At 38.7% G+C, this 51,789-nt stretch carries 48 protein-coding genes (1 of these 48 cut by a window edge); 11 read left to right on the plus strand and 37 right to left on the minus strand.

Translation table 11 applies throughout. The features are described from left to right. Window positions 1-1,607: the 5' portion of an asparagine synthase (glutamine-hydrolyzing) gene (gene asnB / locus K9L86_05265; GenBank protein ID MCF7908258.1), read on the minus strand. The gene continues 334 nt to the left of window position 1, outside the view; only the first 1,607 of its 1,941 coding nucleotides appear in the window; it begins with the start codon at window positions 1,605-1,607; its stop codon lies beyond the left edge, outside the window. Between the two features lie 60 nt (window positions 1,608-1,667). Next, window positions 1,668-3,260: a DEAD/DEAH box helicase gene (locus K9L86_05270; GenBank protein MCF7908259.1), complete on the minus strand. Its 1,593-nt coding sequence runs from the start codon at window positions 3,258-3,260 to the stop codon at window positions 1,668-1,670. A 311-nt stretch (window positions 3,261-3,571) separates the two neighbouring features. On the opposite strand from K9L86_05270, the gene K9L86_05275 reads away from it, so the two are divergent. After that, window positions 3,572-3,928 carry a hypothetical protein gene (locus tag K9L86_05275; GenBank protein ID MCF7908260.1) on the plus strand — a complete coding sequence of 119 codons (357 nt, stop codon included), beginning with the start codon at window positions 3,572-3,574 and terminating at the stop codon, window positions 3,926-3,928. A 49-nt stretch (window positions 3,929-3,977) separates the two neighbouring features. Here K9L86_05275 and K9L86_05280 read toward each other — a convergent pair whose 3' ends face one another. The 12 genes from K9L86_05280 to K9L86_05335 form a co-directional block, all read right to left on the minus strand. Then, window positions 3,978-5,213, minus strand: a complete 1,236-nt coding sequence (locus tag K9L86_05280) for an NAD(P)/FAD-dependent oxidoreductase (GenBank protein MCF7908261.1) — start codon at window positions 5,211-5,213, stop codon at window positions 3,978-3,980. Between the two features lie 133 nt (window positions 5,214-5,346). Beyond that, entirely contained in the window at window positions 5,347-7,263 is a 1,917-nt protein-coding gene (locus tag K9L86_05285) for a hypothetical protein (GenBank protein MCF7908262.1), read from the minus strand. 31 nt (window positions 7,264-7,294) lie between these two features. Beyond that, the gene (locus K9L86_05290) at window positions 7,295-9,148 is read right to left on the minus strand and encodes a hypothetical protein (protein MCF7908263.1); all 1,854 of its coding nucleotides are present in this window, start codon (window positions 9,146-9,148) and stop codon (window positions 7,295-7,297) included. 21 nt (window positions 9,149-9,169) lie between these two features. Further along, the gene (locus K9L86_05295) at window positions 9,170-9,529 is read right to left on the minus strand and encodes a phosphomannose isomerase type II C-terminal cupin domain (protein MCF7908264.1); all 360 of its coding nucleotides are present in this window, start codon (window positions 9,527-9,529) and stop codon (window positions 9,170-9,172) included. 336 nt (window positions 9,530-9,865) lie between these two features. Next, window positions 9,866-11,203, minus strand: a complete 1,338-nt coding sequence (locus K9L86_05300) for an MATE family efflux transporter (GenBank protein MCF7908265.1) — start codon at window positions 11,201-11,203, stop codon at window positions 9,866-9,868. A gap of 132 nt (window positions 11,204-11,335) precedes the next feature. Next, a complete protein-coding gene (locus tag K9L86_05305) occupies window positions 11,336-12,121 on the minus strand; it encodes a transglutaminase-like domain-containing protein (GenBank protein MCF7908266.1) in 786 nt (261 codons plus the stop codon). 64 nt (window positions 12,122-12,185) lie between these two features. Further along, the gene (locus K9L86_05310) at window positions 12,186-12,416 is read right to left on the minus strand and encodes a DUF350 domain-containing protein (GenBank protein ID MCF7908267.1); all 231 of its coding nucleotides are present in this window, start codon (window positions 12,414-12,416) and stop codon (window positions 12,186-12,188) included. 164 nt (window positions 12,417-12,580) lie between these two features. Beyond that, window positions 12,581-13,594 carry a hypothetical protein gene (locus K9L86_05315; protein MCF7908268.1) on the minus strand — a complete coding sequence of 338 codons (1,014 nt, stop codon included), beginning with the start codon at window positions 13,592-13,594 and terminating at the stop codon, window positions 12,581-12,583. A gap of 194 nt (window positions 13,595-13,788) precedes the next feature. After that, window positions 13,789-14,619 (minus strand): hypothetical protein, encoded by an 831-nt coding sequence (locus K9L86_05320; GenBank protein ID MCF7908269.1) that lies wholly within the window; start codon window positions 14,617-14,619, stop codon window positions 13,789-13,791. Window positions 14,620-14,825: 206 nt separating this feature from the next. Beyond that, window positions 14,826-16,091, minus strand: coding sequence for an AAA family ATPase (locus K9L86_05325; protein ID MCF7908270.1), 1,266 nt, complete (start codon window positions 16,089-16,091; stop codon window positions 14,826-14,828). A gap of 34 nt (window positions 16,092-16,125) precedes the next feature. Beyond that, a complete protein-coding gene (locus K9L86_05330; protein MCF7908271.1) occupies window positions 16,126-16,782 on the minus strand; it encodes a hypothetical protein in 657 nt (218 codons plus the stop codon). A 73-nt stretch (window positions 16,783-16,855) separates the two neighbouring features. After that, the gene (locus K9L86_05335) at window positions 16,856-18,097 is read right to left on the minus strand and encodes a DEAD/DEAH box helicase (GenBank protein ID MCF7908272.1); all 1,242 of its coding nucleotides are present in this window, start codon (window positions 18,095-18,097) and stop codon (window positions 16,856-16,858) included. Window positions 18,098-18,250: 153 nt separating this feature from the next. Here K9L86_05335 and K9L86_05340 point away from each other — a divergent pair, with 153 nt between their 5' ends. Both K9L86_05340 and K9L86_05345 read left to right on the plus strand, forming a co-directional pair. Continuing rightward, entirely contained in the window at window positions 18,251-21,388 is a 3,138-nt protein-coding gene (locus K9L86_05340; GenBank protein MCF7908273.1) for an efflux RND transporter permease subunit, read from the plus strand. Then, window positions 21,385-22,782 (plus strand): TolC family protein, encoded by a 1,398-nt coding sequence (locus K9L86_05345; GenBank protein MCF7908274.1) that lies wholly within the window; start codon window positions 21,385-21,387, stop codon window positions 22,780-22,782. The genes K9L86_05340 and K9L86_05345 overlap by 4 nt, the downstream gene beginning before the upstream one ends. A 148-nt stretch (window positions 22,783-22,930) precedes the next feature. Here K9L86_05345 and K9L86_05350 read toward each other — a convergent pair whose 3' ends face one another. From K9L86_05350 to K9L86_05380, 7 genes are all read right to left on the minus strand, one after another. Continuing rightward, the gene (locus K9L86_05350) at window positions 22,931-23,626 is read right to left on the minus strand and encodes an aromatic aminobenezylarsenical efflux permease ArsG family transporter (GenBank protein MCF7908275.1); all 696 of its coding nucleotides are present in this window, start codon (window positions 23,624-23,626) and stop codon (window positions 22,931-22,933) included. 2 nt (window positions 23,627-23,628) lie between these two features. Then, window positions 23,629-23,982 carry a nitrophenyl compound nitroreductase subunit ArsF family protein gene (locus K9L86_05355; protein MCF7908276.1) on the minus strand — a complete coding sequence of 118 codons (354 nt, stop codon included), beginning with the start codon at window positions 23,980-23,982 and terminating at the stop codon, window positions 23,629-23,631. 66 nt (window positions 23,983-24,048) lie between these two features. Continuing rightward, window positions 24,049-25,005 (minus strand): permease, encoded by a 957-nt coding sequence (locus K9L86_05360; GenBank protein MCF7908277.1) that lies wholly within the window; start codon window positions 25,003-25,005, stop codon window positions 24,049-24,051. Next, a complete protein-coding gene (locus K9L86_05365; protein ID MCF7908278.1) occupies window positions 24,990-25,130 on the minus strand; it encodes a hypothetical protein in 141 nt (46 codons plus the stop codon). Before K9L86_05365 ends, K9L86_05360 begins: the two co-directional genes overlap by 16 nt. Continuing rightward, the gene (locus K9L86_05370; protein MCF7908279.1) at window positions 25,127-25,429 is read right to left on the minus strand and encodes a DUF134 domain-containing protein; all 303 of its coding nucleotides are present in this window, start codon (window positions 25,427-25,429) and stop codon (window positions 25,127-25,129) included. The genes K9L86_05365 and K9L86_05370 overlap by 4 nt, the downstream gene beginning before the upstream one ends. Before the next feature lie 209 nt (window positions 25,430-25,638). Next, window positions 25,639-26,880, minus strand: coding sequence for an MBL fold metallo-hydrolase (locus K9L86_05375; protein MCF7908280.1), 1,242 nt, complete (start codon window positions 26,878-26,880; stop codon window positions 25,639-25,641). Between the two features lie 153 nt (window positions 26,881-27,033). Next, window positions 27,034-27,183: a hypothetical protein gene (locus K9L86_05380; protein MCF7908281.1), complete on the minus strand. Its 150-nt coding sequence runs from the start codon at window positions 27,181-27,183 to the stop codon at window positions 27,034-27,036. Window positions 27,184-27,497: 314 nt separating this feature from the next. On the opposite strand from K9L86_05380, the gene crtI reads away from it, so the two are divergent. Further along, complete coding sequence (gene crtI / locus K9L86_05385; GenBank protein ID MCF7908282.1) at window positions 27,498-28,901, plus strand: phytoene desaturase; 1,404 nt, start codon at window positions 27,498-27,500, stop codon at window positions 28,899-28,901. Here crtI and ispH read toward each other — a convergent pair. Together ispH and K9L86_05395 are read right to left on the minus strand one after the other, a co-directional pair. After that, window positions 28,891-29,742: a 4-hydroxy-3-methylbut-2-enyl diphosphate reductase gene (ispH, locus tag K9L86_05390; GenBank protein MCF7908283.1), complete on the minus strand. Its 852-nt coding sequence runs from the start codon at window positions 29,740-29,742 to the stop codon at window positions 28,891-28,893. The two genes, crtI and ispH, sit on opposite strands and share 11 nt — an antisense overlap. Then, window positions 29,739-30,593, minus strand: a complete 855-nt coding sequence (locus K9L86_05395) for a phytoene/squalene synthase family protein (protein MCF7908284.1) — start codon at window positions 30,591-30,593, stop codon at window positions 29,739-29,741. The genes ispH and K9L86_05395 overlap by 4 nt, the downstream gene beginning before the upstream one ends. 84 nt (window positions 30,594-30,677) lie before the next feature. Between K9L86_05395 and K9L86_05400 the strand changes: the two genes are divergently transcribed. The 3 genes from K9L86_05400 to K9L86_05410 are packed head-to-tail and all read left to right on the plus strand — an operon-like array spanning window position 30,678 to window position 32,127. Then, window positions 30,678-30,986: a lycopene cyclase domain-containing protein gene (locus K9L86_05400; protein ID MCF7908285.1), complete on the plus strand. Its 309-nt coding sequence runs from the start codon at window positions 30,678-30,680 to the stop codon at window positions 30,984-30,986. Beyond that, the gene (locus K9L86_05405; protein ID MCF7908286.1) at window positions 30,983-31,270 is read left to right on the plus strand and encodes a lycopene cyclase domain-containing protein; all 288 of its coding nucleotides are present in this window, start codon (window positions 30,983-30,985) and stop codon (window positions 31,268-31,270) included. The genes K9L86_05400 and K9L86_05405 overlap by 4 nt, the downstream gene beginning before the upstream one ends. After that, window positions 31,267-32,127 carry a tetratricopeptide repeat protein gene (locus tag K9L86_05410; GenBank protein MCF7908287.1) on the plus strand — a complete coding sequence of 287 codons (861 nt, stop codon included), beginning with the start codon at window positions 31,267-31,269 and terminating at the stop codon, window positions 32,125-32,127. The genes K9L86_05405 and K9L86_05410 overlap by 4 nt, the downstream gene beginning before the upstream one ends. A 10-nt stretch (window positions 32,128-32,137) precedes the next feature. Here the strand turns inward: K9L86_05410 and K9L86_05415 are convergent, their stop codons facing one another. After that, window positions 32,138-33,178, minus strand: a complete 1,041-nt coding sequence (locus K9L86_05415) for a polyprenyl synthetase family protein (protein MCF7908288.1) — start codon at window positions 33,176-33,178, stop codon at window positions 32,138-32,140. A gap of 22 nt (window positions 33,179-33,200) precedes the next feature. Here K9L86_05415 and K9L86_05420 point away from each other — a divergent pair, with 22 nt between their 5' ends. From K9L86_05420 to K9L86_05430, 3 genes are read left to right on the plus strand one after another with little or no spacing between them, the layout of a single operon-like run. Next, on the plus strand, window positions 33,201-34,097 hold the full coding sequence (locus K9L86_05420; protein MCF7908289.1) for a prenyltransferase: 897 nt from the start codon (window positions 33,201-33,203) through the stop codon (window positions 34,095-34,097). Further along, window positions 34,094-35,161: an FAD-dependent oxidoreductase gene (locus K9L86_05425; protein MCF7908290.1), complete on the plus strand. Its 1,068-nt coding sequence runs from the start codon at window positions 34,094-34,096 to the stop codon at window positions 35,159-35,161. The genes K9L86_05420 and K9L86_05425 overlap by 4 nt, the downstream gene beginning before the upstream one ends. After that, complete coding sequence (locus K9L86_05430; protein MCF7908291.1) at window positions 35,161-35,574, plus strand: DoxX family protein; 414 nt, start codon at window positions 35,161-35,163, stop codon at window positions 35,572-35,574. Before K9L86_05425 ends, K9L86_05430 begins: the two co-directional genes overlap by 1 nt. 17 nt (window positions 35,575-35,591) lie before the next feature. Here K9L86_05430 and K9L86_05435 read toward each other — a convergent pair whose 3' ends face one another. Together K9L86_05435 and K9L86_05440 are read right to left on the minus strand one after the other, a co-directional pair. After that, the gene (locus tag K9L86_05435; protein MCF7908292.1) at window positions 35,592-35,921 is read right to left on the minus strand and encodes a pyrimidine dimer DNA glycosylase/endonuclease V; all 330 of its coding nucleotides are present in this window, start codon (window positions 35,919-35,921) and stop codon (window positions 35,592-35,594) included. Window positions 35,922-36,050: 129 nt separating this feature from the next. Beyond that, window positions 36,051-37,790, minus strand: a complete 1,740-nt coding sequence (locus K9L86_05440; GenBank protein ID MCF7908293.1) for an autotransporter domain-containing protein — start codon at window positions 37,788-37,790, stop codon at window positions 36,051-36,053. 200 nt (window positions 37,791-37,990) lie between these two features. Here K9L86_05440 and K9L86_05445 point away from each other — a divergent pair, with 200 nt between their 5' ends. Beyond that, window positions 37,991-39,058, plus strand: a complete 1,068-nt coding sequence (locus K9L86_05445; GenBank protein ID MCF7908294.1) for an integrase core domain-containing protein — start codon at window positions 37,991-37,993, stop codon at window positions 39,056-39,058. Window positions 39,059-39,065: 7 nt separating this feature from the next. Here the strand turns inward: K9L86_05445 and K9L86_05450 are convergent, their stop codons facing one another. The 11 genes from K9L86_05450 to K9L86_05500 all read right to left on the minus strand — a co-directional run. Then, window positions 39,066-39,890, minus strand: a complete 825-nt coding sequence (locus tag K9L86_05450) for a hypothetical protein (GenBank protein ID MCF7908295.1) — start codon at window positions 39,888-39,890, stop codon at window positions 39,066-39,068. A gap of 34 nt (window positions 39,891-39,924) precedes the next feature. Beyond that, window positions 39,925-40,818 carry a hypothetical protein gene (locus K9L86_05455; protein MCF7908296.1) on the minus strand — a complete coding sequence of 298 codons (894 nt, stop codon included), beginning with the start codon at window positions 40,816-40,818 and terminating at the stop codon, window positions 39,925-39,927. A gap of 16 nt (window positions 40,819-40,834) precedes the next feature. Then, window positions 40,835-43,615: a hypothetical protein gene (locus tag K9L86_05460; protein ID MCF7908297.1), complete on the minus strand. Its 2,781-nt coding sequence runs from the start codon at window positions 43,613-43,615 to the stop codon at window positions 40,835-40,837. Further along, on the minus strand, window positions 43,612-44,598 hold the full coding sequence (locus K9L86_05465) for an SIR2 family protein (protein MCF7908298.1): 987 nt from the start codon (window positions 44,596-44,598) through the stop codon (window positions 43,612-43,614). Before K9L86_05465 ends, K9L86_05460 begins: the two co-directional genes overlap by 4 nt. A 348-nt stretch (window positions 44,599-44,946) precedes the next feature. Then, window positions 44,947-45,720, minus strand: a complete 774-nt coding sequence (locus K9L86_05470; protein ID MCF7908299.1) for a site-specific DNA-methyltransferase — start codon at window positions 45,718-45,720, stop codon at window positions 44,947-44,949. 24 nt (window positions 45,721-45,744) lie between these two features. Further along, the gene (locus K9L86_05475; GenBank protein ID MCF7908300.1) at window positions 45,745-46,551 is read right to left on the minus strand and encodes an MvaI/BcnI restriction endonuclease family protein; all 807 of its coding nucleotides are present in this window, start codon (window positions 46,549-46,551) and stop codon (window positions 45,745-45,747) included. 13 nt (window positions 46,552-46,564) lie between these two features. Next, window positions 46,565-47,422 (minus strand): site-specific DNA-methyltransferase, encoded by an 858-nt coding sequence (locus K9L86_05480; GenBank protein MCF7908301.1) that lies wholly within the window; start codon window positions 47,420-47,422, stop codon window positions 46,565-46,567. A gap of 192 nt (window positions 47,423-47,614) precedes the next feature. After that, complete coding sequence (gene lexA, locus K9L86_05485; protein MCF7908302.1) at window positions 47,615-48,235, minus strand: transcriptional repressor LexA; 621 nt, start codon at window positions 48,233-48,235, stop codon at window positions 47,615-47,617. A gap of 639 nt (window positions 48,236-48,874) precedes the next feature. Next, window positions 48,875-49,558: a hypothetical protein gene (locus K9L86_05490; protein MCF7908303.1), complete on the minus strand. Its 684-nt coding sequence runs from the start codon at window positions 49,556-49,558 to the stop codon at window positions 48,875-48,877. Window positions 49,559-49,564: 6 nt separating this feature from the next. Next, complete coding sequence (locus K9L86_05495; GenBank protein ID MCF7908304.1) at window positions 49,565-49,984, minus strand: hypothetical protein; 420 nt, start codon at window positions 49,982-49,984, stop codon at window positions 49,565-49,567. A 303-nt stretch (window positions 49,985-50,287) separates the two neighbouring features. Next, window positions 50,288-51,789, minus strand: a 1,502-nt coding sequence (locus tag K9L86_05500; GenBank protein ID MCF7908305.1) for a hypothetical protein, incomplete at its 5' end; no start/stop codon positions are given.

The raw sequence follows: 51,789 nt of genomic DNA on the forward strand, positions 1-51,789 counted from the left end.
ATCAAAGAATTATCTAGAAACGGTGATCTTATTTTTAATCCGGTAGCTCTACTTGCACAATCAAACATCGGCTGCAGAAAGTTTGGAGAAAGTATGTTAAAATCAGCAGCTATAATCTTATTGAAATCACTTATACCTTTTATACCGCTTAATTGTTTTTTATAGGCATCAAAAGAATCATGCGAAGCAACCCCTCGTAAATCATTGCTATAAAGCTTCTGCTTTTCCTGCTCGCTGAAACTCAAACGCCAAAAATAATGGGCTCGGGCAACATCATTATAACGAGTTCCAGTCATAAGGTGCCGGATTTTAAAACTTAGGCTAACCGGCCAATTAGAAATCGAAAATTTATCGGCAATCGTTGCGATACCTCTTTTTAATCCTTTGGGAACTAACCGACTGTAATGAAAATTTGCTATATCTGCCAAGTAAGTATTAAACCCGCCTAGCGTTTCATCCGAGCCAGATCCGCTAAAAGCCACTTCTAAATCGGTATTATTTTTGATATAGTCAGAAACCAAATAAGTTCCCAGTATGGCCGGATTAGCGGCTAGACTGTCCCGATGCCAAATAATCTTTGGCAGCAATTTACATGCTTCTGGTCCAACATCTACCCTAGTAGCATCAATGTTTAAACTATCCGAAGCATCTAAAACAGTCTTAGCAGTGTTATACTTTTTAACCCTGAATGCTGCATAAAAAGCTCTTGGCTTAACTTTTCCAAAGCTATCAGTCAAATATGCTAAGCTGCTAGAATCTACCCCTCCACTGAAAAGAAGGCCGATGGATTTTTCCTGATCCAACTGACGTACCGCTGATTCTTTCAACTTTTCATAGAACGAATCAAAATAATAAGAGTCAGATTTTGCCTCTTGTTTAACTTCTGAAGGCTTCCAATACTCTCTTAAGCTAACTTTTTTTCCCGAACACAACAATAAATGCCCCGGAGGAAGTGTATTTACGTCTTTGACTAATGTCTTAGGATCAGGAACATAGTTGTAAGAAAAAAAATCATGTAATCCGGAATAATCTAAATGCTTATTGAAATTAGGATCGGCTAATATGGCCTTAATCTCTGAGCCAAAACTAATTCCTCCAGATTGAATAGTATAAAATAAAGGTTTATTGCCGAACCTGTCCCTGGCCAGCAATAATGCTTTTGCTCTTTTATCCCAGATTGCCAAAGCAAATATTCCATTTAAATACTTTATGCAATCAGCTCCGTATTCTTCGTAAAGATGGATTATAACTTCTGCCCGGTGAGCTGTTTTTAAGATATGGCCTTTCTGTTCTAGATCCTGCCTTAATTCATTAAAGTTATAGAGCTCCCCTTCATAGACTAGTAGGAGATCTTTTTCTTTAGAAGTTAACCCTTTAGCTTTTTCTAAATCAGCTGTATTTTGAATCCCAGTGCATACGCAACCAGAACATCTAGTTTCTTTTTTGCTGCCACAACAATTCGTTATGAGGCCTAATCCGATATTATCATCAATAAATACATCTCGCTTGCTGGGACGATGTTTTAAAGTATCGGCCATCTTGATGATCACACTTTGACTCACCTGCCGATCAGAATTAAACTCAAATTTTCCGCATATTCCACACATTATCTCTACCTGTTTATCTGCAAGTATCGATCACGACTGTTGTTTTGATTAAGCTACGGTTTACTTGAAACGTTTTTTCTTCTTTGTGTTTTTAGCTCTTTCGACTAGCGGTTTTTTACCTGATTTTGTTTTTTTAAAAGCATCGAGGATTTTTTCGGCTTCCTTAAAGGATACCGTAATAAATGAAAACTTATCAAAAACACTGACATCATTTATTTTTCTCTGGTCGATTCGCGAAACCTGCTGAATCAGTTCAACTATTTTGCGGGCAGTCATTTTATCAATCTTACCCTTAGCTACAAAAAGTCGAGTTGTTCCCTTTTTGTCAACATAGGGTTCTCGAATCATCGAATATTTAGCTTCATCCAGCTCTTCGCCAAAGGAATACTCAATTAAAGCTGAGATTACACTTTCCGGATCATTTTCAGCTAAGATATCTTTAGCAAAAGATTTATGCTTTTGTGCATTCTCGGTATCAATTAAATCATCAAGACTTTTTTTAATCCGTACCTTCTTTGAGCTAATAACTTCTTCAACCCCAGGAATCTCTTTCCGACGAATATCAGTCTTAGTAAGTCTTTTGATAAATGTTAACTTTCGGTATTCATCAGAGGTAACAAATGTGATCGCCGTACCAGTTCTGCCAGCTCTACCGGTTCTACCGATTCGATGCACATAGCTATGTGGGTCTTGAGGAAGTGCAAAATTTATAACGTGAGTTAAATCATTCACATCGATTCCTCTGGCGGCAACATCGGTAGCGACCAAAATAGTAGAACGCTTTTGCTTGAACTTATCAAGAATTCGTTCACGTTGGTTTTGAGAAATATCTCCATGAAGGCCATCTGAATCGTAACCACGGAAGCTAAGTTTTCGTGCTAATTCATCAACATCAATTTTAGTTCTACAAAAGATTAAACCATAAAATTCATTTTCGCTATCAATAATTCTACATAATGCCTCAAATTTGTCGGCTCGATTCACTTCGAAATATATCTGATCAGTTAAACTTACCGTTAATTGATCTTGAGAAGCTCTAACCAGTTTATAACTTTTCATGTATTTCTTAGCAAGTTCGAGTATCGGCCTTGGCATGGTGGCCGAAAAAAGTAAAACCCGTTTTTCTTTACTCGCATAAGAAAGTATCTCCTCAACATCATCAATGAAACCCATATTAAGCATTTCATCAGCTTCATCGAGAATAAAATAGTTCACCTCGGAGAGATCTAAGGTTTTTCTTAATAAATGGTCTTTTACCCTTCCCGGGGTGCCAACTACAATGTCTACACCTTTGCGCAATCTGCGTAATTGCTGGTCTATAGACTGACCGCCGTAAATTGCGGCAATATCTAGACTCTTATTGCCTCTTAAAGAATTTATTTCTTCAGCAACTTGCACTGCTAGCTCTCTAGTCGGGGTTAAGATGATAGCTTGGGGGGATCTTGTTCTATTGGTAATTTTTTCAATTAAAGGCAGGCCAAAAGCAGCAGTTTTACCGGTTCCGGTTTGGGCTTGGCCAACAATATCGCAGCTATCCTTTAAAAACAAAGGAATAATTTCCTTTTGTATTTGGGTTGGTTCTTCAAAGCCTTTTCTTTTTAAGGCTGCTAAAGTGCTATCGGCTAAACCTAATTCTTTAAATTTCTCTAACATGGCGGTTATTATAGCAGATTATCCAATATTATAAAGGGTTTGTTTTAGGCGACGATATTGACTTGGGGAACGTAAATTGCTCCTACAAGCCCAATTCAAACTAGATTCCAATCAACCTTTTTATAAACATACTCAAAAACTACCCTGCGACAGGCTAATAGGAAAAAACAGAATTAAAAAAATAGCTTTTATTTTACAATTCTTGTCAACTTTTTTAACCTACCCTACGTCTTATATATGTAAAGATTGAAATATCAAGCCTAAAAAAGGAGGTAGCCATGAAAAACCTAGTTGTTCTGATTCTCATTACTATGATGTCCCTAACCGGTACGGTTAAAGTTTTTGCTAGCGACTGGGATGTTGCTGGTAAAGTACTAACCGGTATTGCCGGATTAAGAGTTATTACCGGCGGCAAAGTAGATTTAATTGGTGGTATAACTGGTATAAACAAAAACCGCTATGTTTCCAGTAAAAAATATCGTAATCAAAGTAAAAACCATGAATACTGTCAACAAGAATGGGTTCCCTACTACAGTTGGGAACGAGAATGGATTCCGACCCATAGTGAATACAGCAAGAAAAAAGGTGAGATTATTGTCGAAGGCCACTACATTAAATATAAAGTCACCAACAATGGTCATTGGCAAACAAATCACAGATGCAGATAGATCCCTTTTCAACTAAACCAATAAGTCTGATTTAACATCTAGGTAAGACTCATAAGCTATTACCACAAACCCAGCCGGTAGAAAATGCTGCTTGCATATTATATCCACCGGTTCCAGCGTCAATATCAATCATCTCGCCGGCAAAATAAAGTCCGGAGATGAGTTTTGACTCCATTGTCTTAGGATTAATTTCTTTTGTGTTAACGCCGCCCCTGGTAACAACGCCATCTTTAAGTGGCATCACTCCGGTTACAGTTAACCGTAAATCAGATAACCCCTTGACCATCCTCTTTCTCTCCTCAGCTGTAATTTGACTTGCTGTTTTGCCTGCATCAAGGCAACAATATTGGAAAAATCCATCTATTACCTTATTTGGCAAAAGGTTTTTGAATATATTTTTTATAGTCTTTTTGGGGCTAGTGCTGAACTCACTCAAAAACATTGCATCTAACTTTTTATTATCCAGGGTCGGTTTAAAATTAATTCCTAGAGTTACTTTATCTGCGGACCTTAAAGCATCATAGATATCGGCGCTAAGATCAAGAACAATTGGACCGGATATCCCAAAATGAGTAAAAAGCATCTCACCAAAACGATGGCTCATCTCTTTTTTGCCCGAAAAAAGGGTCAAGCGTACATTTTTAAATGCTATCCCCTGCCAAGCTCTGATAAATTTTTCTTTAATCCTCACCGGGACTAAGGCCGGCTTTAAAACTATGATTTCATGACCAAGCTCCTCTGCCATTCTATATCCATCGCCACTTGAGCCGGTCAAAGGATAGGAAAGACCCCCGGTTGCAATCACCACTTTCCTGGCACTAAAAGAGTTATTAGAATTAGTTAAAACTCCCCTAACTGATCCATCTCTAAGCAAAACTTTTTTTACCCGCTGATTAAAAATAATTTTAATATTTCTATTTTTTAACCTTGTTTTTAAAGCGCCTAGAACATCTCCGGCTTGATCAGTTTTGGGAAATATTCTTCCGTCATTCTCCACCTTAAGTTTAAGATTGGAATTTTCAAAAAATGATACTAGTTCAGTGTTAAAGAATTTTGCAAAAGCATTTCTTAAAAAGTTACCGGAAGCAGAAAACTTATCTAAAAATTCTCTAATCTCACAGGAATTAGTCAGATTGCACCTACTATTTCCTGAAATAAGCAGTTTCTTGCCTGGAGAACTATTTCGTTCAATCAATAAAACTTTTCTTTTTCTTTGGGCCGCGCCGATTGCTGCCATCATCCCCGAAGGACCGGCCCCGACTATAATTACATCAAATTCTTCCATAAAAAATACTCCGAGGCATTATACTTTCTTAAACACCTCTAGTCAAAAGCAAAACGGTCTGACCCATAAGCCCAGCGCTCGACTGAAGCACTTCATAAAACCACTTATTACTATTTTAAAAAAAATCGTAAATTTAGGTAAGCATTGCCAGCAGTTGGGAGAGCTTTATCGTAGCTACACCGATCACCGAATCAGCTCCTCCATAATAATTATAAATAGTGTTGCCACGACAAATATGGCCGCAAGGAAAAACAACATTGGGAATTTGACCTTCTTTTTCGTATTTTTTTTCCGGGTTAAATATTGCTTCGCTGGTACGCGAAAGAACAACCAGAGGGTTTTTAAGATCAAGTAAAGCCGCCCCTAAACTATAATGACAATCTTCAGAAACTCCGTGATAAAATAAAATCCATCCAGCCTTGGTTTTTATCGGTGGCCCGGCTAAGCCAATTTTTTTACTGTCCCACATTCCATAACGCGGACCCATGAGCCAAAGACCTTTAGCAACCTCCTGTGGTGCTTTTTCCAAAGAATTCACAAAATCCACACAGATCTGACTATTGATCCGATGAACTATCAAGTATTGACCATTAATCTTTTCAGGAAAAATGCAGGCATCTTTATCATCAATCCCCAAAGGAGTAATCAAAACTGGTTTCGTCCAATTCCATTTATGGTTGAGAAAATCTTTCACGCTGATCGAAGAAAGCCCTACCCGCGGTGGCTCAACTCCGTTATAGGCGGTATAGCACATATATAAAGTATTACCTATTCTAACAATTCGCGGATCTTCACAGCCAGAGTTACCATTAGGAACTTTCTTTATCTCACAATCTAAACGCGGCAGGTAAATCGGTTCAGACAACCTCTGAGTAATTGTTAAACCATCCGAACTCATCGCATAACCCAAGGTTGAAGTATTATCTTCAGACATTGCCCGGTAAACAATATGAATTTTACCATCAAGCTCAATTGCTGCCGGGTTAAAAGTTGCCTTGCTTTCCCAAGGATGTCCGCTAATCGGAGCAATTATCGGATTCTTCTTATGCCGAACAACGTAGCCAGATTTTGACTTCGGATGAATACTATTAATTAAATCTTTCAGCCTGACCTTAGCCAAGCAAGAAGTAGTATCGGCGGCGCCGTAAAAAATCCAAAGATCTCCATCGCGAATTAAAGCTCCCGAAGGAAAAATAACATTGTTAATCTGCCCATACTTCTCGTAACTTTCTTCCGGAACCAACATCGGATGCCGAGTGCGCCCGATGATCTTTCTAGGATTTTTTGAATCAAGCAGCAAAGCTTCAATACCAAAGATCTTATTGGTATCACGATAGTTCTGAATATGCGAATAAATCAACAGCCAACCTTCCTTAATCTTTAAAGGTGCAGCTCCAATTTCAATATGATCCGTAGCCACTCGACGCACATGAACAATATGTTTATTGAGATTTTTATACCAATCAGCCCAATACAACGAATTCCAAATATCAGCCTCCCGGTCAAACTGGGCTAAAGCAATTCGAGCCGTACGGTTTAGGTTATCAGTATTTACCGTAAGCAGAACTGTCATCTTACCATTAATTTTTGAAGAAAAAAGAGCCATAGCTTTGGCATTAAACGGTGTAACCAAGTGCTTTTCTTCAATCTTCTTAAAATCCCTGGTTATCGCGCAAGCTACTCTGATACCGTCAAAACGAAATGGGTAGACTGACAACGCAGTGTAAAAAATATAATATTTACCATTCAGTTGTGTAACTCTTGGGTCTTCACAGCCATACCTCTCCCAATCCAACTCAGGCCTTATCAGCTGGGACCGATCGCTATAGTGAATACCGTCTTTACTGACAGCGTGTCCAATCGAGGAAATACGTAAACCATTATTCGGTATTAAGTCCGGCTCAGACATTGCCCGGTAAACACAATGAATTGTTTCTTTATCGGTTTTACTAACCACCGGAGACCAGTTGAAAGCAGCAAAAGTCTCCCAGAAATGCTGTTGGGTAGGAACTAAGACTGGGTTATGTGTTGAACGTCTAACAACGAACATATTTAATTTTTATCCTCTTTTGACCTCACTGTCAAGAGTAAACTACTTTTCTTAGTTGATAACTGACGGCTTTATCTTTTTTAACGCTTTTAATAAGCTGATCAAGCTGAGCAGTAGCACAGCACACCACCCGGTCTCCGCCGCCATAATAAACAAAAAGTTCATCGCCCAAAACTACGGCCCCGCAAGGATAAACTACTCCCGGTTTTCCTTCATTCTCGTAATGCTCATCGGGCTCAAGTATCGGGTTAGAAGTACGAAAAAGAACCTTTGAGGGATCTTTTAAATCCAAAATCATGGCTCCAATCTTATAGCGAGTATCGTCCCGATCATCAACAGCATGGTAGATAACTAACCAACCCTGGCTGGTCTTAATCGGGGTTGCTCCTACGCTAAGCTTTCGACTATCCCACATGCCCGGTCGAGTAGTGATTTTACCCTTAGTCTCAAGCCAACTACCATCGTCAAACTTAAGATCATCACGGTAGTCAATCAGAATATGTGGAAAGATTCTGTGAAAAATAACATACTTGCCTTTAACTTTTTCTGGCAGAATACAACCACTTTTATCAACAACTCCCGGAGGCGAAATTAATTTCGGTTTTTCCCAATTCCATTGCTGGTTAAGAAAATCTTCCCGCTCAATCGTACTTAAAGCAATCCGTGGATGAGAATAACCGTTGTAAGCAACGTAGGTAAGGTAAACCTTATTATCGATAGCGGTAAGCTTGGGGTCTTCGCAACCACCCCAACCGCAACCGGACTTATAAAGATCAATACGTTGAGCCGGTTTCGTATGAACTCCTTCGAAATCTTCACGCGGAACATAAGAGAGGTCTATTGAATCTGGTTCAATGCTAAAACCGTCTTTGCTTGCAGCATAACCAAAAGAAGATAAACCGCCCTTACTGACTGCCCGATAAAGAATATGAACTTTTCCGTCATCATACAAAGCTGCTGGATTAAAAGTAGCCTCAGCTTCCCAATCATTTGCCGTGTTAGGAACAATGATCGGATTATTATGAAACCGCTTTAGATTAGCAAAAACTTTTTTGGCCCGAACCGAAGGAAAAGGTTGATGAATCGTAAGTATGCTAATCTCACCGGTTTTTGAAACAAAATAAACTAAAATTTCTTCTTTATGAAAAACTGCTCCCAAAGGATTTAATTCCTGACTTCCAATATCCCGTAAATCATCCCAAAGCGGAACTTCTGAGCGCCAAATTAAATTATTCGGATCAGAAAGAGAAAATAAAGCTCCTCCGATCTGCAAAGTTTGGCGACCGTTTTGTTTATAAGATGAATCATAAATTACCAACAGCCCACTAGGAGTCAGAGCTGCTGCCAAAACACTTAACGGAGCTTGATCAAAACAGCTACTCCTTGGAGCAAGACAAGCGACATCAGAAATTTTCCATTTTTTTAAATCCGAAGAAAACGCAGTCTTGATTGACCCTTGGCCAAAATAAATACCATACTTACCATTAAGCTTGTAATTAGAAACTAAAACGCCCCTCTCCTGAACTTTTGATATTTTACCGCTGATCTTAAAACGCTTTAAATCCTTGGAAGTTGCACCAATCAAGCAATCCGTGGTTTTACCTTTCTGAAGGAAAGTCATAAAATAACCTTTGTCCGATAGCGAAACTGCCAAGTACTGGTAAGATTCTATTTTTGCCTTTTGACCAAAGGCGGCAGCTATCTCAACCTTAGTTTTCGCCTGTGTAAAACGCCGACCGGTTTTTCCCTTAGCAAGATAAAGTTCGGGTTTACCGAGATCAGTTGATTTAAACAAAAGCCCCACCGAATCTTTATCAAACATTACCCCAACTGGAAAAATTGATTTTTGACCCTGGTTTTTTTTGGTTATTTTCTTCTTAATCATTGGATACCTCTTTTTAATAAACTAGCCAGTCCGGTTATACTTATCCTCCAACCTCACGATATCGTTTTCGTCAAAATCGCCAAAAGAAATCTCTAAAACTTTTATTGATAAATTATCTGCCTGAATTCGATGATTTTGACCCCGAGCGATGAAGAATTCATCGCCCTCCCGGGCATTAAAAACATTATCTCCAACAACAATCGTAGCCTCTCCGGAAATAACTTTCCAAAATTCCGAACGTTGACGATGATATTGAAGGCTTAAGGCTTGATGAGGATTAACCGTAAGAATTTTAACTGTGCTGGATTGATCATGGGTAAACTGTTCAAATTCCCCCCACGGTTTGGTTTCGGTATGCTTTTTTTCTATGCCCTTCGACATACATACACCCCTGCAAGCAGGCACAATAATCCTGCCGACACAACTTTAGTTGCATAACTGCTAACTAATTTTACTTTTTTAACTTGAGACGGGTTGGTAAACTTAACTGTTTTACTGAAGCAGTATTATACTCAAAACGCCACCCTTGTCAACTAAAATAATTGTAAAAAATTCTCTAATTTGGTTCCTTTTTCCAAATCTAATCCGGATTATTTTTTCTACTTTCCAAACATTTCAACGGGGTAAATTGTCGGCATTTCGAAATAAAAAACTTCCTTTACAGTAAAATGTTTACCAAAAAAATATTTTGATCTGATGATTTATAAATCTTAATGATTAGAGTTTTCTTAAAACAATTCTGGCGGTATTAATCGATAAAACTCCGGCCGCCAAGTTAGCTATACATAAACCGACGAATAATCCGGCTAATCCGGCCAAGTAACCGCCAACCAAAGCTAAAGGAATATACAAAACAAGCATTCGAATCAAATTAATTACGATAGCCACCAAAGGTTTATTAATGGCGTTAAAGGTCGAAGTTACCAAAAAAGAAGTCCCCCTTAAACCATAGCTTATCGGAATAATCCACAGGTACCATCTAATATATTTAGCAACCTCTAAATCTTTACCGAAAAGATTTCCTAAGGGTGCGGCCAAAGCCAATAAGAATAAAAAACAACCTAAGCCCCATAAAAGAGAAAAATTATTGGCCTTTTTTAAAGCTAGCTTTACTCGACTGAAATTATTTGCCCCCCAATTTTGGCCGATAAAAGGAATTAAAGCAGTTGCCAAGGCCATTACAACCATAAAAGCAAACATCTCGATCTTTAAGGTAACACCAAGAGCAGCAACTGCGCTTGGTCCAAAACCAGCGACTAAACGCATAATTACTGCCATAGACAAAGGCATAATCACACGGGATACTGCCGAAGGAACGCCGATATAAAAAAAATCTTTTGCCGAATTAACCAGCCCTTTAAGTGGTGGCAAAGTAAAATCAATTATTTTCTCTTTAAAACGCAAAATTAGTAACGAAAAAACCATCGCAAAGGCCCGGGCAATAACTGTAGCAATAGCTGCTCCCTTCAACTCCCAACGAGGGAATCCTCCCAAGCCAAAAATCATTAAAGGATCCAAAATAATATTAATCACCGTTGAAATGATCATGATTAAACTAGGGAAAAAGGTATCACCGCAGGCTCTGATAGCATTATTCCCCACCATCGGAATAACCACAAAAGCCGCACCCAAATACCAAACATACATATATTGTTTAACCAAAACTAAAATTCTCCCTTTGGCCCCTAATAAACCAAACAACCAATTCATCGAGAATAAACCTAAAACAGAAAAAATAACAACAATGAAAAGTGAAATAAGCAGGCTATCGGTAGTGAGCCGCTTTACCCGATGTAAATCCCCTCTACCGATAGCCCGAGAAACTATCGAAGAAGTTGCCACACCAAAACCTAAAGACAAACTTAAAATAAGCATAACTACCGGGAAGGTAAATCCCATTGCTGCCAGCTCTTCGGTACCCAACCGGGAAACAAAAAAGCTATCAACCAGATTAAATAACACCATCGAAAGCATACCAAAAACCATTGGGATGGTAAGTGAGGTTAGCTTTTTAACTACTGAGCCTTGAGTAAGATGATTTTTTTGATTAGCCATAATAGGGCCTATTATATCACAGCCAGTCTCTTTTAAAAAAACCCTGACAAAAAGTCAGGGCCTAATTAATAAGAAAAATACTGACTCAAAATTTAGATGACCTTCAAAGAAGGTAAAAATACATATAGCTCCTTAATTAAAAATCAACCGACTGATCTTTTTCCAATGCCTCGAAACATAATTAGTTGTATAAGTACTGCCAGTATTGGTCCATAAGTATTTATTATTAAACATATACTGGGGGTGATAATCTGTAGCTAGGGCTGCTAAGGGATAAGCTTTTAAGTTTTTTATCTTGGCCTTTTCAGTGGCCTCAAGAAGAAATACTCCATCGCTATGAAAAATAACCACCCAGGCGTGCATCGCTGTCCCATACCTTCCTAAAACCACTCTGGCATCCAGACCCATCTCAATAAGCCAATCAGCTAAGAACAAAGAGTGGTCTTCGCAATCACCAATCCCGGTTTCAAAAACTTCTTTTGAAGTCAGCCAAAGGTCGGATAATCCTGTAAATTGGGTCTGATCAGACTGATACTTTAATCTCATCGTAGTAATATAATGAGGAACCCAATAATCTTCAACCTCAAAAGGTTTCCAACCGATAATAAAGCTATTTACAAAGTGATGCCGATGGTCACTACCTAAGGCAGATAATGCAGCTATGTCTTTATTTTCTCCCAATAACCAGCTACGAGGTAATGAAACATCTGACAAAGACATACCCGAGAAGTATCTTTGGATACTTTCCTCATCAAGGCGAGTATTAGTATTATCAATTAATTCAACGTAAGAAGTCTTTAGGAAAGGCTTACTAACATCAAAAAGGGAATTCTCCAATGCCTTATTTATTTTATTAGAGTAAAATTCAGATTCCTCCTTAACCTTAACAACATAAGGCTCCGGACTAAAAAACCTCATTAGCAAAGAGCTAGTAACCAAAAATAGTATTGCAACGATAAATGGCTTCGCCGAAGATTTCACTTTAAATCTTTAAGCCAAACGAAATAATTAACGCTACAAAAATAAGGGCTGTAGAAGCAAATATAGCTACTGAGATATTGTTTTTCTTAAGCTCTTCTTGAATCTCAAGCTTAGTTAAAAGATACTTATCTATTATCTTTAAAGCAACAATGCCGATAGTAAAGGCAACCAAGGTATTAAATATACTTACTCCTAAATTAAAAAATACTGCCCTCAAAAAACTAAAATTCATATCCTACCTCCCTTTTGTAACGACTTATCCCTGTTCAAAAATCGCAAAAACAAGTAAACATAAAAACTAGCTATCCGATTTAGGTCTATTCAAACTACATTATACCAATAATTATCCTTCACTCAATGGTTAGAATTTCCAAAATTTATTACAAAGATATAAAATTAGTTAACCACGATTCCTTTCTCTCCTAATAATTCTTTAGCCGAGTCCCTATAACAAGTGTCATCATTAGCGCCCATTGCGACTGCTTTCTTGTAAGTTGCCTCAGCTAAATATAATTTGCCCATTCTTGTATAGGTCCAAGATAATTCATAAAGAGTTGTCGACCTCGGATAAAGTTTTAACGAATATAAATAATCTTTTTCTGCTTTTTCGTATTCTCCATCTCGATAGTGAAAACCGGCATTAATTTCCCATGCTCTCCAGGAATTAGGATACAAAAATAACGCTTTCTTTATGATTTTCTTCCCTTCCTCAGGATGAACCTGCAATTGTTCGCAAAAACGCGCAACGATAAGCATCGGTTCGAGTTCATTATCTGCCACCTCTACGGATCTTGCATAAGCTTGGAAAGCTTCTTCATTGTTATTGTTATAACGATGAATTAAAGCGATATTATGATAAGGCATCCAATTTGTGGGATTATGCAATATCTCTAACTCAAACTCCTTTTGTGCGACTTGGTAGTTTTTATCAATTTCCATATAGACGCTGCCGATACTATTATGAACATTCAATAAGCGGGTATTAATTTTTTCAGCTTGCAAATAATAATCTAAGGCTTTTGACAAATCTTTTTCTGCTAAGAATGTATCACCTATCAAATTCAGTACCTCGGCGTCTCTCTTGTCAATTTCCAACATTTTTAAAGCACTACTCCTTGCCATACTATAATCATTTTCAGCCATAAAAAGATCATAGGCTTTAATTAGAAACTTTTTATCATAGCTTTTAGTTGCAGTTTTGGTTTCTAAGTCATAAATCAGTGGTTGCACCCAATCTTTATTGCTGGAAAAATCCGGTAAAGGCACATAATAAGGTTTAAGGAGTATCGGCTTAAGAATAATATCATTACAAGACTTAAAGGAAAGGCCAATCGGACTGATGCCGATTTGAGCAAAAGAATTAATACTAATAAAAGTAAAAATGAGCAACAAATTAAAAAATTTCCGCACAGCTTCTTCTCCTTTTATAGTCTCACTTTATCAAAAAATCCATTAGTGTCAATATTTCGAAAAAATCTGATCAAAAATAGCAGACCAACAGGTTTGTAAATAAAGACGAGCTTCCCGGCGAGGACTGATTTTGCAACTTTTTGATATTTAATACTATCAAATACTGGATATAATTTTTGCACCAATCGGGTAAGTTATTCAAACTTAATCTCATCTAAATAGAATACAATTCCATCTGGGTTAGCATCTGGAGTTGCTATCCAGCAAAATCCACCAATTATATATGACATATCTTTATCTTTTAAATCAATTGTATATTGTGTCCATTCCTTATTCAAAACTAAGGGACCGGTACTAACTCTATCTGAATCGGAAAACTCATTCATGATGCCACCAACCTTAAATTCCTCAATATTCTCTCCTCCCTTTGCGCCTCTGGCCCAAAAGGTAAGTTTAGCGGCTTTTGACAGGTTATATCCAGCATCAACAGTGCCCCAGTTGTTCGCTGGAGCTTGCCAATATATACCTGCCCAACGTGCGTATTGAAAACCACAAGCGCAATAATTAATTTCAATACAAGTCTCCCCTGAATAAGGGTTTTCTTTACTGAGGTAAGAATATTTTATATCACCATAATCTCCCATCAATCCATAAGGAAAAAAATGGTTCTTGGCTGAGCCTCTGTCTGAATAAACATAAAAAGGCATGTCTTGGGCCTTGCCCACTGTTCCTGCCTCCATGGGACCGGTATAAGGAGGCGGCACAATAGGAGTTTTAGTATATAATCCCTCGGGACACAAGAAGTGTGCTTCAGTGGTTTTAACCCCGTCAATAGTTTCAATTTCATCAAAATAGTAAGTTATCGGTACACCTTCTATATCTACGACGATACTTTTGTCGGTTTTTCTCAGGTATTTTCCTTCTACTGATTTTCCTGATTTAAGGACTAGAACTTCAGAAAAAGCTGGGATTGCTAACGATAAACAGATCAATAAAGCTAGAGTTACTATGTATTTTTTATCCATAAATGTTTATTTTGACACGAATTATAAAGCCCTCTAAAAATATATTATCACAAAAGGCCAGAAAGACAAGGCTCACCCAATTGGACGAGTTTCACACTTTTTTAGCCTCGGAAAAAATATAAAAGGACCAAAAAGGATACTTTCTGATGTTTAGAGGTAATCAATAAAAAATCAAGGAGCATTAGAAAGATGGTCTACCCTCTTTTTTACTGATCAGAAAAACTATGAACATTTTCATCGATAATAATATCACTTAAACTGAGCGGTTTATCCAAGGTTATTCCTTCTAAGCTCCGACAACGGCTTAAGGCAACATAAAGTTGTCCCGGGCTAAATGCACCATGGCCTATATCGATAATTACTTTTTCAAAAGTTTGACCCTGACTTTTATGAATTGTAATCGCCCAGGCTAGTTTTAGGGGATATTGTCTAAATGATCCGTCTATTTCCTGTTTGATGCCTTGAGTAGAATCATCGAATATGTACCGTATTTTTTCCCAGGTAAATTTTTCTAAAACATACACTCTACCTTCAATACTAACTCTAACCAAATCACCTGTAAGTTCTGCGATTTCGGCAAGAGTACCATTAACCCATCTTTTTTCTTTATCATTATTTAGCAATATTACCCGAGCCCCTTTTTTAAGGAACAATACCTCTTCAGTAGGATAGAGATTTGATTTATAATTTTCAGATACCTCGGCGGTGTATTGATATTGTTTTGAGTCAATTTCATCAAGAAAACTTTTGTTTATTTTTTCAGCATTTTTGTTAGTTGTAGTTAAAGTAATAGCTCCATTTTTAATATTGCCAGCATTTACTCTTTTATTTAAGCTATCAATATCCTTGAGGCTACACTTATTTAAACGTATTCTACCAAGAAGATCGACAAACTTCTTATCAGTTTGTCGATATATCCGGTCAAGCTGAATGCGATGTAATTCTATCTGGTTAATCACATTTGCATTAAAAAAATAAGAGTGGCTATAATATTGCTTAATCAAGGGCTCCAGGTTCCTCTCAACTACCGGCGGAAGTTGGAAAACATCTCCAAACATAATTATTCTTATTCCGCCAAAGGGAATATCTTTTTTTCGGTTTATTCTTAAAGAATGGTCTATTGCATCAAACATGTCAGCTCTGACCATTGAGGCCTCGTCGATTAGGAGAATGTCGAGGTTTTCGATTATTTTCTTTTTAGCACGGTATAATCTCTTAACCTGTTCTTTTTGAATAAACCCCAATGGAAAACTAAAAAAAGAATGAATGGTTTGCCCTTCGACATTTATTGCTGCGATTCCGGTAGGCGCCAAGGTAATAACATTTTTTTTAGTAATCTCCTTAAAGTAACGTAACAAAGTGGATTTTCCAGAACCGGCTTTCCCGGTAATGAATAGATGTTTGTCGGAATCCTCCATCAATTCTAATGGCTCTTTAAACTCTCCACAAAAATCAAACTTATCACTATTCATTTTATTCTACTAACAATGGCTAATTCCGGGTTAATCAAACAAGATAAGCTTCTACCTTAGCAAGAAGCTTATTTATATCGTTGGCAATATCTTCCGGAAGAACAGAAAGAGTCTCAATTTCACGCCTAACCCTTTTTAAATCAGAAATAAATCTCATAATCGCTACCCTACCAGAGCGGGTTCTTTCTTTTTCAGGATCTATATCCTCCCTTCTTTGTCTTATCATTTGGGTAAGATCTTTTTTAACCTCACCAAGATGTTTTCCTTTATCTAATAAATCAGATTTTACTTTTCGGTAATCATCGTCGCTTAAAGTTTTACGTGCCCGCTGTAAAGCATTAACTACATCGAAACTAGGCGTTACCTTATTCGGTTCATCTTCAGCACGAGAATCTTTTAAATACAATGGCTCTTCTTTTTCAAGGAACGCATATGAACGAATGAGCTTCATTGCGGTGTGTTTACGAACATGCACTTCTTTTTCAGTAAATTGGTCGAATTTCTCATATCCCCAATTACGGTATAACTTTTCTTCCCAAACAATATGTAAAACTTTTGCAAGACTTTTCCATGAATTTTTGAAATCCCGAGTTGCCCTTACTACTTGGGCTCTCACCTCATCAGCATCGATATCTTTACTTGGTAGATCAATTATCTGATTACTTTCTAGCTGATACACCTCTGGCTCCATAAGTTATTTCCTCCAATTTCCTTCTACCCTGCGTTTTCTTCTTTAAAAAAATACCCCAAGAGATCAATCGCCTTTATTTATGTTTTTTCGCTCTTTTGCTTTTGGATTTAAATCGCTCTGTTTCTTTTTCAATTATGCTCATCCAATCGCTGTTCTGATTAACCGGATTAACAACTGTCGAATAATCCCCTTTACTAACTTCAATAACTCCTATCTCTTTATCTAAAAATGTCTGAATTTCATCAAGCAATTCTAATTCTTCTTTACTGCAAAAAGAAATAGCAACACCCTTATTGATCCCTCTGCCGGTACGCCCAACCCGATGGACATAATTTTCTGTTTTTATCGGTAGGTCATAATTAATAACATATTTAATATCGACAACATTAATTCCTCGAGCACTAATGTCGGTAGCGATCAAAATATTGCACTCGCCTGCTTTAAATTTTTTCATTACATCGGTGCGTTTATCCTGTTCTTTATCTCCATGAATAGATAAAGAACTTATCCCCACTCTCTCCATTGCTTTGGCTACCCGCTGAGCACGGACTTTTGTCCGAACAAAAACAATAATTTTACTCGCTGGATTATCCTTAATAAAACTCTCCAAGAAAAACCGCTTATCCTCCATTTCGACAAACATCACATAATGAGTAACGTTCTTTGATACCGGATCTTTAGGTGAAATTTGGATACGTATTGCTGATCCCTTAACTTGAGAATAAGCTAATTTCTTAATCTTATCGCTTATGGTTGCTGAAAAGAAAAGAGTTTGATGGCGGCGCTTTAGCATTTTCTTAATATATTTGATATCTTCAATAAACCCTAATTCAAGCATATGATCAGCCTCATCAAGAACTAAAATTTCAATATGATCCAAATTAATATACTTCTGATTAATCAAATCAAACATTCGCCCGGGAGTTGCAATTAAAATGTCTATACCCTCCTGGAGTTTTTTAATTTGTTGATCCTGCTCAACCCCACCGCATAAAGCAAAAGTTTTGACTTTAGTGTGTTTGGACAACTGAATGAAAACTTCTCCGATCTGCAACGCTAGCTCACGAGTAGGCGCCATAATAATACATTTAATTCCTCTTGACCTCTTACTCCTTTTATCAGAATGAATCCTATTGATAATCGGAATAGCAAAGGCCGCTGTCTTACCAGTACCAGTTTGAGCAACAGCCAAAACGTCTTCTCCTTTAAGAATTGAAGGTATCGCCTTAAACTGAATATCTGTAGGCCGAACAAAGCCTAATCGAGCTAAGTTTCTTTTGATATCACTAGAAATATAATACTTTTCAAATTTCATAATGCCTATCTTACCATAAAAACAAAAATCTGCTATTGTTTAAGAAACGGTAATTTTTAGTAAATTTGACGAAGAAAACATTATTCTTTAAAAAACCCACCTAAAGAAATCTTTTAGATAGAAATTTCCCAACTCCTACTATATAATATAGTTATGCGGATTTTAGAAAAAACAATTGCTTACTTTGCCAACCGACATCTTTTAACTAACCTAATGTTTGTGGTCGTCTTTATCGGCGGCGTTATCGCCTGGAACAATACCGGCAAAGAAGAACTGCCGGATATTGAATTTGACCACGCCCATGTATCGGCTCGCTATCCGGGAGCCACCGCCGAAGAAGTTGAACATTTTCTGACCAAACCCCTGGAAGAACAAATTAAAGGCCTCGACGGTGTCTACCGAGTAAACAGCACCTCCAGCGACGGTGGGACTAGTATCAGTGTTGACTTCGAACAAAACTACCCCGACCTTGACGAAGCAGTGATGGAATTAAGAAATGCCGTGCTTGACACTGACCTACCTGATGATGTTACTGATGAACCAGAAGTAAACATCTGGAAAACTACTAAAATGGCAATCATTGATCTTGCCTTAATCGATACCCGAAAACACCTCCTTGATAAACCATCTCGGCAACGGCTGCAACAATATGCTTACACTCTTGAGCAACAACTGCTGAATATGCCTCAGGTAAACAGCGTGGAAAAATCCGGCTACCATCAGGAAGAAATAAAAATAATGATCAAGCCGGATAAATTAAAACAGTTCGATATTCCTTTTAACACTGTATTACGGGAAGTTAAAAATAACCACATCCGCCAGCCAGCCGGAAACCTGGAAGCAAAAAATGAACCAAAGATTACCCTCCTCTCAGAACTGGATACCGCTGAAAAATTAAATCAGCTGATAATCCAAGGCGGCTTTGAAGGCCAAGTAGTAAGACTCAAAGAAGTAGCAGATATCGAATATGGATTCGAAAAAAATAATTCCATATCCAAAGTCAACGGCCACGAAGCAATAACACTCAGGGTAGTCAAAAACAGTTCTTACGGTATCCTAGAAGCTATTGAAGCTGTAAAAAAACAGGTTAAAAATTTTCAAAATACCAGCTTGCAGAATACCGATATCCAGCTAGTCAGTCTTGATGATGAATCAGTAGATTTAAAAAACCGTTTATCGATCGTAGTAACTAACGGTGCTATCGGTTTTATTCTAATTTTAATCAGTCTGTTTTTCTTTTTGAATTTTCGCTCAGGTCTCTGGGTAGCTATGGGCATACCCTTTACCCTCTGTTTTTCAATGATTTGCGTAGCCATGGCCGGCTATACTATCAACAACATAACTTTAGCGGCGGTAATAATTGTTTTAGGCATGATCGTTGACGATGCTATTGTGGTATCAGAAAATATCAGCCGCCTGCGTCTACAAGGTATACCCGACGAAGAAGCGGTAGTCAATGGCACGGCTTTTGTTTTTCTGCCGGTAGTAGCCAGTATCTTAACCACCTGTATTGCTTTTGTGCCGCTGTTTTTTTTTCAAGCCCGCTTCGGCAAAATGTTGGTATTCATCCCGCCGATAATCTTTTTTATGCTCGGAGCCAGCCTCTTTGAATCTTTATTCATCCTCCCTGGACATATGCATCTTAAAGTTCCGATTTTTAACCAGCTGGTAAATCGGTTTAAGAAAAATAAATCTAAGCCCTTAAAAACTAACTGGTTTAACAAAGTAGAAGATATGTACGGCGGGATCCTTAAGCGGCTGCTACCTTTTAAATGGCTCATCTTTATCGGCTTTATCGGCCTTTTGATATTTTCCGGATTCATCATCAAGACTAAGATGAAATATGTAATGTTTCCCGACGAAGAGACGCGTGAAATCAGGATCTCTGGCGAAGCACGCCTTGATGCTGACCGCTATGAAACTGCTGAGCTAACCCAAAAAGTAGAAGAAATGATTCTGTCCTACTTAGGAAAAGAAGTGATCGGTTTTCGCACTCAAATAGCTAGAAACCGCTGGGGAAGAGCGATCCAGGAAAATAAATTTCAGATGCGTATTGAGATCCTGCCCAAAGAAAAACGTAAGAAATCTGCCGACCAACTGATTAAAGAATGGGAAAATAAATTCTCAGGAATAAGCGGCCTGGTCAATCTAAAAGCCTCTAAGAGCCGCTGGGGACATTCTAGCGGTAGTCCGATAGAGATAATCGTCCAGGAAAACAATGATCAGACCAGAAAAAAAATAGTTGAAAAACTGGTTGAAGCGATGAAAAACCACCCGGGGCTAGAAAATGTAGAAATAGATGAACCTTTGGAAAATCCCGAATATAAAATAAGTCTTAACCGGGAAAAAATTAAACGCCTCTCGATAACTCCAGCTGATGTCTCATCAACCTTAAGAGCTGCCCTAGAAGGAACGATCGCTTATGAATTATTAAAAGGTGATGAAGAAGTGAATGTCCGTTTTACTGTTATCGAAGCCGCTAAAACTGATATTGAAAAAATCCTTGATATCCCGATAGAGAATGCCGGAAATTATCTGGTACCTTTGCGAAATATCGTAGAAGTCAATCAAACCCTAACCCCTAACTCCATCGAAAGAAAAGATTCGAAACGCCTCACCACTATTTTTGCTGATATAAATAGCAGCTCAAAACTCACCCCGTTAGAAATAGCCAAGCAACTTGAAGCTAAACAATTACCCGAGATTTTATCCCAATACCCCACGGCTTTAATTAACTTTGAAGGAGAAATAAAAGATACCCGTGAAAGCAAAGGTGACTTTACCGGATCAATAGTGATGGCTGTTTTGCTTATTTATATTGTCTTAGTCTTATTATTTAATTCCCTGATCAAACCGCTGATTATTATGCTGGCTATTCCTTTTGGCATCGTCGGTATAGTTTTGGCTTTCTGGCTGCATGGCAAAGTTTTATTCGGATTTTTCGCCGCAATCGGCGCGATCGGCTTAGCCGGTGTTGTGGTCAATGACTCAATAATCATGCTGGTAAAACTGGAGAAAAGCTACGATAAATCGCTAAACAAAGATCATTACAACCAGCAGATAGCTGATATTGCTAAAACCCGTTTAAGAGCCGTGGTCTTAACCACCCTTACTACGGTAGCCGGGCTTTTGCCTACTGCCTACGGCTTTACCGGCTATGATGCAATGTTAGCTGAGATGATGCTGGCTCTTTGCTGGGGCTTGATCTTCGGAACCCTGATCACCTTAATTTTAGTTCCCTGTATGTATAGCCTAATTAAACAAATGCACTTTAGACTACAAAAAACATGAAGAAAATAACTATAGTCTATTTATTTTCTTTTTTGATTTTGTTGACGGTCTACGCTCAAGAAGAACCACAAGAAATCTCCCTGGAAGAATTCATCCAGAAAGCCTGCCGTAAAGATACGGTGTTTCAGTCGATCCTTATTGATGAACTAGCCCTCAAATACCGAAAAGCGCTGACCCTTCCGGCTGGAGATTTAGTAGTCTCAATAACCAATCAATATCATACTTTTTTTAATCCCAAAGAAAACGAAATAGACAATTCCTTTTCCTTAAGTAAATTATTTCCCAACACCGGAACCACAGTCAGCGCTGACTATACTTCTTCGGTTTCAAACAGTAGCCGGGCAGTTAATTCAGAATTAGATCTTTATATTTCCCAGCCGATCGCCGAGAATGCTTTTGGTAAAGATACCCGCCTATTAGATAAACTTACCGGTATTGAAATCGATGTGGCCCAGCATCAAGTCATTGAAGCCTACGAAGACTACCTAGCCTCTTTGGTTCAGACCTATCTTGACTGGTATTCAGCCTACAAAAGCGTAGAAACAGCTGAAAATTCCTACAAAGTGAATCTGAAACTCTTAAAAAACGTTAAAGAACGCCAGCGTAACAGCATTGCCTTACCAATTGATGTTAATAAAATTAATGTCCAAGTCCTAGCTAAAGAGGAAAACCTAGTTTCCCTTAAAAATCAATATACCGAATACTTTAATCTGATCAAGCAAGCTCTACGTAGTGATGAAAATATAGAACTTAAGCCTTTAGATCCTGATTCTTACGATCAAATTGCAATTGACTTTGACAACGGCTATCAGCAATTCCGTAGCCAAAGCCGAACCTATCAGATGCTTTTGCTGTTAGAAGAAAAAAGTTCAGTTCAAGTAGCCAGAGATGCTGATAAACTCCTACCATCTATCGACTTAAAACTTGGTTACTTAATAGAGGGCGATAACCACGGGTTAAGCAATAACCAGAATACGTTCTACGGTAAAATCGAACTAGACTGGCCTTTTTTCGGCCAAAAAGAACAAGCACAGCATGAAACCTCAAAAATCGCTCAGCGCAAACAAAAGCTTAATAATCAAAGTACTTATGCTGACCTTTACACTAATCTAAAAAATATTTATGAGGCTGTCGAACGAGAAAAGAAACTAATCTCCCTGTCCGATGAAAAAATTGGCCTGGCTGAAGCTATCGTCAAAGATGAAACTAAAAACTACTCTTACGGCAAAGTGACCTTAAAAGATTATATCGATGAAATCAACAAGTTGGAAGATAATAAGTTCACTAAAATTACCCATACCATTCAACTGCGCAAGCTAATCGTCGAATGGCTGCGCTTAAACGATCTTTTGATCACTCAAGACGAAACCCTAACCTTAACTGCCCCCGAATAAAAAAGCCTGCCAAGAAATGGCAGGCTAAAAAGTTTGTAATTCGAAGACTGGCTCCCCCCAATTGGACGAATTTCGAAACTTTCTAAAAAAATTTAGATATTATTATGCAGCCGCTAACAAGAAAAAATTGGACACCATATTAATATTATCACCATAATGTATTAACAACAGTATAATTCCAAATAAAATAAATCCCAACAAGTATGAATATAATGCCCGTAATCTTCCTCGTGTATAATTCTAGCACCGCTACTTTATGGAACCATTTCGAAAAAGAAGTAACACCCGCAGCAATTCCCAAGGCAAATACAACTACAGGAATACCTGTACCTATACCATAGAAAAAAGGTAAAATAATCCCATGAGGACTCTTTAAAGCAAGAGGGATTAAGCTGCCGAAAAATAGGGCTGCCGCTATTGGACAAAAAGATAAAGCAAACACTGCCCCAAGAACAAAAGCCCCCCTGGCTCCTGATTCTGACAATGCTGTCTGCTTGTCTTTAGAAATTGAGAATCTCAAAGCATTTATTTTTAGTATATCTAGCAAAGACAATCCAACCATTAGCAAAATAGGACCCAAAATCTTATTCATGTATTTCTGCAAAAAATTAGCTACTATCGGAATACTAACCAAAGAAGTTATGATAATAGATCCTAACACCGCATAGGTAAGCATACGCCCAACAGTATAAGCAAGGCTTGATTGCAATACTTGTTTTGGATGATTTATTCTTTTTGATAGAAATGATATAGCCGCTATATTTGTAGCAAAAGGACAGGGACTTATTGAGGTGAGAATTCCAAACCACAATGCAGAAACCAATGGTAGCACAATTTCAATCATCTCTAAATATCCTTTAAGTAAGTGCTAATTTCAGTTGTGACATAGTTAAAAAATTTCTTTTTATCTCTTACATATTCCCATATTTTGGTAAGTTTCTTATGCTTTATTTCTTTGCCATCTTCAATGTATGAAATTACAAGAGTTTTTGTGTAGAGTTGGTATTCATCCACGAAATGCTTATTCTCTTTTTCTTCAATATTCACTTCCTTAAAGACCAACAAGCCCTTAACCAGCTCGTCTTTAAAATTTTCTTCAATTGCTTCCTTTGCATACTGCTCCATCTTATAACAAGTCACGCAACGTGCATTGCCGTGAAAATAATACGCAATTATTTTAGTATCTTCACCAAACGCCATTGTTATATTTATTGATAACAATGCCATTAAAATAATTAGTAGAAAAATTTTCTTTATAGCCATGTCTTACATTACCAATTGAAGCATATTGAATAAATATCCTGTAATAATTATCGCCACCGTTGTTATTCCAAAAAAGATTGTTATTAACTGCAATTTCATTGCTCTCCTTAAGATTATCGCTTCCGGAAAACTCAAGGCAGCTGTTGCCATCATAAAAGCAAGCGCTGTCCCCAGAGGAACACCTTTTTTAAATAAAACCACCGCTATCGGCACAATTGCCGCACAACTCCCATACATTGGCACACCTAAAATAGCTGCGATAGGCACTGAAAATAGGCCTGTTTTACTTATTATTGTATGTATTGTTTCTTGGGGGATATAGTTATGGATAAAAGCACCTATACCTACGCCTAATAATACCCACATCCATAATTTTTTTGTAATAGATTTGGCCTCATCTATTCCAAAAGCAAGCCTATCTCTTATCCCTTTGTAATCTACCTCTTTAATCACTTGTTTATCTTCTGAGACTAAGCCTTTAACAAGATATCTCTCTAAGTTCATCTTCCCCAGAATTACCCCTGAGAAAACACCTATTATAATTCCGCTTAATACATAAAAAAGAGTAATTTTCCATCCGAAAAAACCAAGCATTACTATTACCAAATACTCATTAATCAAGGGTGAAGTTATCAAAAAAGAAAACGTAGCCCCTAAGGGGATACCGGCTTCTAAAAAACTCAAAAAAATAGGTATAGATGAACATGAACAAAATGGAGTTATTGAACCAAAAAGCGAAGCAAAAAGATTACCGAGAACTTTCTTCTTACCAATCCAATTCTTAATCTTATTCTGAGATATGTAAGTTCTAACAAAACCGATGGCTGCTATCATGAAAAACAACAGTAATAGTATTTTAATAGCGTCATACAAAAAGAAATTAGTTACTCCTGCCAATCTTGACTCCGGGGCCAAGCCAAAAACAGAATAAACTAACCAATCTATTATCGGCTGCAGCATGATTTGCCCTTATCTTTATCCTTACTCTCACAACAAGATTTTGTTTTTGCCTTTTTTTCCATCTTTTTATCTAACTTTTCCACTAACTTACAAAAAAAACCTTTCTTCTTTTTTGAATCACTCATTTCTTCCTCCTTGTAATTTTGCAACATCCACCCTCAATCTTTATTGCTTTTATATTTACCAATGCATCACCTATTTTACTATAGGCAGAAGCAATTATTCTTGAAAAGGTAGGCCGAGATATTTTTAGTTTCTTTGCTGCTGCTTCTTGCGTCAATCCTTCATAATCAGCCAATCTTACTGCCTCAAACTCATCTAAAGTCATGTGTACCCCGTCTAATTGATTAGATGACTTACACTGTGGCCTGAAACATCTTTCTCCTGGCTCACATTTAACCCATCTGGTCTTTTTCGGTCTCATAGCTACCTCTTTATGTTATGAACATATGTTCATAACATAATATCAGCCAAAACCGCTCATGTCAAAAAAAATATCCCGAAGGAAAAATCTTCGGGATATTAAAAAATAAATATAAGCTCTAATCCAAAACTATTAAAATTATTTACCGATTATTACCTCCCACAACCTGTAACCATGTTAGCTTAATTCTTCTAAATCTTTCACCTGAATCATTGACTGATTGAACAAGTTCCACCGCCGATTTTCGACTTGTATATCTTTTTGTTATAAGGAAGCTTCATCAGCAACATTCCCATAAGGCAACTATTAGTTACCCCGGCAAAAATTAAAGCACAAGCAACCCATATTGAAATCCAAATAAAACCACTATGTAAAAAGTAAGCTAAAACTATCCCTAACAACATCAAAATTCCAGCAACAACTCTCACTTGTCGCTCCAAAGACACCGAAGACTCCCCTTTGAGGACCGGAAATTTCTGCTTTTGCCAGGCAATTAAGCCTCCCTTCATTACTTTAACCGAAACAATGCCAGACTGCAATAACATATCAGCAGCCATCGGAGAACGGTTTCCGGTACGACAAAACACTATATACGATCGATCAGTCTGACTTAAATCTTTTATTTTAGAATTCAACATATCTATTGGAATATTGATTGAATCCTTAATATGGGACTCATTAAACTCTAATGCTGAACGCACATCTAAAAACTTCAAATTAGAGTCTTTAGAAGCATACTCTTTAGCTTCACCAGCTGAAACCATCTCTAAGGTCGTAGCTTCCCCTTTCTGATTAACCCTAATGATATTATCAATATTAAATGGTTTAGGAAGCTGCTTTGAACGAGCGTCGCTGACAAACTTATCTTTACTGATTTGGCGCATAAAAGGATTATTATTTTTTTCCTTGGCAATAGTAGATGAAACCTTCCCGTTGTAGTCGTGCGAAGGAAAAATAATAGTGTCTCCCGGAAAATTCTTAAACCTCTGTAAAGTTTCAAACATTGCTTCCGGAGACCCATTTTGAAAATCGGTTCTCCCGACACTTCCGATCAGAAGAACGTCACCGGTAAATAATCGACCCTCTCCGTAAATAGCTATGGTATCATCGGTGTGACCAGGAGCATATACAACCTTAAACTGCTTTGTTGCTAAAGCTATAGTATCCCCATCTTTAAGCTTTTGATCAACTACTTCGGAAATTACTTTTTCGTGCATCAAAACAGGTACTTTAAGCAATTTCTTCAAATTTGCCGCTAAAGAAAAATGATCAGCATGAGTATGGGTATCGATTATATACTTTAAGTTTAGTTTCTTTTTTTTAAGATAATTGAGATAGTCTTCCTGAAGGCTTATATGTGGATCGATAACTAAGGCTTGATTTTGCGAGCCTAAAATATAAGAATAGCAACTTCCAGCAGTAAATTGTTTCATTGAAAAATCTTTATTCATACCCCCCCTTTTTTTTACTTAATTTAATGATAAAACTTAGTTTCAAAATGTCAAGAAACAAAAAAGCCTGCCAAGAAATGGCAGGCCAAAAAGCAAAACCCCTTGCAGTCTCAATGATTGCAAGGGGTTTAAAATTCAACTCACTAAAGAGAATTACCAACCAGGTCCATCAGGGATACCATCTCCTGAATTAGGAGCTGGACCAGGCCCATTTCCCTTTTTGCTCTTTTCTTCAGCGAAAGAACTTCCAACAGTAGCAAGGAATAAGAGTAAGATTAGGATTAAACCAGTAACTTTTTTCATACTCACCTCCTTCTAGATTATTAAACTTCTATTTATTTTATCGCATGGATTTTTCCTGTCAAATAATTAAAAAGAATGTTAAAGTCAAGCCTTTATATCTTACATTACGGCAACTTTTTAACTACTATGTCAAATGTAAAAGTGCTGACCCCTTCAGGACGACAGGCAAAAAAATACCCCCCATCAAACAACAGAAAAGCAACAACTACAAGCTCCTTGTCTAAGTCTATACCCATTATTCTTCCTAAAATACAAATTTATCAATTTATCTATAGATGTTGACCAACCCCTCCGCCTTGGTATAATAATATCGAATGAAAAACAAGATAGCTATTATTGGTGCCGGGGTTGGCGGCTTAGCTACAGCTGCCCGCTTAAGCTTTAAAGGCCACCCGGTAGAAGTCTATGAAAAACTTACCTGTTGTGGCGGCAGAGCCAATATCATAGAAGACAAAGGGTTTAAGTTTGATACCGGGCCTTCTTTTGTGATGATGCCTGACTTCTTTAAAGAAGTCTTTGACTACTGCCAAGAAGATATCAAAGCTTATCTGGACTTAAAAGTCCTGGATAAAAATTATAAAATATTTTATCCTGACGGCGATTCGCTTACTATCCATAAAGACAATCAAAAAACCGAAGCTGAACTGGAAAGGATAGAACCGGGAAGCTCTAAAGGCTATAAAAACTTTATTGTTGAAACCGGTAAAATCTATAAAGCCGTAGTTCCTCTGCTCTATCGCTGTTTCCGGCCCCAGGATGCCTTTAATCCGGCTTACTGGAAACTGATCAACAAACTGCATCTGGGAAAATCTTACTGGCAACTGGCAAAAAAGTTCTTTAAATCCGATAAACTCTGCTACGCTTTTACCTTTGAAGCTATGTTTATCGGCGTCTCCCCTTTTAAGACTCCGGCCTTTTACAGTGTGATCGGTTACACTGACCAAGTCGATAAAATCGCTCACCCCATAGGCGGAATGTACCAAATACCTAAAGCTTTAGAAAAAATGGCTTTGAAATTCGGAACAAAGTTTAACTACCAACGTGAAATAACCTCGCTAGAAGAAATCAAGGCTGATAAATTTGTGATCAATGCCGACTATTCTTTTGCTCAAAGTAAACTACTGGGAAAAAAGATCCCTGATTACGACTATTCCTGCTCAGTGCTCCTGTTCTACTGGGGAATGAAAAAGAAAATACCCAACCTCGAGCATCACAATCTTTTCTTTGCTCAAGACCTAAGAAATAACCTGAAAAATATTTTCCAAAACGGTATTGTGGGCGATGATTTTTCTTTTTATATTCACGTTCCCACAGTCACTGACCCCTCACTGGCCCCTGAAGGAAAGGATATCCTCTATATTTTAGCTCCGGTGCCGAATCTTAAAACATTTAAAGGGGATTTCAAAATCTACGAAGATAGAATAAGAAAAAAAGTTATTGCTAAAATTGAATCACTGTGCGGATTTAAAATTGAAGATTCAATTGAAACCGAACACAAGTTTTACCCCGAAGATTTTATAAAAAAATACAGTATACTCTACGGGGCTACTTTTGGCCTAGCTCACAGCTTAAAACAAAGTGCTTTTTTCAGACCGCCTAACTACACCTCTAAACAAAAAAACATTTATTTTGTAGGGGCCAGCACCCAGCCTGGGGGCGGACTACCTCCAGTTATTGCCTCATCACGAATAGTGGCTGATTTGATTACTAAGAGCTAACCCCGATCAAGGCCCTTATTTTCTCAATTATTTTTTTGGTGACTTTATCAGGAGTAGAAGCTCCGGCGGTTATTCCGATTCTTTTAGCACCTTTAAACCATTCTTTTCTTAAGTCATTATCTGACTGAACCCAATGGCTTTTCTTATTAACTGACCGTGATATTTCATATAGGCGCCGAGTATTAGCGCTGGTCTTTGAACCGATAATAACAACTACATCATTCTTAAGCGGCAAAATTCGAATCTCAGCCTGTTTTCTTCGGGTAGGAACACAGATGGTGTTAAAAAATTTTAAATCCTTAATCTGAACCCTTAAACTTTTAACTATTTTTTTTACCTTCTCGCTATTTTGAGTTGACTGCACTACCATCCCGGCTTTTTTTATTTTTTTGAGTCGGGCTAAAGATAACTTATTGCTAATAATCAAAGGTTTACGCTTAAGGTTTCCCACAATGCCTTTAACTTCATGGTGATTCTCATCTCCGATAATAATTACCACTCTGCCTTCTTTTTCCAGGCCTTGAGCTATTTTATGGATTTCTTTAACCATCGGACAAGTAGCATCAATCAGCTTATAACCTAAGCCTCTAGCCTGCTTCATGGTCTTGAGGCTGCTCCCGTGAGCCCTTATTAGCAAAACTTTACCTTTACCATTTTTTAATACTTTTACCTTTTTTATTCCTGAGGCGGCAATATCCCGGCAAACATCTTCGTTGTGAACAATATCACCGAGCATCTCTACCAAAGGATAATCTCCGGCAGACTTTAAAGCAATGTCTATTGCTCTTTTTACACCAAAACAAAATCCGGCTGATTTAGCTAGATTGATTTTAGGTTTCATCGGTATTTTCCTTCAATAATTACCTTGGCTAAGAGCCCCAATTTACCTAAGCGGCTCACCGAAGCCCGCTGGAAAAACAAATCGTAATTATTCTTTTCAATCTGATCAAGGATCGCCCCATATACCTTGCTCATCGCACAAACTACAAATCTGGAGCGCTTATCGGTTATCATCTTAATCCCTTCATCAGCCAATTGATAGTAATTTCTGGCCCGCCGAATCTGATATTTAATAAAAGTGATAAACTTATCGCTAATTTTTTCTGAACTCAAATCCTCCTGGCTCAAGCCAAAACTTTTTAGTTCATCCTGAGGTAGGTATATTCTGCCTAAGCCTAAATCCTCTTTGACATCGCGCAGGATATTGGTAAGCTGCATGGCAATACCCAGATCAACTGCCGGCTGTTTTGCCTTATTGTCCCGATAACCAAAAACCTCAAGCATGATCAAACCCACCACTCCGGCAACTTTATAGCAATAATCGTATAGCTGCTTGAAATCAGCATAACTTTTCTTTTCCAAATCTAAATGCATACCTTTTATCAATTGATCAAAATAGTTCTTGGGTATATTATATTTATCTACTGTCTGCTTAAAAGCTAAAAGCAAAGCTTCCCGGGAGCAATCCAAGCCATACGCAGAATTTATCTTTTCTTCAATCCGGCTTAATTTTTTTAAGCCGCCGTTTGCGTTATCTACGCTGTCGTCGCTTATCCGACAAATGGCATATATACTGTAAGCGGCACGCCTTTTCTCTAAACCTAGAAATTTCGAGGCAAAATAGAAGGTTTTGGCGTGTTTTTTAGTCAGCTTTTCAGCCTCTTTAAATCCTTGATCAATGACTTTACCCATTGAAACCATTTTATATTACCGACCCCAAAAAGCCAACAAGAATTTACCTTGCTAAATCCTAGATTGCTAACTAAAATATATCTGATGTCAGATTATTTAAAGGTTTTAATCCTTTCAGTTCTGGTTCCTTTTGCCTGCAGCTTCTACCGGCCACTGAGGTTTTATGAAAATCTAAAAGCCTTGCTTGTTAGTGTAGGCTTAGTGGTCCTGATTTTTGGAGCCTGGGACATCTTAGCTACAGCCCGCGGCCACTGGCATTTCAATCCTCAAGGAGTAGGATCGCTAAAAATAATTAACTTACCCCTAGAAGAAGTATTATTCTTTATAGTTATTCCTTTTTGCTGTATTTTTACCTGGGAAGCAATAAACTATATTAAAAATAAAATCCAATGAAAGAATATACTCTCTTAGCTATAAGTTCGGTGGTTTTAACTATTATCTGGAATAATTTAAGCGGAGTAAAGCTGTTTAAAAAGAAAATTTTTTATTTATTTCTTTTTATAATCTTTCTGTTTAAACTCCTAGTCAATGGAGCCCTAACTAAAACTATTGTTTTATATAATCCCGATTTCTTTTTGGGCTTAAGACTGGGCACCATCCCCCTGGAAGACTTTCTTTTTGGCTTTAGCATGGTCACTCTCTCTATAATATTCTGGGAACAGTTTAAAAAGCAATGAAAAAAATATTTTTTATTCTTATTCTTTTAATATTCTTCTCCCTGCCATTGTTTGCTTTGGACTGGATAAATCTCCACCAACAGGCCTCGACTCAAACTCTGAGTAAAAATCCTCAATCTGAAAACGAACTATACATCCAGGGATTGGTTTATCTAAACGAACATAAAGACAATGAAGCTAAAGAGGTCTTCGACAAGCTTATTTCCCAAAACAACAACCTCTTTGAAGCCCGCTGGGGCCTAGCTGAAGTCTTGCGGCGTAAAAAAGCCTTAAAACAAAGCCAGGAAATACTTGATCAAATAATCCAAACTAATCCCGGTTTCTCACCGGCCTACATAACTCTTGCCTATATAAAGTATACCCAAACTAAATTCAATGAAGCCGCAAAACTGGCTTTAAAAGTCATAAAACAAGGCCCTGAGGCATCCGATATTGATAACTTTAGCCGGGCTTACCTTATTTTTGCCGGCTCCAAAGGCTTAATCGCTTCAAAGGGCGGACCGCTCTCAAAACTGATAAATGGAACTCAGGTATTACCGAACTTAAAACGGGCTGAAAAGCTACGGCCGGACGCTCCGGAAGTCTTATTTGGCCTAGGCAACTTTTATTTCTTGGCCCCTGGTATTGCCGGCGGTAATCTGGACAAAGCCCAAGACTATTTGAAACGCTGTCTTAAAAAAGATCCCTCGTTTGCCGATGCCTATGTAAGGCTGGCTCAAGTATATAAAGCCAAAAACAATGCCGAACAGTATGAGCTCTATCTTAAAAAAGCAAAAGCCATTGATCCGCTTAACGAACTGCTCAACGATGAGCTCTCGGGAGAATGTAAGTTTAATTGCCAGACAGTAGAAGAATAAACCCGGTGGTTTAAGACTTTAGCAGTTTTTCCGGATATTTAATTAAAAAATCCTTATAGTTGCCGCTGATCGAAGACGAGTTTATCAAAGCTTGTGATCTTTTAACCAAAGAATTAATTTCTCTCTCAGCATAATCCAAGGCTCCGGATTCAGTAATAATCCGACGCACCTTTACCAAATCGTTTTGGCTTACCTTACTTTTAGCCAATAATCTTTTTATCGACATCCTAACAGCTTTGCTGCTATTCTGATAAGCTTGCCAGATAAGCAGGGTCTTTTTTGACTCCTGTAGATCAGAAAGGGTTGATTTACCGATTTTCTGCTCATCGCCAAACATACCTAAAATGTCATCTCGTATCTGAAAAGCCCTTCCCAAAAATATTCCAAACTTAAATAGTTTATCGATTTCTTTTTTAGGGGCTCCGGCTAATATCGCACCGCTAGCTAAAGGCGTAGAAAAAGTATAACAAGCAGTCTTATAATCATATATCCGATAAATATTGTCTTTAGTTATCTTTTCAATCGAATCTATTCCACCCAAAAGCTCAATAAACTCTCCTGAACCAGTGTAGATAGCCGCCTCGATAAATTTTTTTAAAGCCTTTTCCTTGCGTTCCGGGTCCTCTCTTATCGCCAGAAAAGCTTTTATAGCAATAGCATACATTACATCACCGATAACTATACTTAAATCTTGACCGCTAAATTTAACCTTCTTATAGTTTTTTAAATATTTATCCAATAATTTATGCATTGAAGGCTTACCACGACGAGTATCAGACTTATCAATTATATCGTCATGGACAAGCATGAAATCATGCATCAGCTCTATAGCCAAAGCACTGCGGTATAATCCGGCAGGTAATTTCTTACTAAATCCCGAATAGCCGACCACAAAAAGTATCGGCCTGATCCGTTTTCCTTTACGCAGGATAAAATCTTTGATTGATTTAAACAGCAGCGGTGAGATTTTGCTCAAAGAATAGGTTTTATCTATATCGGTAGCGAACTTTTTAAGCTCAAGCTCAACTTTCTTTTTTATTTTATCAGGCATTTATTTATGCTACCATATAAACATGGGCAGTTCAAATATTAAAAACTATACAAGAGCCTTAAGGCTTCCCTTTGTCACTGCTAGCCTATTTCCTTTTATTTTCGGATCATTATTGAGCTTCTCCTCCTGGCTAAACTTTATTCTCGGCTTAACTTGCGCTATCGCCACTCACCTAGGAGCCAATCTAATCAATGACTATGCCGACTCAAAATCCGGAGCTGACTGGCAAGATACAAAGTTTTACCGCTTTTTCGGCGGCTCTAAATTAATTCAGGAAGGAGTCTTTTCGGAAAAGTTTTACCTAAAAAATGCGATTTTTGCTTTTTTACTGGCCTTAGCCTGTGTTCTGATTCTAGCAGCACGATTTAAAAATTTATCAGTGTTAGGTTATTATTTATTTATCTTGTTTTTGGGCTTTTCCTATTCCCATAAACCGCTTAAATTTTCTTACCACCGCCTCGGTGAATTGATTATTTTTCTTCTTTTCGGACCGGCTCTGGTCATGGGTGCTTTATTTATCCAAACCCAACATTTTCCTACCTTGCAAGGTTTTCTGCTTTCAATACCCTTAGGAATATTTACCACGGCGATTCTTTTTGCCAATGAAATACCTGATTATCTAGATGACCGAAAAGCTAATAAATTTACTTTAGTCAGCTTGTTCGGACCGAAAAAATCATATATATTTTATTATCTTCTCTTGCTCGTGGGCTTTTCCTCAATAATTATTAATGTTATCCTAGGCTATCTGGACTGGCCGGCGCTTTTGGCTCTTGCCTTAGCCTTACTTGGTTATAAAGCCGGCAAAATATTAAAAGAAAACTACGCCGACAAAACAAAACTAATAAATTCGGCTAAAATGACCATAGCTTTACATAGCCTGGTAAGTATAATTTTAATTTTAAGTCTGATCTTATGAAAAAAATTGTTATTGTCGGTGGTGGCTTTGCCGGAATTTCAGCCGTAAAAACCCTGGCTAAATCTAAACTGGAATTAGTTCTTATCGATAAAAAGCAAAGTTGGGATTTTCTACCCTGCCTTCCCGATATCCTCAGCCAAAAAATAAATCCTGTATTTCTTACCGTAAATTTAGCTGATTTTATTAAAAAACTTGGCGGTAAATTTATCAATCAAGAAGTAAAATCGGTAGATTTGGCTCAAAAGAATCTTAAGCTAGATTCTCAAGACCTAAGCTATGACTATCTGCTTCTTTGTAGCGGAACTAAAACTAATTTTTTCGGTAACTCGGAGATGAAAAGACAGGCACTAAAACTAGACTCAATAGCAGACGCCGAGCTTATCCTTAGCCGCCTAGAAAAAGATGACTTTGATAAAATAGTCGTTATCGGTGGTGGTTATACCGGAATTGAAATTGCCACTAACCTGCGACAGCGTCAGGCTAAACCGATCAGCATTATCGAAAAATCACCCAACCTGCTCGGTACTCTGCCTCAATGGATGAAAGATTACGTTAAAGCTAATCTTGATAGATTAAATATTGAAGTCCTGGCTTCTTCTGAAATCAGCCAGATTCCCAAAAGAACTTTGCTGATCTGGTCAGCCGGAGTAAAATCAGACGACTACATCTTTAACTTAAAACAAAACAAAACTCCCCAGGGAAGATTAAAGGTGGATAAATACTTAAAAATAACCGACAACTGCTTTGTGGCCGGCGACATAGCTAACTTTGATTATCGCAGCCGGCCCTTAAGAATGTCTATACAATTTGCTATTACTCAAGGCAGACTAGCTGCAAGAAATATCATAAACAGCATCAAAGGCAAACCTCTAACCGAATACAAACCTAAGGATTTAGGCTATGTTATACCCATGCCCAACAACAAATCCTGCGGTTTAGTCTTGGGCTTGAGAGTAAAAAGCCGCTTAGCCACTTTTCTCCACTATTTTATGTGTATTTTTCGCTCGGAAAGTTTTAAAAATAAGCTGGGAATAATTAAAAATCTTATAAAAGGAGGTGCCTGATGAAAAGCTATGCGACTCTGCCTCTGCGCCTGGCTCTTGGAGCAGTGTTTATTTTTCACGGCCTACAAAAAGCCTTTGGGCTATTTGGCGGACCAGGAATAAAAGGTTTCTCAGGAATGCTTGCTGGACTAGGCTTTCCTTTTTCGGAAATCATGGCAATTCTAGTTGCCTACGTTGAGCTAATCGCCGGAATCCTTTTAGTTTTGGGGGTTCTAACAAGAATCTCTTCTCTATCACTTTTAATAATTATGATAGTTGCCCTGCTTAAAGTCCATCTAGCTAAAGGTTTTTCGATTATGAACGGTGGTTATGAATATGATCTGGTTCTAATTTTGATTTGTCTTTCGCTAATCATCTCCGGAGGCGGAAAATTAAGTTTAGGCCAAAAACTAAATAAATTAAAAAATCTTTAAAATAAAGTTACAATAAGTTAAATCTTACAGCCACAATTTTTTCTTTTTAATATCTTTACCTGCTCTTTATAGGAATCTATAAATATACACTGCTTTTTTGAGCCGGTAGCTAATTTTCTATCAAGGTCGCTCTTATGCCTATATCCTCTATTGGCCATCTCCGCAACAAGTTTATTGTGCCGCAAATATAACGAAGCCAATTTACACTTCCATCTAAGCGTCTCCGGATGCCGAGAGTATCCTTTTTTATTCTTAGTTAGAATAGACCAAATAGCATGTAATTCCCTATGCTCACCTAGAAGATGATTGCGACAAAGTTTTTTTGGAGGTATATCCCAAATTCTCATAATTAAAAGCTTGATTCTTCACAGCCTTTTCTGCTATTTCTACCGCCATTACCCGCCAACAACAAAAACAAAAAAGCAACCCTAGGTAGAGAGCAGTAAAAAAGTTTAAGATATTTTGTTGCGAAATAATTAAAAACTAACTTTGTAAGTAACCGATCCGCCAAGTTCGTAAAAGTCTTCTTTAAGCTGAGTTTCTAAATCAACCAAAAGAGTGGTATTTTTCTTGTTGAAGAATTCAAAACGGGAACCGACATTAAAGCTTGAGGGTGCCGGTCGGTAGCCTGAAGTTTCAAAAGAAGCCCCACCGCCCTCAAAACTGGCTAAAGACTGCTGTTTTTCATTCACCACACTGTAGAAATAACGAAAACGAAGCTCGGGAGTGAACAGCATCTTCTCGCTCTCAAAAACCTTACTCAACCTAAGACCTCCGCCCAGCTGTAAAGTTTGGTAATTCTGAGACTCAACGCTGAGATTCAGCGCTCCGGCTCCAGTCTCAGTATAATCATCGAGCTCGAGATTAGTGTAGCTTAAAGCTAAAAGCGGAATGATCTCGAAATTCTTCTTTTTCAACTTATAGCCGCCTTCCAGGTAAGCTGAGAGCTGCTGGCCATCGTAATCAGCATTAGCCGTCCTTTCGATAGAACCGACAGTTACCTTTCTCGAATTATTATATTCACTGTAGCCGTAAGTCAGCACTGCATCAAACAGATAAGGCTTATCCGGATGGCTATATTCTCCGTAAAGGCCGGTCTGATAACTTGTTATCCGAGTGCGCTCTTCGTTATCTTTTGACCTGATCTTACCTTCGCTAAACCCTTGGTCTATACCCAAGCGTAAAGAATTATTCAAAAACCCGTGGTCAAAGCCGATAACATTACCCCAAAGCTTAGCCCGGTAACCCTTACTTGCACCACGCTCACCCTGCCGGGCATAGCCACCATAAGACTGAAACCAGATATCGTTATTAAAAGAATCCTCTAATGAGTCTTCCTCAAGGCTATCTTCCTCGATCTTTGAATCTTGTAAACGCAATACCGTGGTCCTGACAAATTTATCCAGGGAACCGTTTGAGGTATTGATTACTCCCCTGTTAGCAGAAAGGCCCATGTCGTTCTCGGCCGAAGCTACGCCACCACCAGATAAAGCTTCGAGAGTATTAAGAATCGTGGTCATGTCCGAAGAAGGATTGCTTATATTATCGAGAACCCGACCGACAGCAGCTGAATTAGAGCTGGAAGCCTGGCTTTCAAACCCAGAGGTTGACCGGTCAGCAGTTAAAACCAAGTTGCCTCCGGAATTTGACGCGCTAAATGACACCCGAGAGTTACTTGAGGTAACTGTAGTCGGAGCATTCCCTATTCCTGAACCATTAGTATCGATAATAGTAAAGGTTGCATTTGACGGTATATAGATATCATTGCTAACTGTAACCGCCACTGTACTTGCTGTATTTACCACTGCTGCGGCACCAGAAGTTATCCTGCCTGAGGTTGAAGGCGTATCAACGGTCAGGTTAAGGGTAGTCCCTGATCCTTGAGTATAAATGCCGGTACCGCCAAGAGTAAGAGTATTGGCTCCCAAGCCCAAACTGCCGGCATTATCTAAAGTAAGGTTTCCGGTAATTGTGCGGCTGCCAGTAAGATTTAAAGTTCCGCCGTCTCCTGCCGAATCTACAGTAGTAGTTACGGCCGCCAGGTTATGCCCTAGAAAAAGTGTACCCTCCCCGGGCAGACGTCTGACTGCGGCTCGATTCGCTATGAATTCCGCATAGAAGTCACCAGACCCAGCAAAAATCACGCCAGAATACGCCTGATTCCGACGGATTCCGAGGATCCGAAACAAAGCCCTGCCTTTGCCCTTGAAGCTCAAGGGTGCCAAAATAGCCTTAAATACGCCTTAAAATAATGAGAATTTTTGAGGGGTTTTATGCCCAGAAAGGGCTATATGCTGTTTAGCGGGGTGCAGTTAATATGCGACCGGTTTTTAAGGTAGGAAAAGTCGCCTAACTTGTTGTAGAATGGACACTTACTCAAAACAACACTTTTTGCCATGAAAGGAGCTTTTGTATCATGAACCACACCCAATCTTATACCATAAACGGCTGTATATTCCAAGAGTTTTTACTGCTTCTGGGCAGGGTTGTCCACAGTGACCTGATCCGGCAGATGGAGTACCTGAAAGTGGAGAATGAGGTTCTGCGGACCAAATGCCCGAAACGGATAACCACAAGCCCGGCCGAGAAACGTAAGCTCATCAAATACGGCCTTGCCTGCAGGGGCAGAATAAAAGGCATTATATCCATCGTAAGCTATTCTACCTTCAGGCGCTGGGTAAATGGCGATATCCGCAATAAATATAAGCCTTCCAAGCAAGGCACGCCCAGAAAGACCACACAGGAAATAATAGACCTTATAGTACGCCTTGCCCGGGAAAACTGCGACTGGGGCTATGGCCGGATAATGGGCGAGTTAAAGAAACTAAACATCATCAGACTGTCCCGGAATACCATAAAGGCCATAATGCGCCAGAACGGCCTTGATCCGGCACCAATAAGGGCCCATGACTCATGGGATGCCTATATAAAGCGCCATTTCGAAACCTTATGGGCTTGTGACTTCTTTACCAAGACCATCTGGACAGCCATGGGGCCCAAGCTATTCCATGTATTATTCTTCTTGAATATCAGAACCCGGAAGGTCCATATAGCCGGTATAACAGAAAAACCTAAAAAGGAATGGGTGATGGAAGCGTCAAAGACGGTATCGTTTCTATTCAAAGATAAGACCAAGAAGCTCCTTATTCGAGACGGTGATGCTAAATTCCCGAAAGAGTTCAATAGCCTTTTCAAAGACTGTAATACAAAAGTCAAAAAGATACCGCACCGGTCACCGAATCTTAACCCTTATGCCGAAGGCTTCGTGGGAACCATAAAAAGGGAATGCACGGATCACTTCTTCGTGTTCGGCGAACGTCACTTCGAATACCTTGTCCGGGAATACGTCAAATACTATAATACCAAACGTCCGCATTCCGGCCGGGATAACCGGCCCCTTGAATATCATTCGGAGAAATCAACCGGCAAGCTCAAATGCGACTCACGCCTGGGTGGGATGATTAAGCATTATTATTGGGGGTAACGGAAGGTCACAGTAACTCATCCTCATTAATGTAACGAAATATAGCAGTGTCATTCGAAGCTTTCATTGCGTATTCGTTTTCTAATCGATATCGTGCCACACACTGGAGAAAAGAACCAATGTCATGAAGATGGCGAACTTGATCCCATGAATCCAACTTTAAATCAATGCCATAACCAGGCTTTCTAACAATATGAGCAATGCTGTGTCTAATCGAATCCTTCACGTATTCTCCGGCACTCACATTATTAGTATTTTGATCATGAAGAAAAATTCTATTGGCTGTAAAACGAGTTATAGTTTCACGCATATACTCTAACTCTCGAGGCCAATTACCAACAAGATTATTAATATAAGCAACGGCCACACTTTCATCTGCGCTGGGATATACCAAACAATGCCAGAAAAAAAGAATTTGCAAATAAATATTATTTGAGCTATTTGCTTCCCGATATAAACGGGCTAACTGGATTTGCTCCGGTGTACTCAAAAGAGATATTGTATAGAATTCGTCCATGGATTCACTGGCATTTATCGACCTTTTGACGGAAAAACGAATGTTAACCTTGTTTAGTTTAGCGTCTACCTGCGAACTTATCCCGGAGTGCGTTATAACCCGAGCATTATTAGCAAAGGTAAAAGCGGAAAGAAATTCAGTCATCAGCTCAAACATCTTCGGTTGGCTACTGCCCTTGGGAATCTTGCATACCAGATCGTCAGTTTCATTGCTCTTATAATGAGGCACATATTTAAAATCAACATCCTTATAACGAAAATAATATACATCCTTGCGGAAAGCTATCGATATGTCTACTCCGATTGCATAAATCATATTAATTCCATGATATAAAGGTTGTTTTCAAAGTTTATTGTTCGATAGAAGGCTTTTTGGCTTTAAAATAGTTCAGTAATAAGTAATAACGCAGTGCCAATTTTTTATCTCCGGCTTCTTTTCTTTTTTTGTATTCTGATTCCACAAATTTAGATGCTTGGCCAAGTCCTTCTTCAAATTTCTTTGCCTGTTCTGAGTTTTCATTTATACTTTGTAAGAATTCCTTACCGAGATAATCTAATATTGACACACCATCTAAATCCCGGACTATCATTTTTAGACAACTCGTTGCCATAACCTTGCACAGCTCGACATCCTCATTGGTTTGTGCGGGTAATTGCGGATGCTTATTTGCTAACGTCGCCAAATAATTTAACAGTTCCCGCCCGATAACTATTCGTGGATATTCCGCAATTTTGCTTTCCAATGCATATGCCTTATATAAGGCAAGTCCATAAATTTCGCCATTAACCAATTCAGTTCCCAAGCCCACTTCTATACCGGCTCGAAATGCCTTTTTCATTGCCAAAGATAAAACCATCATGCCTCCACACGCTAACAGTGTGCCAAAGACACCATTAATTGCATGTGAGTGATATTTATCCGTATGCAGACAAACGTAAGCTTGAATACAATCTGAAAAACGTTGATGCTTCAAATTGCTTTTTAGCATTTCTTTGAATTGCTCCATTTTTTCCGGAGGCACTTTAACCGAAGGCTCCCTTTCTTCTGTATAAGCATCAAAGAAATCCTGGAATCCATTGCGCAAAGTTTCGACGAACATCGCTGTTTGTTTATGGGCTTCTACTAAGCGTGGATGATTATCTTCAAGGGATTGGCCTTCAAGCCCTTGAAAAGCTTCTTTCTGGCCTAAAATATCGATAAAAGCTACAAGATAATAATAGTAATTTATGTTATCTTTTGCCATAATACGTCTCAGCCCACTACTTGTTATATTTCTTATAAATTTCTGTTAAAAACTCAAACCCTGCTCTAGCATATTTATCACAAATAGAATTTGCAATTTCATTTTTAAAACCAGCTAAATAAATTTTTTCAACAATAGATTGAATATTTTCTTGCTTATACCACGGAATACTTTTTTCTATCATTATTAAAAATACATTCCCTACGTCTTTTGGGTTAACGTCTGCTAATTTATCGAAATACTCAAGTAAGAATGAACTATGGTAACGCTCTTCTACATATTTAATTGACTGCTTCAACCAATCCACCTGCTCTGTTTGTAATTGATCAAGAAATACCGCGAGTAGATTCAAATCGGAAAGGATGTCTTTGTTTTTGTCTTCTTTTCCTTTTGTTCTGTTAAAACAATACCGCCAAAATTCAAATATTCTTTCCTTTTGGTCGCAATCTAATTGCGCATCCCTATGAGCCCAAAAAAGACTGATCACCTCTTCAATATCATTTGGGTCCCATTTTTCTAAAATATATTTAAACAAACTGTCTTGGCCATCTATAGTCTCTTGCCCCCTTAAGTAGGATATTGTTACATTTTCTACAATTCGTCTTTTCGCTTGATCGTTCGAAAATTTTGTATCAAGCGCACGCCTTAGATGACCGTTATCTTTTAATAGATTGTAGATAACAGCATAAACGGTATTGACATAAGAATATCCTTGCATAGCGCATCGCCAATGCTTTTCTTCAGCAGGAAAGATATTATTAATATTCGAAGTAACCCAATTTTTCTGCAAATAATACAAATTAGGCAAATAAGCACCAGATAGGCTTGAGAATTCGAAGTTTCCTTCCTTTGTTCTTTCAATCTCCCGACTAAATAGTGGCGCTACTGTCTTCCAGAAATCCTCTTTTTCTTTTATACCTTTATCAGGCAATTTTTCGAAATCACGGTACCGCCTAAGGACATAACTTTTAAAACTCTCTAGCACATGACCCTTTGTGGTATTAATCGCTTCGGTAAGCGCGTCTTCATCTTTACCACTTGCTGTTGATTCTTGTTTATCAAGCAGGGTCCGAATAATATTGTCTATTCTCTTATAATTATTCTCAGTAAGATTCAAATCGTCATTCTGAATCCCATTCTTGATCAAATCCGAGATAGCCGCAGGAATCCAACTTTTCTTAGGTTCAAGGGGAAACTGACTCTCCTTCTCTTTCCCGTCCCACAATACATCATCGCAGACGATAGCTTGACAAAAGTCTAAAATCTTGTCCCAATTAATCTCTTTTTTATCCCGCGCAAGTTCTTCAAACGCCTCTATTACATAATACCAATATTCGTAACTAGACTTCTTGAACTCAATGAGACAATTTTCAAAAAATCCCTGTTTTAGCTTAATCGCTTCTTTTAAAGACTGGCCTGCTTCTCGTATCGCAGTTTCTCCAAAGCGGTTTTTACCTTTGAAGTTACCAAGGAAAGTAATAATTTCGTTAATGCTTCCCTGTGCCAACAATTCACTAGCTGAAAATAGAGACTCATCCCCCCATGATACAGGTCCAATATAACTTAAGAATTCTGGATGTTCCGGCTTATAATCAATCCCTTTAAAATATTTCTCCTCTACATCATTCGGTATTGAATATCCCGAAACTTTAATAGCATATAGCCATCGCCTGCGAAGTATCGCATCCAATTTTTCCTTATCAACATCTTTTCTCCAGTCCCCGGACAACTGAACAACATCATTCATCAATGAATTCTGAAGATCTTGAGAAAATTGTTTAAAGTGGCGTGTTATCAGCTTATACAGTTCGTGGTGATAATTACTTTCGAGGAAAATAGTTTTACCGGTATCGCGAATGATTTTTTCACTAGTGGTTTTGTATTTATCAAACAACTGTCCTGTAATATACAATGAAAAACGTCTAATAATATGCTTGTCTGACCTAAAGCATGATTCAATAATAGTAGACGCTTCCTGTGAGGACGCATAGGCAAGAAACACATCTCTTAATCCAGAAACTAAAATATGTCGATATTCATCTCTGCTTATATTCTGTTCGCTATCTTCGATTGCTGGACGCCACATATAAGAATATGCGTCATCCTTTTCCGTCACAATATGCTCAATTTTCTTCTTAAGAATTTCGACAATTTCGGCACCATATTTTTCGCCCAAATGCGTAGCATTGATCTTAAATAATTCCTGCAAACTATGGGCACCAAGGCTATGCCGATTTTCAATCCTGATGAAGTCAAGAATGATTTCTATAAGTCGGCTAACTTTTTGTAACTCCTCTGGTTCTTTCAATAAGTTTGGCAAAAGGGTTTTGCCAATCTCCAGCATTACCATTGAGGCATCAAACTTACTGTCAAGCCAATCAGCAATAAGCTCAATATCTTTTATTTCCACGACATCTGACGGCAAGAGTGCCATGATTTTAACAAAAGACTGCCACGTACGCCAATTATCTGCTTTTTTGGTCTTATCATCGGGACGAGTCACCTCACGAATAATTGACATTAACTTTCGGACATGCTCTTTATTTCCAGATTTCGAGCATTCTTTGGATACCTTTTCTAAATATGTCAAAGCAGGCCAATATGGAATTGAGAAGAAACCTTTGTTTTTTTCCGACTCTACTGGAGAAGGATTATTTGTTGAACCAAAATAACCATGATCTTTAAGCAAAGTAAGATATTCAACCTTCGACAATTCATTAAAGACCTGTGCTCGGTATTCAGCCCCTTTTGCCATGTAATCTAAAAGACTTTTTTGCTCTGGAGTTATATTCGTCATTTGTTTAATAACCGCCTTATGACATCTTTTTCTTCTTCAAAATTAGGCTTATTGACTTTAGCTTTTAGAACAGCTGCCCATTTAATAATGATCTCTTCCAAATGAACGTGTCCTTTTTTGTCGATGTTATAGTCAATCAATTTTATGCCACAATGTCTTTCAAAATATCCCTTAAGATGCTTATAGGCAGCGTTATCCCTGCTCATACGTGGATATAGCCAAAAATGCCTTGGTTCTTCAACCCTCGGGGAATTGCTTTTTCTAACAATGAACTCCAATATTTCTTCTTCTTCCAGTCCATATCCAATAAACAAGACAATCTTCCGCGAAAACAAATCATTTAAAAAATCTATAACAAATCTATTCATATAATGATCCATATAATCTCTGGTGGTCATAATCATGGTTTCTTTGCTTTTTACGCTTCCATGAAGATGAATAACCGAGCCTGGCTGATCTAGTCGCGCAGATGTTAAATCCTCTTTCCTGAAAAATACAGAAGTAGGAGAGGTAATTCCAGAGTTTCCCAGAGAACTGTCATCACCTTTTGAACTTAATATTTTATTATCAGCGAGCTTATCAAGGCAATCATCATAATTAGTCGTTACAAAAACAGTCCCTATCGAATACAAAGCATCGTATATCGCCGTTTTTACCGCTATTTCTTTATCCTGAAAAATTAACCTTCCATAATCATAATCGATGCCTTTTGCTTTGTAGTTATCAAAAAAAATAGAGAGTTGAATCTTGGGGTTTAAGGCTAAGAGAGAAGATTTTTCTGAATATTCGATGTGCCCTTCTTTATAGAGAATGTCAATCGCCCGTCTTCCAAGCTCAACCCATGAAGGGTACCCCAATAATCTAGATACTCCATTGCCGACAAACAAAATTAATTTGCCGTTTTGAGCTGCGTCGATAATAGACGAATGATCTTCTATGTTGGGAATAATTCTTGACGCAGGATTTTTATCTTCTATCGTCATCAATAATACCCCCTAATATACGTTTCTAAATCTACCTCTCCGTCCAATACCTCTGCTTGATCCAAAACCTTTTTGACGGGTACAGTATATTCACCGGTCGGTTAGTTCCCCACTACCTGCTAACCCTTCTACCAACCTAATTTACCAACCCATGATTCTTACTGGTTAGTTATCTGGGCAGTTTTCAGGGTAGTCTTTTTAGGATATTCAAAATATTTGTTACTCATACATGACCTTTATAATATTACTTTCATAAAAAATGCCATAACCTGAATTCTATCGGGCTACGGCAAATCGCAATGGCAGGTCTTTTAGTCTAAAACTCTCGAGCAACCTTCGCCCATCAAATTAGCACTTTAAACATTTTTCTTTTTTAGTCGACTGCTGTTTTGAATGTATTCGTTCCCGCGCCATCCGACAATACTCTGGAGAAATATCAATGCCGATATAATTTCGTTTAAGGTCCCTTGAAACAACGGCTGTCGTTCCCGAGCCCATAAAAGGATCAAGTACAATTTTAGCATTGGTTGATGATACAATTCTTTGAATCAAAGATACAGGAAATGGAGCAGGGTGCCCATTTTTCATTTCCTGCGTAAATTCCCAAACATCACCGTAGGCATTCGCTTTTTTTGCCAATTTGAAATCCGGTTTAGCTATCAAGTATATAACCTCATAAGTAGGCAAGAAATACCCTGCGTTAAAATTAATTCCACCTTTTCTTTTCCAAACAATAATCTGGCGCACAGGAAATTTACTGACAATGTCATGCCGGTCTTGAAGCAAGCCATTTTGTACCCGCCATTTATGATTATAAAAAATTGCTCCGTCATTTTTTATTAATCTATACATTTCATCGAGACATTTAATTTGCCATGACACATATTCTTCATGAGGCATACAGTCATCATGATGACTGTATCCGTTAATCAAAGCGGCTCTCGACCATTTACCACCGCGACCATCTTTCATACCGTTTCCTGTAGAATTCTTAAGATTGTAAGGCGGAGATGTCACAGCCAAATCAATCGATTCGTCCGGCATTGCTTTCATTACTTCTAAACAATCACCGCAAATGATCTTATTCAGATAATCCTTAGGAAATTTTAGTTTAGCACTCATTTCATTCTTTCGATAACAGGTTAATCAAAACACCTCTTTAACATCATCATATAGATCCGACCACACGCCTTGCTTGAGCCGAAATTTTGTTCCGTGGTTATGTCCCGTTCGGGCGTCAAAATCAATCAACAAACTTCCTGCCTCTACACAGCACAAGAATTTCTCAAATGAAAAACCAGATAGAACAGAAAGGTGTTGATAGCAAAAATACTCATGCCCGTCGTCAATTTTGGCCTCAGCGATAACGTAAAAACAATTCTTTATTTTTTCGCCAATCGCATACTTCAAATCTTCAAAGCCCCAATAAGGCTCCGGTGAAATCGCTCCCAAGCCAGCTCTTTTTTTAACAGAAGATAGCCATGCCTTGATCTCAGGGTCTGCCATATCAGCCTTCTTTGAGTCAAATACGAACTTCAACTTTTTAGCAGTACGATCAACGACTACTGTAAATCCGCGATTTGTAAAACTACTAGAGCTGGTGGTAGACCGAAAACTCATTTCAGTTTTGGGGTATTTAAACCCAGCCTGTTTATGTGGCCAACCATATTTTGGTAAAAGAATATTGCTTACAATCCGAGCCGCTGTTGGCGATGGTTCAATGTGCTTTAATGTTATAAGCGAAGAAGAATGCGCTCGCTGTCCTTTAAGCTCCCATTCTCGAGCATTAGGAATCGGCAGATTGTTTTCTGTAATGCCAAGAAGAACTTCAAGCGTGTTGCCAACAGCGCCATCATTTCGAGTGTCTCGTGTTTGTTTTACGCTCTTATGCCACCCTTTCGATGCGATAGCTTTAATTTCCTTGATTAACTCATCCTTTGAAAATAATTTCATAATCTCCCTTTCACTAATACCTTTTTTGGGGCGGCTTCCAGAAATCTAAAAGATATTCAAAAGTTACACCCATTGTTATATAATTGCTTGGCCAGCCAAAAATACCAATGCCATTGACCACATTGGTACGATCCCATATTATGACATTTCGTAATTCATAGCCTCTCTTACGGAGTTCCTCAATCAACGAAACGTGAATTGTAATGCGCCGGTTTTCCCACCACATATCCGGAACATTAATAACGCAATGTGCTTTCTCTCTAAGCAGAGGAAGTAACCCTTCAAAAATATCTCCCATTGCCGTCGTATAGGAATCAATAGCCATTGTGCCTAGATCACGCACATCTTGAGAATATTGCTCAACTTTACCCAATTGCTTGTTGTTCCTGTCGCGTCGAGATTTGTTTTGACGGGATCTATTTAAAAGATTTGCGTAGGGCGGAGATGTCCAGATCAAACTTACAGTATTGGGGGAGAGATATTCTGAAATATTTCTGGCGTCATCCTGAATGGCCATCTGAGCACATGCATTAAACAGGTTAGGATTCTTTTGGAGCCGCTTAACACATAACTCAATGTATTTTTTTTGGAGATCGAACCCAACGGCATTTCGGTTCAAATCAGTTGCGGCAATAAGTGATGTTCCACTTCCAACAAACGGGTCAATAACCAATTGTCCCTGATGTGTGAATAATTCGATGACTTTTTTTGCGAGGGATATTGGAAAAGTTGCAGGATGAACAGATTTATCTCTTATATCGCGAGTTTCATAAAAAAACTGCCAAACTCCTATTTGGGATTTAAGCCAGTCCTTGGGGCCCATGCAATTAATATGTGTATGGCCACAATTACATAAACGCTCGTGCGCCATACCTAGCTTTGTGCCATATAAAGAATCGCCTTCAAAAACGGCCAAGGCTTTTTGCTCTGTTTTACTCTTATCATTGTGACCCTGATCAATAGATCTTTTGTCAACCGCGCTATGACCAAAACTTTGATTTCCCATTTCTATCTCTTTTCCCCTTCCCTCAATCGATTACTTCGTTTAGGTAAAATAAAAAAATTAGATATTTCGAATCGTAGTAACTACAATACCCTGCACCTGAAAATCTCTAGTAACCACTATTGGCTTATGTTGTTTATTGCTCGAACACGGTTTCAAAACGACCGTATCTCCTGATGAATTATATTGTTTAACTGTAACCTCGTTGTCAACTAAAGCAATGATGACATCTCCTGTGTTTGCGGTTTCCTGTTTGCGCACGAGTAGGAAGTCACCATCTTCAATACCTTTCTGATTCATTGAGTCGCCTTTGGCTCTGACAAGAAAATATTTATGCGGAAGTTGGGCTAATTTTGTTGAAACCGGAAACCACGATTCGATATTTTCTTCAGCTAAAATAGGAATACCACAGGCAACAGTACCGACAAGAGGCACGCTGATTGTCTGAACATTATCACTGTTATTAATATCCATAACCAATCGCAAGGCCCCTGAAGGATTTCTACGCAACACTCCTTTAGAAATTAATTTGTTAATCAATAGGGCAACAGAGCGAGGTGAACGATATCCTAAAGTCCCCATTAAGTCTCTTAATGAAGGGCATTTGCCAAAATTGACAAGAGCATTTCGGATGGCTTTAATGACAATCGCTTCTTTATCGGAAATCATTATATTGCTCATGTATACAATTGTATACAACATGGATAACTTTGTCAATGATTTATTTTCTTGATGATGAAAAGGCAACGCTGATAATAACATATGTGTTTTTCAGAACATCAAAACTTGTTCAGGTTTTACTGACTTTCAAAGCCACGGCTTAACAGGACAAAACTACATTTATACTGACATTCGCATGTCAATGATGACAATTTTGCCCTGTTTTGACCCTGTTTTGAGCCATTTTGGGCCCTTTTTACTGACATATTGGCATTGGAATGTCAGGGTGTACCGGCCGTTTTGCCCTCAAATCGTGAAATAATTCCAATCATAACATCAATAACTACAATATATTACGCATAAATAGTCTTTTCCAAGATCATGATGCGAATGACAAAATTGTCCCTGACATCGTTTTTTGAAGTCAAAATCACTGACAAACTGCGCCTCGGCTGACCCTCGGCCCAGGCCCGCCCGGGAAGGACCCACAATAATAATGCGTGCGGAGGAGGGTGGCAAGGAGGCCAATCTCCACCCTCTGCCAAGGCGCATTTACTCCATTAGAAAGCCGTCATTTCTAACAGAGTTTACCTGACAAAACCTTTGCGATGGAACAGCGTCCGAGATCATCGCTTGGGCTTCTCCGCATTATTTGACTTGTTACTCCGTTACCGCTTCCGAAACATCCACAGCAAGGGAAGACTGCACACTGAAACGTTTCGTAAGTTTGTCTATTTCTTCCTCGATATCGAAGCTCCGCACCCAGCTCTCCTTTCGCTCGATATCCTTTTCGATATCCGCAACCGTCGGCTTACTTCTATCGGCCAAGGCTCTGTCTTTGGCCTCATGAAATATGTCATACGGTTCACTTCCAAGCGCCGGACTGAACGATGGATATTCCTCAAGACGTCTTCGTGCGGTTTCCGGATGACCATATATTGCGATAGCCATAGCGTAAAGCCTGCCTTTTTCACGCCAGAGCTCAAGCTCCACCTTCAAACGCTTGCTGTTAAGCACTCTGCGCTCTGTCACGATATTGCGTGATTCTTCCTCATGCAGGGCTGTCAGTGTTTCAGAAAGCTTTGCCTTTAGCTTTTCGATAGTTTCGTCAACGATCTCGAGATTTATCTTGGCCTCATCGAAACGCTTGTCCGCTTGCTTTACCGCATCCGGACTTATTTTCTCGTCGCATATTGCCCGGCTTCTGATTTCTTTTACCTTTTCCTTCGCCTCGTCGTGTTCCTTCTGATATTGCCTTTGCTTTTTCTCAAGCGCTACTATCTGTTCGACAATCTCATCCGGCGTGCTTTTCTTATTCAGAATATTCAGAAAATTAAGTTTCATGATTTTTTATCTCCTTTCGATTTTGTTAGGTGCTGTAATAGATAAGGCTTCTTCCAGGCTACAACCATTCGATTCCTGATAACTTCTGGCACGTTCGATATGCTCCAACTGCTCGGCAATTAAAGCGCTGTCGGAATCAACCTTTTTATCCGGCGCTGTCCGGCTTAAAGCCTCGGTTAACGTACACTCGAATTTATCCCTGTACTCATAGGCCCGCTTGAGATGTTCAAGCCGGATATCGCCGGTAGAGACCATTCCCGGATGTTTCTTTGCTGTCACCCGTAAAGCCTCGGCAAGAGTGCATTTATTGCGCTTCATGTAGATATTGGCGTCGATTAAATGCACAAGTTGTTTTTCTTCCTCCGAGCCCGGGACATAACGCTTGATCATCTGACTGATCGTATTCAATACATGTAATTGGTTCATTTTTAGTCTCCTCCTGTTTTGGTTTTCGTTACTATGAAATTACCCATGGCTTTTTATCTACACCCTCATAGAATCACCTCCCCCTGTGATGACCGTGAACGTTGTGAACGTAAATTCCTGTCTTTTCTAATTACCTCTTTTTGCGTAGTTTCTTGACCTTTTACCCTTATTTTTCTAAACCTTAAAAAGCAGGAAATTACGTTCAAGATCTTCACAATCTTCATAACTTGTTATGGCTTCATGCGTTACCCCATGAATATGGCTGTGACCGTGGAAGGCTGATATTCACAACGTTCACTCGAATCAGCCCGGCGTATCTTCGCAACGTTCACAGACGTTCACACCTTCGTTCACACTGTTTTCAAAAAACGTATCGCCTTTATTCTTGCGTAAAATAAATAGCTTCCGGCCCGTTCCGGATTCCCGCTTTTTGCTACGTACAATATCAATTCCTATACCACGCATAACCGGCGCTATCCTCATAAGCTCCGATGATAGAGCCTTGGGATTATCGGGAATGCGTTTATCGAACCCGGACTCCGGCTTAATATACTCAAGCAAGGTAGTGGCTGAACCGCACCACTGTCCGCCGTTGGATTCCACAAGATAGGCTAACTTCTGCGTAATAGGGTTCTCTTCGGCAGTATCTTCCCATTTATACTCAACCGACTCCTGATACTTTTTGAAAAACTCATCCTGTGAATATCCCAGTGTCTCGGAAAGGGCCGCGCCCCACCTGGCAAAGTCTGACATTCTAAACTTTTCATGGCCGGTTACTTTATTAACGATGGCCATAGCATTGGATATCGCCGAGAAGAAACCGCCCAATATGCCCGGAAGCGATGCCTGCCATTCATCGGCAATCTGCTTTTCGGGCCTTGTTTCTTTTAAAGGCGGGATATCGAAGATGATGGATCTATCCAGTAAATCCGGCCTGCATACGGAATTGCCTATACCGTTTAATACAAAGCACCGGCGGTATGTCCGTATGAATACCTCGTCATTCGTGTAAAGCGAGCGTTTCATGTCACCTTCACCGGTTACGGCCCGGCAGAGGAAATCACTGAACCATTCGGAAATCTTCGAAAGGTTATCGAAAGTATTTATCCAGTGTTTATCTGCTATCATTTGAGCCTGATCCAAATCCTTTGGGCTTGAGATGAGCATAACCTTGGAAGGGTCGCATAGGCTTTTAATCAACCGGGAATTATTGGATTTTCCCGTGCCTTGCTCGCCGACTTGAACAGGTATAACGTGGGGAATATCTGGAATAAAAAACGACGCTAACATCGTCATGAAAAGACAGTAATCATCCTTGTTGATATTACAGAATTCCAGAAACCTCTTCGGATCATGTCCTTTAACAGGTATAACCTGCGTATCCTGATGATTGTATCTTTTGAATACCGGCGGAAGGTAGACAACCTGCCAGCCTTTCTTATCTATAAAGACTCCCTTCCAATCGGGTGTAGTAAGATCATAATAAATGCTGTCTTTATACCAGCCGACACGGTTATAAAGTTCGAATTTGGGCGAATCTTCGCATTTTGCCTCTGCCTGAATCCGTGCCTGTTTTAATGCTTCGTTACATGGCGGGCTTTTGTATTTATAGCGGTAGCGCTTGGCAAGCCAGTTCCTGAAGCGGGAGCTGTTGGTCTGGCATACCTCCAGATGATTATCGATAGGGAGCACTATAAAGGAGTTGCCTTGCTGATCACGATAATAGTCTGTTATTTCTTTTTCGCAGTATCGTGTAAGTATTTCACCCTGGGTGGGATGCGCCTTGCGATAATTCACCTGGCAAT

Source organism: Candidatus Omnitrophota bacterium (assembly GCA_021735655.1).
GTDB lineage: Bacteria > Omnitrophota > Gorgyraeia > Duberdicusellales > 4484-171 > JAHKAJ01.

What these genes read in the sequence shown, in the direction of transcription:
- K9L86_05470 (MCF7908299.1), bottom strand. Translation starts at nt 45,720, where the DNA reads ATGAGTGCTAAACTAAAATTTCCTAAGGATTATCTGAATAAGATCATT.
- K9L86_05420 (MCF7908289.1), top strand. Translation starts at nt 33,201, where the DNA reads ATGGGCAGTTCAAATATTAAAAACTATACAAGAGCCTTAAGGCTTCCC.
- K9L86_05340 (MCF7908273.1), top strand. Translation starts at nt 18,251, where the DNA reads ATGCGGATTTTAGAAAAAACAATTGCTTACTTTGCCAACCGACATCTT.
- K9L86_05285 (MCF7908262.1), bottom strand. Translation starts at nt 7,263, where the DNA reads ATGTTCGTTGTTAGACGTTCAACACATAACCCAGTCTTAGTTCCTACC.
- K9L86_05335 (MCF7908272.1), bottom strand. Translation starts at nt 18,097, where the DNA reads ATGAAATTTGAAAAGTATTATATTTCTAGTGATATCAAAAGAAACTTA.
- K9L86_05360 (MCF7908277.1), bottom strand. Translation starts at nt 25,005, where the DNA reads ATGCTGCAGCCGATAATAGATTGGTTAGTTTATTCTGTTTTTGGCTTG.
- K9L86_05460 (MCF7908297.1), bottom strand. Translation starts at nt 43,615, where the DNA reads ATGACGAATATAACTCCAGAGCAAAAAAGTCTTTTAGATTACATGGCA.
- K9L86_05305 (MCF7908266.1), bottom strand. Translation starts at nt 12,121, where the DNA reads ATGAGGTTTTTTAGTCCGGAGCCTTATGTTGTTAAGGTTAAGGAGGAA.
- K9L86_05435 (MCF7908292.1), bottom strand. Translation starts at nt 35,921, where the DNA reads ATGAGAATTTGGGATATACCTCCAAAAAAACTTTGTCGCAATCATCTT.
- K9L86_05370 (MCF7908279.1), bottom strand. Translation starts at nt 25,429, where the DNA reads ATGAGACCGAAAAAGACCAGATGGGTTAAATGTGAGCCAGGAGAAAGA.
- K9L86_05300 (MCF7908265.1), bottom strand. Translation starts at nt 11,203, where the DNA reads ATGGCTAATCAAAAAAATCATCTTACTCAAGGCTCAGTAGTTAAAAAG.
- K9L86_05350 (MCF7908275.1), bottom strand. Translation starts at nt 23,626, where the DNA reads ATGATTGAAATTGTGCTACCATTGGTTTCTGCATTGTGGTTTGGAATT.
- K9L86_05375 (MCF7908280.1), bottom strand. Translation starts at nt 26,880, where the DNA reads ATGAATAAAGATTTTTCAATGAAACAATTTACTGCTGGAAGTTGCTAT.
- K9L86_05275 (MCF7908260.1), top strand. Translation starts at nt 3,572, where the DNA reads ATGATGTCCCTAACCGGTACGGTTAAAGTTTTTGCTAGCGACTGGGAT.
- K9L86_05395 (MCF7908284.1), bottom strand. Translation starts at nt 30,593, where the DNA reads ATGGGTAAAGTCATTGATCAAGGATTTAAAGAGGCTGAAAAGCTGACT.
- K9L86_05465 (MCF7908298.1), bottom strand. Translation starts at nt 44,598, where the DNA reads ATGACGATAGAAGATAAAAATCCTGCGTCAAGAATTATTCCCAACATA.
- K9L86_05280 (MCF7908261.1), bottom strand. Translation starts at nt 5,213, where the DNA reads ATGGAAGAATTTGATGTAATTATAGTCGGGGCCGGTCCTTCGGGGATG.
- K9L86_05295 (MCF7908264.1), bottom strand. Translation starts at nt 9,529, where the DNA reads ATGTCGAAGGGCATAGAAAAAAAGCATACCGAAACCAAACCGTGGGGG.
- K9L86_05270 (MCF7908259.1), bottom strand. Translation starts at nt 3,260, where the DNA reads ATGTTAGAGAAATTTAAAGAATTAGGTTTAGCCGATAGCACTTTAGCA.
- K9L86_05480 (MCF7908301.1), bottom strand. Translation starts at nt 47,422, where the DNA reads ATGGCGCACGAGCGTTTATGTAATTGTGGCCATACACATATTAATTGC.
- K9L86_05455 (MCF7908296.1), bottom strand. Translation starts at nt 40,818, where the DNA reads ATGGCAAAAGATAACATAAATTACTATTATTATCTTGTAGCTTTTATC.
- K9L86_05400 (MCF7908285.1), top strand. Translation starts at nt 30,678, where the DNA reads ATGTCAGATTATTTAAAGGTTTTAATCCTTTCAGTTCTGGTTCCTTTT.
- K9L86_05380 (MCF7908281.1), bottom strand. Translation starts at nt 27,183, where the DNA reads ATGAAAAAAGTTACTGGTTTAATCCTAATCTTACTCTTATTCCTTGCT.
- ispH (MCF7908283.1), bottom strand. Translation starts at nt 29,742, where the DNA reads ATGAAACCTAAAATCAATCTAGCTAAATCAGCCGGATTTTGTTTTGGT.
- K9L86_05345 (MCF7908274.1), top strand. Translation starts at nt 21,385, where the DNA reads ATGAAGAAAATAACTATAGTCTATTTATTTTCTTTTTTGATTTTGTTG.
- K9L86_05415 (MCF7908288.1), bottom strand. Translation starts at nt 33,178, where the DNA reads ATGCCTGATAAAATAAAAAAGAAAGTTGAGCTTGAGCTTAAAAAGTTC.
- K9L86_05445 (MCF7908294.1), top strand. Translation starts at nt 37,991, where the DNA reads ATGAACCACACCCAATCTTATACCATAAACGGCTGTATATTCCAAGAG.
- K9L86_05405 (MCF7908286.1), top strand. Translation starts at nt 30,983, where the DNA reads ATGAAAGAATATACTCTCTTAGCTATAAGTTCGGTGGTTTTAACTATT.
- K9L86_05425 (MCF7908290.1), top strand. Translation starts at nt 34,094, where the DNA reads ATGAAAAAAATTGTTATTGTCGGTGGTGGCTTTGCCGGAATTTCAGCC.
- K9L86_05450 (MCF7908295.1), bottom strand. Translation starts at nt 39,890, where the DNA reads ATGATTTATGCAATCGGAGTAGACATATCGATAGCTTTCCGCAAGGAT.
- K9L86_05355 (MCF7908276.1), bottom strand. Translation starts at nt 23,982, where the DNA reads ATGGCGTTTGGTGAAGATACTAAAATAATTGCGTATTATTTTCACGGC.
- K9L86_05495 (MCF7908304.1), bottom strand. Translation starts at nt 49,984, where the DNA reads ATGAACCAATTACATGTATTGAATACGATCAGTCAGATGATCAAGCGT.
- K9L86_05330 (MCF7908271.1), bottom strand. Translation starts at nt 16,782, where the DNA reads ATGGAGCCAGAGGTGTATCAGCTAGAAAGTAATCAGATAATTGATCTA.
- K9L86_05410 (MCF7908287.1), top strand. Translation starts at nt 31,267, where the DNA reads ATGAAAAAAATATTTTTTATTCTTATTCTTTTAATATTCTTCTCCCTG.
- K9L86_05325 (MCF7908270.1), bottom strand. Translation starts at nt 16,091, where the DNA reads ATGAATAGTGATAAGTTTGATTTTTGTGGAGAGTTTAAAGAGCCATTA.
- K9L86_05430 (MCF7908291.1), top strand. Translation starts at nt 35,161, where the DNA reads ATGAAAAGCTATGCGACTCTGCCTCTGCGCCTGGCTCTTGGAGCAGTG.
- K9L86_05490 (MCF7908303.1), bottom strand. Translation starts at nt 49,558, where the DNA reads ATGAAACTTAATTTTCTGAATATTCTGAATAAGAAAAGCACGCCGGAT.
- crtI (MCF7908282.1), top strand. Translation starts at nt 27,498, where the DNA reads ATGAAAAACAAGATAGCTATTATTGGTGCCGGGGTTGGCGGCTTAGCT.
- K9L86_05310 (MCF7908267.1), bottom strand. Translation starts at nt 12,416, where the DNA reads ATGAATTTTAGTTTTTTGAGGGCAGTATTTTTTAATTTAGGAGTAAGT.
- K9L86_05365 (MCF7908278.1), bottom strand. Translation starts at nt 25,130, where the DNA reads ATGAGTGATTCAAAAAAGAAGAAAGGTTTTTTTTGTAAGTTAGTGGAA.
- lexA (MCF7908302.1), bottom strand. Translation starts at nt 48,235, where the DNA reads ATGAGCAATATAATGATTTCCGATAAAGAAGCGATTGTCATTAAAGCC.
- K9L86_05290 (MCF7908263.1), bottom strand. Translation starts at nt 9,148, where the DNA reads ATGATTAAGAAGAAAATAACCAAAAAAAACCAGGGTCAAAAATCAATT.
- K9L86_05475 (MCF7908300.1), bottom strand. Translation starts at nt 46,551, where the DNA reads ATGAAATTATTTTCAAAGGATGAGTTAATCAAGGAAATTAAAGCTATC.
- K9L86_05320 (MCF7908269.1), bottom strand. Translation starts at nt 14,619, where the DNA reads ATGGATAAAAAATACATAGTAACTCTAGCTTTATTGATCTGTTTATCG.